Raw genomic sequence first — 57,671 nt, 5'->3', positions numbered from 1 at the left:
TCACAACCCGAGTCTCCAAGCTCGGCCCGTGGTGTAAGAACGGTCAGCCCACCCTTCTAACACCACCGTCACAGGTCTCTGTACCTGACCTCCTACGGCTCTGGCAACAATGATCACCATGCCAGAACAGTCGCCGTTCTGAAGTCACTATCGACAAATGACCTAGCACAATCAATCTGTCCGAATCTTATCCAAGAATGACCTATCCACTTTAAATTAATCTTTTACTAGTCTGCCAACCCATCCATTTGCCCGTTCAAACCATCTGCCTTACCAGATTGCTTCGCCCAATAACGGTTCACCCCTTGCCGATTCCCGGTTTATTCAACGAAAGCTCACGTTTATTCATCAACATTGCGGACTCATCCAGTTAGGTCAATGCTTAAACGGGTAGGCTTTTCAGGTCCTTTCATGAGTTTCTTGCGGAATTAATTACTTACACATAAAGCAATAAATGATATAGTAGAGGTAGAATTTAACTTGCTTCGTGAAGGGTGGCATTTGAGATGTTACAACAATACAAAAACATTCTGGTCCCCGTTGATGGTTCCAAAGCAACGCAACCAGTTCTAGAAAAAGCAATCGAAGTTGCTAAGCGCAATAAAACTCATTTGGATATTTTAAATGTACTCGAAGTTAACCAATTTAGCGACACGTATGGTGGTGCCGTTAGTGGTGACGTCATTTACAAACTTTCTCAAGATGTTCAAGACCGTTTGGATGCCTTGAAGCAACAAGCCCTGGATGCCGGTGTTCCTGATGTCAGCATTCACGTTCGGTTTGGTAACCCCAAGCCCGTCATTGCTCGGGAATTCCCAGCTGATCACGACACCGAATTAATCGTGATCGGCTCAACTGGTTTGACCGCCGTTGAACGCCTGATGATTGGCTCTGTAACCAACTACGTTAGCCGTTCCGCAATCTGCGACGTCTTAATCGTCAAGCCAACCGAAGTCAAAAAATAATGATCTTTAAAATGGCTTTCCGACTGCCTCGCAGTGGAAGGCTATTTTTTTATGAAAGGTGACGACTATGCCACAATCTTGGTCCTATACCCGGGTGCTCCCGGAGAATTTTACGCCACGTCCGCTCCGTCAACTGCTCACCGACTGGTTACTCCCCAGTCACCTGGTTCATGACCTGCGGATTAATCAACGGGTGCTGGTCAACGGCGACTATCGATCGATGAACGAACTGGTCGCCGGTGGCGATACCCTTCTTCTGACCTTTAAGCCCGAGGACTTCAAGGAACCCTTCCCCGACGTCGACCCCGACAGTGCCGCGACGGTCAGTGTGGTCTACGAGACCGCCGACCTGCTCATCGTCAATAAGACGCGTGGGAGTAAGACCCATCCCAACCAGCCCGGCGAACGCGGAACCACCTTGAATCATGTGGCGGCCTATCTCGGGCCCAACGAACCCGGGCCCTATATTCTCAGTCGGCTGGACCAGGAAACCACTGGCGCCTTGATGATGACGAAGACGCCAGCGGTGGTGCCCATCATGGTACGTAACATCGCTGAAAAACGGGTTCAACGAACTTATTTAGCCTGGGTTCACGGAAATCTTAGCGGCACGGGAACGTTCACCGGCTCCATCGGTCGGGATCTGGCCGACAAGCGCAAGCGGCAGATCGATGGCGATCACGCCCAACCGGCCGTTACCCATTACACCGCGGTTGATCATCAGCCCGGTGCCACATTGGTCCGACTCTGGCTAGAAACCGGCCGAACCCATCAGCTTCGTGTGCATCTTGCTCACAGCGGTCATTCCTTAGTCGGCGACCCCCTGTATGGCCCTGGCGATCCTTGCCAACTACGCCTGCATTGCTGGCAACTCGCCTTTCCACAGCCCTTCACTCTCGGTGATAAACGCACCACAGTCACGGCACCCATCCCCAGCGATTTTAACCATTTTCACATGGACCAAGCTTAATCGTCTGTTTTCAAACGTTCTGGACGATTGCAACCGTTAACTATTTTTTCTTGGTATACTGACCCCGATTACATGGCTTAGGGGGGATTCGATGCGGTGGCAACAGAGATGGGCGTTAATCGTTCTCGTGATCTTGTTGGGCATTCTGTTAATCTGGGGAATCATTAATTTAGGCCAATAAAAAACGAGTTGGGAGTCTTCATTCTCAGCTCGTTTTTAAATTGGCTTGGCTTTTATTGGGTAGTGGCTTGTCGGGGGGAAATGCGTTAGGGAACGGCGAACGATCATCTTTCCCAGAGGACCCGCTTAAATACCTTGTCTGGCTTAAAGACTTTTAATTATTGCGTGCCCGCGTGGGCACTGGATCTCTTTGCTAGCCCCCTGGTCATCATTGCCGAAACGTGGTCCCAAGGGCAGCCGGTTCCGCTTAACCCCACTAAGGAAATAATCCAAGCCCGGGATTTTTTCCTTAGTGACGTTAATGCTCGCCAGCTTACCGCCCTTGGGACCACTCTGATCAAAAAAAACCGCTGCTTGTCAGCACCGGCTCTTAATAGCTTCTTTGAGATTATCCAACATTATAGACTGTAATCAAGAAAACGCTGTTTACTCAAATCAACTATATTCCCAATTAGATCGGATCAGGAATGTAGAATTGTGAAAAGCCTCGGCAAAGACTTTTCGCAACGTGGACAAAACATCTATCGTCTAAATAGACATTTTTCACAAAGTCTAGAACCCGTAAAATTGCTTTAATTCTCCGGCTCCCAAGAAGGATTGATTGGTATTACAAATATTAGTATATCAGACGCCCACCGATTTGCAAGCGGTTTCAGAATCTTTCACCACCTATACTGTCAGTTTTACGTCAACAGTCTAGACAGTCGACTTTGTGAATGATCCGGCCTATCCAACACCCTTTGGGAGCGCAATCAACAATTGCCCCCAATGCAGCTTTAGCTGTAACGAGCTGGTTGCCGACTGGGGCAGGCTGGCTCGAACACTGGCAAAACTCATGACGCCGACGTCCGTCACCACCCGATGATGACCATCGATTTTGGCATCCTTGGGAACCGAGAACGTCAATTGTAGCTGAATCTGCTTAGCGGACTCGTTTAAGCTTACCGTGACCACCGCAGGATCCATCTTACTAAGCGCTGGAACCATTTCCGGCAAAACCCGGTCAACTACCTGACTAATCTGTTTCAAGGCCGCTACCGTAGCCGTGAGGGGCTCAGGCACCTGGATGAACAGCTGGACTCCCTGTTCCCGGGCCAACAGGTAATTGTGATAAAGCTGAAACTTTAACCGGGTTCCGGGAATGTTCGTCAAGTCTTCCAGCGTTAATTCCGCAGCATTACTCGTCGTCCAACCCGACCGGATGTCGATGTAGAGTTGTCGAAAACCCTCGTAGTCTTTATCCTCCAGGTACCCCCCTAGTCCCAATAGCATGTTCTGATAGTCGTGACTAAACTTTCGAATGGCCTGTACCTGACGGTCGAGTTCCTTGGTATATTGCTCCCTAAAGGCCTGTTGTTGCCCCTGTAGCTGGGCATGCTCCTGTTGTAAGTGCGTTTGCATTAGCATATATGTACTGAGCGTTAAACCAATTAATAGAATGCCCGCGATCCCCGCCAGGAAGAACAGGTACTGTTCCGAATTTGCCAGGCTCTGTAGCGAGTACTCAAACAGAATATAAACCACACCCAGGATGGACATAAAGCCTAGAAATAGGAATTCCATGGAGCTCCCCATGATATCTTGGATCAGGTTTTCCATGGGGGCTCGCGTTAGCCAAATACCCACCGCCAACAGGCTAAAGACCATCGTATCCAACGCCATTTCAATCATCGTTCCCGTGAGACTGGCCGCAAAGACTGGCCCCACCAAATGAATCATCCCCGCCAGAATCACCATATCGATGAATTCCGTCAGCAGGTAGGCCAAAATCGTCACGTCAATGAAGGACGGGATATACTGCCACCGGTGATGACCGCCCAACCATCCCAGCTCAATGCACAGCAGGACAATGATTGAGAAGGCCCCAAGGACCGCACTCTTCGTAAAGGGATTCACGACATCGATAGCGGTGAAAATTCCCGCTAGCAGGGCACAATAGAGCAAAAAATGTTTCTGCGGTCGGACCTGAGGAAACCAATAATACTGAAAATAGACCAGCCAAAAGACTAGGAAGAAGTCCGAAATATAAAAGCTGATGGGACTAACCGTAATCACGTTATCACCTGCCTGGTTTGGTTAACATCACTGTAAAGTAAAGCATCCCCCGCTTATAAACCACCTGCAGCGAGGCATTATCGGTTTGATTAATAATCTCCTGGACGGAACTCAAGCCCAGACCGTGCCCGCCGCCCTTGGTGGTATACCCCGCCTCCATGAAGTGACTCATCTTACCAGGGGTATCGGTCGACACCGGATTGGCCACCGCAAATTCAATGACACCGGGATAGTCGAGAATGGCACAATAGATTTCTGGTTGGGACTGACCCGTACAGGCCTCAATCGCATTGTCTAACAGTACCCCGACCACTCGCAACAGGTGGACACTTTCCATCGGCAACGCCGCGACCTTGTCGGGAATCTCTAGTTGAAAGGCAATCCCATGGTTCTGGGCCGCTAGCATCTTTTGGAAAAGCAGACTCTTCAGCGCCGGATCACTCAACTGGTGTAAGCCATCCACCTCAATACCGGCCCGTAGACTGGTCGCCTGCCACCGCGAATTTAACGTTTCGTAATAGGCCGCCAAGCCGTCATAGTCCTCGGCGTCCAGATAGTCACCCAGCTTCAACATCTGCTTCTGATAGGTCTGCTTAAATTCCCGAATAGCCTGAACCTGATTGGAGATTCGCCGATCGTAGCGCGTCTGTAGTAAATTTTCTTGAAACTTGGCCCGAACATGTTGCCGATCAAAGAAACTCTGGAGGAAGAAAAACAGGCTGGCACTGATCAGTAGGACCATAACTAATTCAATGCTTAGAGCAAAGGTCAGCATGGCATGGTTAATCTTTAATCGGTGAATAATCATCGACGATGCCTGCGCCAGGATCGCCAGGCTGGTTAACAGCGCCATGACGGTCCACTGTTCCTTGCGGCTAAAGGACAACCGTTCCAGATTCCCCGGTTGAACCCGCATCCCTGACACCGCCAATGAAATTAGCGAATAGATTAACAATTGGAAAATTAACCGGCCCGCAATCACCAAGGGTTGCTCACTACCTGCCACGCCAATCAGTTCAACAATCACTTGACGGACCACATCATTAACCATCACCACCACCAGGTAAATCACGATGGTCGCGTTAACGAAGATGAGCGTTAACTTCGGTCGATGCCGAATCAAATAAACCAGCGCACTAAGCGGTGGCAAGATAAGGGTCCAGGGCCGACCTAAAATAGCCGGAATCAAGCCCCACCCAATCCATTTCAAGGGCAGCTTCCAGTTTTGTGGGCGGATAACCCCCACCCACAGCGTGATAAACCACTGCATGGTGACCGCCAGAACCAAGTTTATCCAGAACCGGTAATCTAAGAAATGCACACCGATCACCTAACCCTTCAGATGCTTCTGTACCAATGTTTTGACCTCATGAAATCGTCGGGTTGCCACGTCCGTCTCATCCCCATTAGGAAAGACCAGCCGCCGGTTCACCGAATCGATGCCACTAACATTATCGAGATTAACCAGGAAGCTCTTATCCGTGCGATAGAGCTCGGGATACTGATCCGCAATATCCTTTAAAAACCCCGGGAACTCGACCAGTTGATTGGCCGCGTGAACCGTGACCTTGTGGGGAGACTCGGCCGTGGCCACAAAGTACACATCCCCCATCGGCAGACTGAACTTACGACCACCGATCGTATAACTAAAAAGATTTTCCGTATTTCCTAAGTAATTGGTATAGCGTTGATAACCATAATCCACATTTTCCCGTAGCTTCTGATCAATCTGAGCCCGACCTAGGTCTTTCACGACAAAGTCCATGGGCTCCACCTTACGCTCAAAAGTCAGTAATGCCATTTCCGAGTGGGTCGTCACGAACACAATTTCCGCAAATCCCAAGTGTTGCCGAATCTTAATCGCCGTTTCCAGTCCCGTCGTTTGTTCGCCTGGAAATTCGATATCCAGAAAAAATAGCGCGTACTCCGGCGAGGCCTTTTCCAAATCATTCAGTAGTTCCCGTGGGCTTGGTGTGGCCAACCGCACCTGCATATCGTAATCGTTAATCATGATGTACCGTTCCACCACGTCACGATAATGGGTAAGCTGTTCAACATTGTCTTCGCATAAATAAACGGCCAGCACCAACATCACACCCCTTTGGTTAATTCAGCGTCAAATCTATTCACCCACTAATGTAACCTGAATTCCTTTCGTTTGCAATAAAAAAGAGCCATCCGCAAATGGTCCTTTCTCATGTTGACTATTTAATTACTATCGCTGGCTAATTAGCACTCCCCCAAGCCCCAAACTAGTCATTATCCCTTAGGTCTTCCAACAACCATTACTTACTCTTCAGCCGATTGGCTATGAACGATTCAAGCCTAAGAAACGACGAACACTGACACACTGTCAGGCCAACTATTCATTAAAAAACGTGGGCCGCCAACCCAAGAATCATCCGATATAATGACTCATTGAGTGGCGAAATCAGTTGCCGTAAAACTGACCCCTTTCAACTGTCCTTACTTTACCATGAAATCCTCTTATCACTCGTTAAGTGGCAAAAACGTCCGTATTTGCACGTTAATGCATTAAAAAACAGCACAATTCAATTGTGCCGTAACGAATAGGTCAGATAGCCGCCGACAACCAGCGGGCCGAAAAAGACGAGACCGGCATCGATCAGCCCCAGCCAATACCATTGTAGTGGCGCCTTGGCGGCCGCCTGAATCCGCTTCGGCCGTAGCATCTGTTCATTCAGGCCACTCACGGTGGTCTTACGTCGCCGCCGAATGGTCGGTGCCTGTACCTGTCGGCCATCCACTAGAACGGCCCACTTGGCGAACGGAAACGCTAACCAACTGATGACAAAGTAACCATCCGCCATCGTGAACCCGTTCACCAGGGTCCACCGACTATAATCCAAATGGCCTAGCAGGGCCAACGCCACCACCCAGAGTAGGCCAACGCCGACCTGCCGACGCCAATAATCAAACGTCATGTGCATGGTCATCCCTCCTTGCTTTCAACTGACGACTGTGTAAAATGAAGTTAATAATCATGTGTAAATGAGGTGAAACTATGGCAGATTCACGGGACTTCAATCCCATCACCGCGGCAGGTTATCACGATTTGGAAACCAAAATTGCGGCGCTTGAGGCCGACCGACCGGAAAAAATTGCGATTCTAGCCGAGGCCAGAGCCCATGGCGACCTCTCGGAAAATGCTGAATATTCAGCGGCCAAGCGCGATCTGCGCCATCTGGAAAGCCAGCTGCGGTTCTTCAATAAACAGCTACAATACGCCAAGGTCGTGAACCCCAAGGCCGACACGACCGTCGAGCTTGGCAAATGGGTGACGGTCCGCTTTCTAGACGACGAGGACACCGCCACCTATCAACTCGTGGGGACCGCCGAGGCCGATCTAGAGGCGGGCAAGATTACCCGCGTGTCGCCACTAGGCAAGGCCCTACTGGGACATCGGCCCAAGGAGCGGGTCACGATTGCCGCGCCCAATGCCAGTTACGATGTTGAAATAGTCGCAGTCTCACTGACTGCCCCCCGCAACTAATTTCAGTATACCGAGAACCAAAATTAATAGCCCGACCAAACACTGCCGATGACAACGTTTGGTCGGGCTATTTAATTTCTATTTCGTTAAACGAAAAACCACCACTCGCCGACCCGAAGGTCAGTCAGTGGTGGTTTGTTTAATGACTAGTTTTTAAGCCAAGGTAATCCGAAGACTACTTAAGTGGCTTCCATTGCCATGCATCAACTTCTGGCAAGTCAGTCCCAACTTCGCGAATGTAGGCATTGTGCTTAGCAACCATGTCGTTCATCCGTTGAATGAAGTAGGCACCCTTAACGGCGTAGGCGTCGATGTCACTAACAGCTTCCTTAGCCAAGTCGAAGCGGTCCAATTGGTTCAAGACACGCATGTCGAATGGCGTCGTGATATCACCGTTTTCACGGTAACCATGCACGTGCAAGTTGTGGTTGTGACGGTCGAAGAAGAGATCCTTAACCAAGTCTTCAAAGCCATGGAAGGCAAAGATAACTGGCTTGTCGGTCGTGAACAGACGATCGAATTCTTCATCAGAAATCCCACGAGGGTCAATCTTAGGAGAACGTAACTTCAACAAGTCAACAACGTTGATGAAGCGGATCTTCATTTCTGGGAATTCGTCATGCAATAATGAAATTGCAGCTAATGATTCCCAAGTAGGTTCAGTACCGGCAGCAGCAAAGACGATGTCAGGTTCTTGACCTTGGTCAGTCGATGCCCAGTCGATGTAGCCCAGACCATTGTTAACCAGGTTAGTGGCTTCATCAATGGAGAACCATTGTGGACGTGGGTGCTTGGAAGTGATGATCAGGTTAATCTTCTCACGACTCCGGAAAGCAACGTCCCCAACAGCTAACAAGGTGTTGGCATCAGCAGGCAAGTATTCGCGAACGAATTCAGGCTTCTTTTCTGCCAAGTGAGTTAACATACCTGGGTCTTGGTGGGTGTAACCGTTGTGGTCTTGTTGGAATACAGTTGACGTATCAACAAAGTTCAAGGATGGGTAATCATGACGCCATTCTTGTTCAGCGGCCTTACGTAACCACTTGAAGTGTTGCGTAAGCATGGAGTCCACTACCCGACCGAATGATTCGTAGGTAGCAAAGAAACCATGACGACCAGTCAAGACGTAACCTTCTAACCAGCCTTCAGCTTGGTGTTCTGAAAGTTGTGAATCGATGACACGACCATTGGTGGACATGTCTTCGTCGTAAGGTTCGTGGATGTCTTCCATCCATTGACGCTTACCATAGTCTAACATGCTGTAAAGACGGTTAGACTTGGATTCGTCAGGACCAAAGGCACGGAAAGTTTCAGGGTTCAACTTCATCGTGTCAGCCAGGTAATCTGACCAAACAAGCATGTCTTGCGCGATGGTCTTACCATGTTCGGTGTTGTCCAAAGCGTACTTCTTGTAGTCAGGGAGCTTCAATGGTTCTGGCTTGATCCCACCGTTAGTAACAGGGTTCATAGCCATCCGTTGGTTACCCTTAGGGGCAAATTCACGGATTTCTGGCTTAACCTTGCCATCTTCAGTGAAGAGTTCTTCTGGCTTGTAAGACTTCAACCAGTCAACTAACAAGTCAACATGTTCCATGTCGTTTGCGTCTACTGGAATTGGAATTTGGTGAGCACGGAATGACCCTTCGATTGGGTTACCGTCCAAGTCGTTCTTAGGACCAGTCCAGCCCTTAGGTGAACGAACGATAATCATTGGCCATACTGGTAAGGAGTCATCGTTGTTGTCGCGGGCATTCTTTTGAATAGCCTTGATCTTTTCAACAGTTTCGTCCATAACCTTTGCCATGTTAGCGTGAGCTTCCATGTGCGTAAGGCCTTCGGTTTCAACGAAGTGAGGTTCCCAACCCATACCTTCGAAGTACTTAGTCAGTTCTTCGTCGCTCATCCGTGAAAGGATAGTAGGGTTAGAAATCTTGAACCCGTTCATGTTGATGATAGGTAATACGGCACCATCAGTGATTGGGTTGATAAACTTGTCTGAGAACCATGATGCGGCCAATGGGCCGGTTTCAGCTTCCCCATCACCGATTTCAACAGCGGCGATAACGTCTGGGTTATCTAAGATAGCACCAGTACCGTGGGAAAGACTGTAACCAAGTTCCCCACCTTCGTGGATAGAACCTGGCGTTTCAGGTGCGGCATGGGATGCAACGCCACCTGGGAAGGAGAATTGCTTGAATAAGCGCTTCATACCTTCTTCATCTTGAGAGATGTTAGGATAAATTTCACTGTAGCTACCATCAAGATATGAGTTAGAAACCATCACTTGACCACCGTGACCTGAACCTTCGATATAGAACATGTTCAAATCATACTTTAAGATGGCCCGGTTTAAATGAGCATAGATAAAGTTTTGAGAAACGATCGTTCCCCAGTGACCAATAGGCTTAACCTTAACATCGTCTGAAGTCAGGTCACGCTTTAACAGCGGGTTGTCACGCAAGTATAACTGACCTACAGACAGGTAGTTAGCGGCGCGAAAGAACTTGTCAACGCCTTCCAAGTATTCCTTGGAGTCGAAGTTTGCATTTGCTGCCATGTAATTAACACTCCTTCTTTGAAATCATAACTGCATAATCTAGTTGATAGAAAATTTGTAAAATTTATCTCGTAATGACTACCGAGTTGTTTTTTACTGTCCCTATCATAACGTGTTTTCACAAAAAGTCAACCTTTTTGAAAATTGGATCGTATCAATTTTTAAATTGAGTGACCATACGTCATCTACACCTAGCATTATGCCAAACTTAACGGACAATTGCGACTAAACAGCGTTGTTTTTCTTTAATTTTTCTTTATTCATAACAAGATAAACTAGACCAATATTTTAAATGGTCCATTAGTGACTATCGTCATTGCCATACCAATTTTAGACCAATAAAAAAGTGACTACCGCTCGGTAATCACTGCTTGTTGCCTATTCTTCATCAAGTGAGACAAAGGTGTTATAGTTCAAATATTGATAGTGGAGTCGCATGTTAGAAACCTCAAACGGCGTGCCGTCATCCAGGAAGAAGACGCCTTCCATGATGCCAACCGGTTCAACTGGCTTCAGGTCCAGGAGTTCCTGGTCTTCGGCGGTTGATGGCTGTGCTTGAATCGACATGAAGGACTTGGTGACGACCTTCCCCTGCGTTTCTAAATAATTGAAGATGGAATCGGTCACAATCTTTTGTGAGAGATTTGGGGCAATCTTAATGGGAATATACCCCGTTTCGATCATGAACGGCTTGTCGTCAATCAACCGTAATCGCTTGATCTCGTAGACGAAGTCGCCTTCGCTTAGAAAGAGATCCTGCTGGATTTCCTTACTGGCAGGAACCACATCAAACTTCAGTAACCGAATCCCAGGCGTATTGCCGGCAGACTTCATACTGTCAGTAATTCCTAAATTAGACCCCTCATATTGAAAAATTGTTTGGTTTTTCATATATAATGGGTTAATGAAGGTCCCCGATCCCCGTTTTTTAAAAATAATGCCTTGGTTAGCCAAAACATTGAGGGCGCGCTTAACGGAGCTCCGACTGACGTCGTAAGCTTCACTCAGGCTCCGCTCATCGGGGAGACGTTTATTGGGGAATTCATTCTGATGGATCCGTTGTTTTAAGTCCCGCATCACTTTTCGATAGACTAAATCTGCCATGATATCTCCTCATAACTCTTCAACTAGACTTGCACTGTGATAGAGTATAACAGGTTTTCCGAGTGGTGTCTGCTTTTCTGAACAAACAACCGTTCCATTTATTTTTTAAGACCGATCCAATTTAGCCGGCGAATCAATTACGGGCTGTTGGATCGCTGTTAATCCAATAACTTTACTTTGAAAGGTGAGTCTCATGGCAAAAAAGAAAAAGGGCAAGCGTCTCCACAAGACCCTTGTCGAACAAATTCTAGATAAGAACAAGATCGCCTACAAGCAATTCGAATTCGCCACCCATACCGAAGGCGACGTGGCTCAAATGGAGGTCGACCACGAAGCGGTCGATGAACATCACATTTACAAGACCCTGGTCCTCAGTGGTAATACCACCGGTCCCGTTGTCGGCGTATTGCCCATCGATGAGCATTTAGATGAGAAAAAACTGGCCAAGGTTTCGGGCAACAAAAAGGTTAATATGGTTCCCCTAAAGGACCTGGTCAAGACCACCGGATACGAACATGGTGCTAACACGCCCGTCGGTATTTGGGAAAAGAATCAGTTCCCGATCTATCTCGATAAAACGGCTCAAGAACAGGGCCAAATCCTGGTTTCTTCCGGTCAGATTGGCCGGTCGGTAGAGGTCGATGCCACGGACCTGGCCACGTTGGTTCACGGCACGTTTGCCGACCTGTTGGAGTAGCTGGATGAACACAGACCTCAGTCTGATTTTTAAAAACTTAGGGATCGTCGGGTTAGACTTACTGGTCATTCCCTTCGTTTTTGTGACGTTATTAACGTATTTAAACCGGGATACCAAGAAGATCCTGGCCAATGGCTTCGGGGTCAACAGTGAGTTCTACTTGGGCTTCATCGGCATCTTTTGCCATGAACTCAGCCACCTGATCACGGCGATTCTCTTCGGCCATCGCATCGACCGGATTAGCCTGCTACGCCGGCCCCATCCCGACCGAGTCGGTGCGGATGGCCAGCCCGACCTGGCCCTCGGCTACGTGAATCATACGTGGAATCAACGCAACTGGTACCAGGTCATCGGTAACCTCTTCATTGGCATCGCGCCGATATTTGGTTGTGCCCTGTTGCTGTTGGCCCTGACGGCCGGACTAATTCCGAGCCTTTTTAACGGCATGCTGACGCTCATCGCCAACCCCTTTAACCTGGACTGGAATGGCTTCTTCCGGGCGCTCGGCAACGATAATCATCCCTGGATTCGTTGGGGCATCATGCTCCTCTTATCCTTAAATATCAGTATTGGTGGCTTCGATCTCAGCACCGCCGACTTCGCCAATTCTCGGATTGGCCTGATCGGCTTCATCGTGATTAACGTGGTCATTACCGTTCTGCTGTCACTCTTCAATCTGGCCAGTGGCTTTCTGACCGTGATCACGGCCGGCATCATTCTGTTGGCCGTCATTCTCAGCTATTCGCTGCTGGTCTCGCTGGTCACCAACCTGCTGGTACGACTCGCTTTGCAGATCAAATATCACTAAAAAATGATAACCTACGGGTGCCAGGGAAACCACCTGCTGTGGGGTCGCTTCCAGCCTGAAACCCTGGCTCCCTCCGGTTACATGAGTCACTAATTTAATCATCAATTCAATCAAAATATTTATTCGAAAATAAAACCGTTTCGACTGTCTGATTTTTCAGATAATCGAAACGGTTTTTTCTATTTATCGTTTTTTTGATGCTTAAAGGCTATAAGGTAGAAGACAAAGTTCAGGGCACTGAGCACAAAGATTAACCCGAAGGCTAACTGACTTCCCACCGCGGTCTCGTGGGCATAGCTCATGCCATGAATCTTGACGGCAGACATCAAGGCGGCCAAGACGGTGGTCCCCAAGGAACCCGCAAACTGTTGACCGGTATTGTAGATGGCGTTGGCATCGGCCCGTTGGCTCAGGTCAACTTCCTTCAACCCATTAGTCAGCGTATTACTGAAGGCCATCGACCGACCGACACTGAACAGCATATAGAGAATCGCAATCACTAAGACCGTTAAGTGTTGTCCCAGTATCATGAATCCCGCGGCTGCGAGCGAGAAGAGACTACTCCCAAACAGGATGGGTAGCCGGGCCCCATGGGCGTCCAGCAAATGGCCAAACCAGGGTTGCAGAACCGCCGTAATTAGGCTTCCTGGCAGGAGCATCATGCCCCCGATCAGTGACGTTGCCCCAACGACAATCTGCGCGTAATTTGGCAACGCAAAGTTAATCCCAATATTACAGAATTGCAGGACCACGTAGGCAAAAAAGCTAAACGTGAAGACCGGGTTCTTAAAGATTTCCAGGCGAAGTAACGGCCGATCACTGCGCTTCGACACTCTGATGTACAGCCAGATCGTGAGCAAGGCCAGGATGACGCCACCAAGAAATTGCCAGCTCAGAAGGCCAGCCGTGCTAAGACTGTTAACCCCTAGTGTGAAACTAATAAAGGCTACCGCAAGCAGGCCAAACTGCAACCAGTCGAAGCGAATCTTTTGAACGGGATCGAACTGCTGAATCGTCAGGACCCCGAAGAACAGGATGATGGCCTCAACCGGTAGCGTTGACCAAAAGATCATTCGCCAGTCGGCTAACGACACCATGATGCCCCCGAAGGTTGGCCCGCTAGCCGGGGCAATCATCAGGATTAATCCCGCCATCCCCATATAAAAACCGAGCCGCGAACGCGGAACGCTCTCCATGACCACGTTGAACATCAGTGGAATGGCAAGTCCGGCACAGCCAGCCTGGATCAACCGACCGAACAAGAGAATCCAAAAGTTAGGTGCGAGCGCACAAATTAGGTCACCTAACATAAATACCAAAGCACCGGCAACGAAGAGCTGGCGATTGGTGAAGCGTTGTTTCAAAAAGGCCGAGGTAATCATCAATAGGGCCACCGTCAACAGGTACCCAGTGGTAATCCACTGCACCGTACTCAGTGAGACGTGCATCGTCTTCATGAGCGTTGGGAACGTCACGTTCATAGAAGTTTCTACCAAAATTCCCATGAAGGCCATTAAGGCAACCGCAATGATTGCCACCAGATTTTTCCCGGGCACCTTATCAGGATTTGTGTTTGCTTGACTCACATTTACATCTCACTTTCAAAAAGGTCATTACAGTCAATCATACCGGCATTGTAACCAAAATGCATCAGTCAATTATGATCGAAGCGGTTACATGGCCAAATAAAAACGCGGCGCCTAAGCGTCCGCGTTCCATTCGGCCTTATATTCGGCCAGAAAGTCTAACATGACCTGTTGCCGATGCTCGGCCAACTGCTTAGCCGCCTCGGTATTCATCAGATCCTTTAGCGTTAATAATTTTTCATAGAAATGATTAATGATGGTTTCGTTGTCCAGATTTCGGTATTCAGCATGCGTCATTTCCGTCCGGGGCTTCACGGCCGGATCGTAAATCTTTTCGCCGAAGTGGCCCCCAAAGTAAATCGCCCGTGAAATACCAATGGCACCGATAGCATCGAGGCGATCGGCGTCTTGGACAATCTGCCCTTCGAGGGGTAACGGCTTGGCCGTCCCGTCCAACGTCTTGTGGTAGGACATGTTGTCCATAATCAGGAAGACCGTGTCAATCTGGTCGGTGGTTAAACCTTGGTCCCCCAGGAACTGCCGAACCTCGTCACTGGCGGCGACCGTATCCGCCACCAATTTTTCATCGATCACATCGTGGAGGTAAGCGGCCGTGATGGTTAACACGTAGTCCGCCTCCGGATAAGACCGACTGATGTGATCGGCTAGGCCGACCACCCGTTGAATGTGATCGAATCCGTGACCGGTCTCGTCGTCCCCCATTTTAGATTGGGAAAAAGCCCGGACCTTTGCTAATACTGCTGATGCTGTCATTTGTCATCCTCCTCAGTCGATTGGTAAGGCGCGTGGGGGGCCCCAATGAACCCGTAGAAAAACAGGTGCATCAACTGGTCCACAATGGTTTGATACTCGCCGGATGGAATATTGGCAGTACTGAAGTAATCCACGTACATCGACAGGAAGTGCAAGAGCGCCTCATTCGAGATATCCGGGTTAATCATTCCGGCCGCGCGGCCCCGGGCAACGAAATCATCCCAAAAGTCACGTTTACCAGCCTCATAGGCGTCCTTGACCAGATGATTCCCGGTCTTGCCGCCCATTTCATCAATGACAAATTGATAAAAGTCCCCACTCATGTGATCACTCAGGCTGACCTTCGTCCGCATCATCAGTCGAATGAGGTCCGGAAAACTCTGTTCGGAGTCATCGACCATCCGTTGAAAGTCCCGGTAGCCATCCGCAATCATCTTGACAACCACCGCCCGGCCGAGATCCAGCTTGCTATCAAAGTATTTATATAGCGTCACCTGAGACACGTTCGCCTCGGCCGCAACCGTCGCGATATGGGTGGCCTTGAAGCCATCCCGGACAAACAAAGTCTGCGCGGCCGTCATGATGCCTAGGCGTTGACGTCGCTTCCGTTCCTGATTCGTTGCCATTCTTGCCACCACCTTTACCAGTCTTTATTTTAGCATACCGCAATCAAGCCGCGTTTTTAATTTTAGTGAACTATTTCGTAAAGAAAGTTCACTTTTTGTTGACTTTGCCGATCCCCAGGCTTACGATGATAGCGATTTTAAACTTGTGAGGAGGGGATTTTAATGACGACCAACCCTGTACTAGAAATCACTCATTTACAAAAGAAATTTGGCCATTTCCAGGCCTTGAAAGACATTACCTTTACCGTCCAGCCCGGCGAGGTCTTCGGCTTCATCGGCCCCAACGGTGCCGGTAAGTCGACCACCATTCGCGTCTTGCTAGGCCTGATTCGAGCCAGCGGCGGCCATGCCAAAATATTTGGTCAGGACGTCTGGTCCGATAGCGTCGCGATTCATCAACGGCTCGCCTACGTGCCGGGCGACGTTTATCTCTGGCCGAACCTAACCGGTGGGGAAATCATCGATCTCCTGCTCAAACTAAACGGCGCTCGCCACACAGCCAAGACCGATGACCTCATTCGACGCTTCGGCCTGGACCCGACCAAGAAGGCCCGCACCTATTCCAAGGGAAATCGGCAAAAGGTGGCCCTCATCGCCGCCTTCTCCCAAGACGCCGACTTCTATATCTTTGACGAGCCAACCTCTGGGCTCGATCCCTTGAACGAGCGTCTCTTCCAGGAGGCCGTCCTCGATCTCAAGCAACACGGCAAGGCCGTCCTCCTATCCAGCCACATTCTCTCTGAAGTTGAACGGATGTGTGACCGTATCGGCATCATCCGCGAGGGAAAAATCATCGAGACCGGTAGCCTGGCCGAGATGCGTCACCTGACCCGGACCATGGTCACGGTCACCCTCGGGGATGCCTTCGACGTTACCGAACTTGCCGGCGTTCACGGCGTCACCGCTGGTCAACACCCTAACGAGTGGCAATTTGCCGTTGAAGATAAAGAACTCAGCCAGGTCATGACGACGCTGGCCCAACACCAGGTTGAAGCCCTGCAAAGCACACCACCGACGCTGGAAGATCTCTTCATGCACTACTACACCGGAAAGGAGTGAGCGCCATGACTCGTTTTGGACGTTTAGGGCAGTTAACCCGCCTCAACCTGCGGCGGGATCGCTTCCGTATTTTGATGTGGATCATCTTATTAGCGGCGCTCATGGCCAGTGTCGCCTGGAAATTCGAAGACATCTACGGGACCCAATCCGAAATTGCGGCCATCAAGGGCACCCTCGCTAGCCCTGGGATCGTTGCCATGTTTGGCGCGTTCTCCTTCAAGGGAAAAGTGACAACCGCCGAAATCTTTGCGAATGAAATGTTACTCTTCATGGGACTGATTCAGGTCGTCATGAACCTCGCCCTTAGCGTGCACGCCACCCGCGGCGAAGAGGACTTGGGTATTACCGAACTGATTCGATCACACGCCGTAGGCACCTTGGCACCCCTGGGGGCGGCCACGCTCGAGCTGGTCATCGTGAATGGCCTGCTAGGAGTCCTGTACAGTGTAGGATTGACGGCGGCCAATATGCCTGGGGCCACCACCGAGGGCAATTGGCTCATTGGCATTGGCCTCGCAACCACCGGCCTGTTATTTGGCCTGCTGGGCCTGCTGACGGCCCAGCTCGCCGACCATTCCGCGAGTGCAACGGGTCTCGCCTACGCCCTGTTTGGCATCAGTTATCTGGCGCGGATGATCACGGACGTGCAAAACCCCAAGCTCACCTGGTGGTCACCGATGGGCTGGGTGGAGAAGCTCGCCCCCTATAACGCGGCCAACTGGACACCGATTTGGCTCAGCCTGTTAACCGGCCTAATCCTGTTGAGTCTGGCCTTTCGTCTCAACGATCGCCGGGACCTCGGTGCCGGTGCCATCACAACCCGACCCGGACGAAGAACGGCGTCCGCCTTTCTTCGTGGCCCGGTCTCTCTGCTCTGGCGCCGTGAGCGTAACGTGATCATCGCCTGGTTACTGGCAGTAATGATCTTTGGGATTGCCTATGGGACGGTCTTCAATACCATCGGGGACATTCTCAAGACCAATCCCACGATGCAACAGGTCTTTGGGTCAACCATGGTCCATGAAGCCAATCATCAGGTCTTGCTGAGCTTCACGTCACTGCTCGCCATCGTCATGGCTGCCGTGGCCACCATCCCCGGTATGCAGCTCATCTTAAAGCTACACACCGATGAAACCCGGGGTTGGTTGGAGGCGTTGTATGCCCGACCACTCAGCCGGACCACCCTGCTGTTCAGTCACCTGGGTATGGCCTACCTCACGTCCACCCTAGCCTACATTGGTGGTCTGGGCGGGATCGTGGTCATGGGTGACGCCAGCCTGACGCACGTCCAAGACGGGATTAGTGCCACGGAATTTTGGCACGGTGTTGCGGCCCAACTCCCAGAGATCTGGGTCTTCCTGGCCATCAGCACCTTACTGGTTGGTTGCTGGCCACGTTTGAAGACGCTCAGCTGGGCCTACCTGGCCTTGGGATTCATCAGTGTCTACATGGGCAGCCTTCTAAAGTTACCCGGCTGGGTAAAGCAACTCACTCCCGCCGGTTGGATGCTACGAGTTCCCTTACACGCCATGAACTGGACCACCTTTAGTTGGATGACCGGCCTGGCCATCGTGCTCATCATCAGCGGTTGGGTTGGCTATCGCCGGCGCGATTTACAAATGCGCTAATAAGCAAATAACTAACCCGGCTAGTTCCTAATGCGATTAGGCAATCGGACCGGTCGATGATTATCGGCCGAATTAGTACAGGTTAATAATTCTCGCATTCCAATCCTGGCTCAGGTATGCTAACCATGTTGGCTCCCCCAGCCTACTAACACGAACACAAAAAGCCACCCGTTATGCCGGACATGCCGGTCGAACGGGTGGCTTTTATTTGAAGCGAAGGGATGTTCCTTGGGGAAAGCTGGTGGTTAAATGACGACGTCGTAATGGTTACCGGTAATGGCCGTTCCCCGGTCATGCACGACGCCCATGCCTAATGGCGTCATGATCTTGGTGCCAAAGGGGATGCCGGCCGGAGCGGCAACGATGCGATAGCCATTGGCGTCTAACCCGCTAGCACTAATCGACGTTCCGTCGGCCGTGGTACTACCGGAGTAATAGGTCCACTTGTTACCGTTCAGGTACACGACCCCTTGCGACTCAAACTGTGCCACGCTGATGGTCGCGCTAGTCGCCTGACTACTGGTATTTGAACTAGCGGCGTTGGTCTGCTTTGTCGTGCCATAATTGGTTTGACTGTAAGTTGAAGTTTGTGGTTGATCATGAGTGATCCGTGGTGCTTGCCCGCGATAAGTGCTGGCATTAGCAGTCACGCTGGAGGCGCCGATGCCTGCAAGTAAAACGGCAGCGGTACTTAACGTGGTGATAATAATTTTCTTAATCATCAATGGTTCCTCCCTTTCGAATTGACCATAGCTTACCGCCGCAATGTCTCAATTCGATGAGGTCTGGGTTACCGCTACGTTAAACTCAAGTAAAGTTCATGACAAACTGTCACGGTCTTTACCGAATCGACACAGTGTTTCAGAAAGGCTTAAGACCATCCTTAAGTTAAGGCTAACCGGTGCGTGCTACCCTATCATTGGGCGGTTTTACGCACAAAATTAAAGAGTCTGGGGCAACATCCCAGGCTCTTTTGTTATCCCCTCATATGGTCGAAGCGTTCACCAAATAGCAGCCGGTTTCCCTTAAGACTAACCACTCTTTTTGGTGTCGCTTAAAGACAATTGATTGGGGGCCAAAGACCGACTCGCGCGAAAGATCTGGTAGGCTCGTTCCGGCGAATCAACCGGCGTCCGGGTCAGCCAGTAATTAAAGAAGTCCAGAATTCCCTGGGCCACAATCTCTTGCGCATAGGCCGCCGGAACCGCCGTCTTGGCTGGCCGACCAATGACCTGAATAATCAGAGCCTTAACCCGTGTGCCCAAGGACGAGTCGGCACTCTTTAATAAAGCGACCGCCAAGTCACGTTCCCGGTACAGGACCCGGAAGAGCTCCCAAAAGGCATTGTGATCCGGCGAGTCATCCACCGTGGGTTTAGGGTAATGTTGAAAAATTCCGGCAATCTCGGCCAACATTCCCTCTTCGTAATGGGTCAACAGGTCGAATTTATCCAAATAGTGCAGGTAGAATGTCCCCCGATTGATGCCCGCCAGATGGGTTAACTGTTGAACCGTCAGGCGTTCAAACCCCTCTTCATTGATTAACTGAATAAAGGCCCGCTGAATTTTAATCTCGGTGTTTAGACGTTTCCTATTAGCATCCATTATTTTCCCTCCCTGAACAGTTTGTTGATTTACTGGCCATTTAATAACTTTTTCTCGCCAAACACAATCAACACTTCTTCCGGGACTGTCGCTAGTTATATCAGCTGACTAAGCACCGCTAACCGTCCTCACCGCAAAATTCTCACCGTTTATGACCCACAGAATCCGCCAAGTTGTTGATTGTCCCAATCAATGTGACTCGGTATTCTGTAGACGTTCAATCAACAGGTTGTTCATTCGAAAGGTGGTTTTTAACATGCTAGCTAGCGAATGGCGGTTCCTCCGCCAACATAAAATGATCGTTGCCGTCCTACTGATGATTGCGATCATCCCAGCAATTTACTGTTATCTCTATCTCTCTTCCATGTGGAACACCTACGGCCACGTCGATAATATCCCCGTCGCCGTGGTCAATCGCGATCGACCGGTCACGACCAATGGCCACCGACTCACCCTAGGTCAAACACTCACGCACCAGTTAACTCATTCCGCTAGCCTCGACTTCAAAGCCCTTAGTGAAACAACGGCCCATCGGCGGCTAAAGCGTGGTCAACTCTACATGGTTCTGACCATCCCAAAAGACTTCTCTGAGAATGCCGCCACGCTGCTAACTCGGCGGCCCAAGACCTTGCGATTACACTATGACCTTAACTCAGGCACTAACTTCATTGTTTCAAAGATCACGACGGGTATGACCACCTCTATCACGGCCAATATCAACCGGGCCGTCACCCAAACGGATACCCAGGTTCTGCTGAACACCCTGCATAAAACGACCATCGGCATGCAAACCGCTGCCACTGGTAGTCAACAATTAGTTCAGGGCGGTGCCGCATTAACGGCTGGGACGTTAAAAATGCAACGGGCCACGTCTTCAGCCAATAATGCCGGACTTACCACGGGCCTCACAGCGATCCAAACCGGGCTAAATCGCCTGACCATCGGTGCCGAAACTTCTCAACAAGCTCTTGCCCAAGGAAGTCGTCATCTTCAAGTCATTCATACCCAATCCGCAAACGCTGTCGCGATTGCAAGGCCGGTGACTGCCGACATCCACGATATCGCCAGCGTTCCCAACAACGGCACCGGTATGGCCCCCTTTGCCATTGCGATTGGCCTATACGTCGGCGGCATCGCCCTCGGGACGATGTACGATGGCCGCCGCACTTATCGTCAACCCACATTAGCCATTACCTGGTGGGGAAGTAAGGCGGCCATCATCGGCGGTGTTGCCGTGATTCAAAGTCTTCTGCTCTACGCCACTCTCCGCCAAATGAACGGTCTCACCGTACGGTCGCAGCTTGGGCTGTTTGCCACCATCCTCATCGGTTCGCTCCTGTTCCTCTCACTCATCTTTTGCCTCCGCCTCCTGCTGGGTGGCTTTGGGACCTGGCTCATATCCATCGTGCTGGTTGCCCAACTCGCCAGCTCCGGCGGCCTCTACCCACTGCCACTCATCAGTCCCGTCGCCAAGTTTCTCAACCCTTGGTTACCCATGACTTACCTGATCCAGCTTCTTCGGTCGGCAATTTCAACGAACCTTAGCCTGCCTGGTGCCTGGATCATGACGATTGCCATGACCGTTGGTTTTAACCTTCTCATTATTCTCAAGTTCCATCTGGTCTTGAAGCGTCATCCATTAACCGATCAGACCTTGTAACCCTACCCGCCGATCAAAAAAGCACGTTAGTCCTCGTCGACTAACGTGCTTTGATCAGTTAAATTTTAAGTTAGAACCAATGGTAGCCAAGCCAGTGAACCTTCGCCTTCGTCCATGACCCATACCGGGTATGAGCGTAACGGTCGGCTGTCTTTTCTTGGTTGGCCTTGCTGTAGTCACCCTTTAACATGGAAACGGTCAGTTGGTATTTACCATAGTACCGACCATTACGGGCCCGGTAGTTACCGCCGGATTCACGTTTCGCAATCCAGGCCTTGGCCTTTTTCTCCTTGTTAGATAACGTGCAGACGTAGGTGGTCGTGGTGCTGGCCTCGGCTGTCGTGGCCGGGCCAGTGATCGCCGTGACGCTGGGCAGGGCAAGCGTTATTAAAGTGACGATCACCATGAATAATGACTTAAGCTTCAAAAGTTTCCCCTCCTAGCGAATTTGTTAAGATCAGCATAACGTTTTGAGGTTACAGCCAGATTGTCTAAATGTTACAAAGCTGTAACAGCCGACTCCAATCCCGGCAAAATGGCTGGGAACAGCCGGCGTAAATACCGCCACTAAGCCATTTTGACCACAAAAAAACGACGGTAAGTCCCGAGGACTTGACCGTCGTTTCCGCTTTAGTTACTTATTTCAATGAACTATTTCGGCTTAGTACCAGCCGTTAGCTTGCCAGAAAGACTTGGCAGCAGCCCATGAACCGTAACGAGAACTTACGTATGAGTTGGCAACCTTTTCCTGGTTAGCAGCTGAGTAGTCACCATTCAAGTATGAAGCGCTCAATTGGTACTTCCCAACGTATTGGCCGTTACGAGCAGAGTATGAGCCACCGGACTCCTTGTTGGCAATCCAAGCCTTAGCAGAAGATGAGTTAGAACTCGTCGTAGATGCTGAGCTCGTGGTCCCAGTTGATTGGGTACTGTAGTTAGCGCTCGTGTTGTTTGAGCTGTAGTTAGAAGTGGTTTGAGGTGATTGACTAGGCGTCGTGGATTGCGTTGCCGTCGTAGTCGTGCTTGCGGTCGAGCTAGCTGAGCTAGGAACGACCAAGGATTCGCCAACGTAGATTAAGTTAACGTTCTTCATGCTGTTGGCACTTTCAATAGCGGAAATGCTGGAGTTGTATTGGTTTGCGATCTTAGCAACCGTGTCTCCCGACTTAACCGATACCCGGACGTCGGCGTTTGCGGAAGTGGTGCTTGCGAATAACCCGGCACCTAACACTGCTGCGGTTCCTAATGTAGAAACTAAAACTTTTTTGATATTCATAAAAATGAATGTCCTCCTTTTGATTAGTAAAACTGTCTATCAATTACTTAACGAGACCTATCATAACCTGCGGAGGTTACACCGGGATTGTTGCCGAGTTACGCCCACATTAAGAAAAACCGGCTTAAATGACAAAGCGTAATGTGGTTAATAACCTTGCAATATTAAGCGGTTTTCTCGGCCTTACGTTGCGCTAGTGTGACGAAAACCGCGGAATACTAGCGTTTTTCTAAAGAAACTGACCGAATTTATTGGGAAAAAAGGACGATTTTTTCTGAATTTTGGTGGATATTTGGTGATTTTTCCGTAATTTACGGCAATTTCCCCTGTCCAGAGCTGCTATTTGCCAATTATTTTCTCGAAATCATCCTGTTTGTTGCCGACCCTTCTCCATGAAAACGGCGGCGCGGGGTATTGTCTCACGACTGTGGCGCGAATTTTGGCAGGCGTTATTGGTCGTTTCTACTATATTAATGGACTTATATTTTGGTAGTAGTCGACCATGTTGAGCGGCCAGTGACCTTTCTAAAAGGCCCAACCGTTTAACCACACTCTGATGGGTGGCTTTATTTCGGTTGACTTGGGGCCATATGCTTTTAGAAAAAGCGCAATCCATTTTGGATAAACGTCGTTTATCTTCAATTTAGATCTGCTGGATTTTTCCTTTCGAGTGATACTGATTTCTCCAGTTCCTGTGACTTATCATTGCTTGGCCTTGTATCTAGGCCGTCGCCGAGTTTCTATCCCAAGCATCTGCGGCCGCCGAAACGCGTTCGCCGGGGCAGCCCCCTCCGCTTAACCCCACTAAGCACCGGACCGGGTCCCCCGGTCTGGCACTTAGTGACGTTAATGCTCAGGGTCTAGGCGCCCCGGCTCTCGCTCTGATCTAAAAAAAGCCCCTCCAGACCTGCATCTGGAGGGACTACTTGATTTAAACGTGAATTGACTTTACTAAACTTGGTTTAGTTTAGTACCAGCCGTTGGCTTGCCAGAAGGCTTGTGCGGCCGTCCATGAACCGTAACGGGAGCTAACGTATGCGTTGGCAACCTTTTCTTGGTTCGCAGCTGAGTAGTCACCGTTCAAGTATGAAGAACTTAATTGGTACTTCCCAACGTATTGGCCGTTCCGGGCAGTGTAAGAACCGCCGGATTCCTTGCCAGCAATCCAAGCCTTGGCAGTGGCTTCTGAACCAGAAACGCCCGTAGAAGCAGTCGTGTTGCTGCTAGTCGTTTGCTTCGTGGTTGCTTGGCTAGTGTAAGTCTTGTGGCTAGCAATGCTAGCCGTGGTGGTCTTCGTCTTCGTGTCGTTTGGCACGTTCAACTTTTGACCAACCATGATTAAGCTACTGTTGCTTAAGCTGTTCGCCTTTTCAATAGCACTAACGGATGAATCGTACTTGTCAGCCAATGACCAAACAGAATCCCCCTGCTTGACCGTAACCTTAACGTCGGCGTTAGCCGTTTCGTTAGTAGCGAAGAGACCAGCACCGACAACGGCAACCGTCCCAAGAGTCGTAACTAAAGCTTTTTTGATATCCATAAGAAATGAATGTCCTCCTTTGTTTGCTTAACGGCTATTAGAATAACTGATGGGTGTGTCAATCAGATTGGGGTAAGGTTACGCCAGTGTTAAGAAAAATATTACTGTATGACAATCCGTAATAATCGTTACGTTCCCGTAACATAAAACGCTTTAATTAGCCCGTTTTTACCCTTTTTAGCGAAAATGGCGCTGAAATTCCGGTGATTTTTGCACCGAATATCTTGAAAAATTTCTCGTGTTTGATGAAAATTTGATGATAAATCGAAGAATTTGCGAAAATGATTGAAAACTCAAGGATTTTTGCCCCACAAGCCGAGGTGATTTTAAGAAAAATCGACTCAGCCTACGGGTTAGAACCAAAAAAACCGGCAGGAGCCTACGCTCCTGCCGTAAAAGTTTAACGTTATTCTTTGGCTTCTTTGGCTTTCATCCGCGCGTATTCCTTAGCATAGCAATCCGCACAGACGGATAGTCCAAAACTACCGTCATCAATGAATTGTTCCAGTGACGTATAGGTTTCCCCATACTTCACTTCTTTCCCGCAGCTAGCACAGTTGATAACTTCGTCCACGTTTTCTCCGTAGAAGATCACGTGCCAGTCCGGATGTAGCTTTTCAATCTCCGATTGCAGCAAGCTAATTCCTCCCTAACGACACAAGACTACCAGCCAGCAATGTAACCGCATCACCGGCCATCACAAAACCAATTTTAGCATATCTCACGGAAAAACGGGCCACTTATCCGCAAATTTAACCTGCCGGTAATCCATTCATCCCATGATGGATAACCCTCTATTAATAATATAGTAGAAACACCACAAAAAAAGTCGGTCACAACGGACCGGCTTTTCAGGCTAAACCTTATTTTTCAACGTTTTTGCCATCGTATTCATCTAACATAATTTGCTTCAATTCAGCAACCAAAGGTTCCTTAGGGTTGGCAGTCGTACATTGGTCTTGGAAGGCCAATTCGGCTAAGTCGTCAACTGTCCGGTCGAAGTGGGCCTTGTCGACACCGTTAGCCTTCAGGCTTAACGTGACGCCAACAGAATGAGCCAAGTCAATCACCTTGTGGACCAAGGCTTCCTTCAGTTCTTCCTTCGTGCTACCTTCAAGACCCAAGAAGCGGGCGATTTGAGCGTAGTCTTCGTCGGCTCTGAAGTAGTCGTACTTAGGCCACATGGACAGCTTCGTTGGTTCTTTGAAGTTGTAGCGGATAACATGTGGCAACGTGATGGCAATGGCTAAACCATGAGGTAAGCCAAACTCGCCACCCAGTTTGTGGGCAATCGAGTGGTCAACCCCTAGGAAGGCATTGGCAAAGGCCATCCCGGCTAAGGTTGAGGCGTTATGCATTTCTTCACGGGCCGTGATATCCCCATTGTATGAGGCGGTCAGGTTATCCATAACCAACTTGATGGCTTGCAGAGACCATGGACGCGTGTAATCGGACGCCATGTTGGAAACGTAGGATTCGATGGCGTGAGTTAAGACGTCTAGCCCAGAGTAAGCGACCGTCTTCTTAGGCACCGTTTCGATGAATTGTGAATCCACAATTGCAACGTCAGGCGTCAGAGCATAGTCGGCTAATGGGTACTTCACGTGAGTCTTGGAGTCCGTAATAACGGCAAACGGTGTGACTTCGGAACCAGTCCCGGAAGTCGTTGGAATAGCCACGAATTGGGCCTTGTGCGGCTTGTTAAACTTGTAGGTCCGCTTCCGAATGTCCAAGAACTTTTGCTTAGCACCGAAGAAGCTAGCATCTGGGTCTTCATAGAAGAGCCACATGTTCTTAGCGGCATCCATCGCTGAACCCCCACCTAAGGCAACGATGGTGTCGGGCTTGAACATCCGCATTTGCGTCACCCCACGGTTAACGGTGTCCGTGGTTGGATCTGGTTCAACGTCACTGAATAAGGAGTATTCGATCCCGTTTGGTTGACGCTTCAATTCATTCAAGACCGTGTCGATATAACCCAATTCAACCATGGCTGGGTCGGTCACCAAGAAGACCCGCTTAACGCCAGGCATATCGTTCAGGTAACGCACGGAAGTCTTTTCAAAGTAAACTCGAGGAAGCTTAATCCACTGCATGTTATTTCGCCGCTTTGCAATAGTTTTGATGTTCAAGAGGTCAAAGGCAGAAACGTTGTGAGACACGGAGTTCTTACCCCATGAACCAGTACCTAAGGTCAATGATGGCACCATTTCGTTGTAAAGGTTCCCAATCCCACCGATGGCGGAAGGCGTGTTAACCAAGACCCGGCTAGCCTTCATCTTAATCCCAAATTCGGTTGCCAAGTCATCGTTCATGGTGTGGATGCCGGCCGTGTGACCCAGCCCACCGAAGTGGAGCAATTCGTCACATAACTTGAAGGCATCGTCCTTGCTCTTCGCCTTGAAGACGGAAATGACTGGAGACAACTTTTCTTGTGACAACGGTGCATCTGGTCCAACACCGGAGATTTCGGCAGCCAAGACCTTGGTGTTAGCAGGAACCTTGATCCCAGCTAAATCAGCGATCTTCGTTGCGGCCATCCCAGCGATTGGGCCCTTAACGCCACCCTCTGGCCGGAACATGGCATCGGCCAAGGCCTTGTGGTCACTCTTTTTAATGAAGAAAACACCACGGTCTTGCATTTCTTGCTTAACGTCATCGTAAATGGCGGCATCGATAACGGCACTGTTTTCGGAAGCACAGACCATCCCGTTATCAAAGGTTTTGGATAAGACGATGTCGTAGACGGCGCGCTTGATGTTGGCCGACTTTTCAATGTAGGCTGGCCCGTTACCAGGACCAACCCCTAGGGCGGGCTTCCCGGTTGAGTAAGCGGCCTTGACCATGCCAGGACCACCGGTTGCCAGGACACTGGCAATCATTGGGTCATTCATCAAGGCTGTCGTGGCTTCAAGGCTAGGCTTGTCGATCCACTGGATAACCCCTTCAGGAGCACCGGCAGCAATCGCAGCATCCCGGACAACCTTAGCGGCCATGACGGAAGACTTCTGCGCCTGTGGGTGAAAGGCAAAGATGATTGGGTTCCGCGTCTTAACGGCGATCAGGGACTTGAAGAGCGTCGTTGACGTTGGGTTCGTTACTGGGGTAACCCCAGCCAAGATCCCGAGTGGTTCGGCAACGGTAATCAACTGCCGTTCGTGGTCATCCTTGATGATCCCAACGGTCTTGTTATTCTTGATTGAGTGCCAGATTTCTTCGGTCGCAAACATGTTCTTGACGGCCTTGTCTTCCATAACGCCACGGCCAGTTTCTTCAAAGGCCGCCTTGGCTAATTCCATGTGGTGGTCTAAGCCGGCGATAGCCATCTGGTGAACAATATGGTCAACTTGTTCTTGGGTAAAGTCATCCATGGCACATAAAGCATCGTGGGCCTTGCTCGTTAAACGGTTCATCATTTCCGCAACGGTTTCATCATTTTTATTATCTGTGGTAGGAGTGGTCTCTTTCACATTTTTCAACATGGTTATGCCTCCATTTATTTAAAAAATCCTTGTTAACTTCTTCACGAATATTATCATATCACAGATTTTTCATGGCGCAAGTACTTTATGTTAAAAAGATCACAAATAGTTAATTCCCGACAAAACGCCTATGCGCCGCGTTCTTTTACCAGCTTGAATGTAAGCGCATACATTAACGATAATAAATTTATCGCTTAAATTTTGTGTGAATAGTTTCACTAACAGACTAAACTGTTTTCAGCAAATCTGATCTAAGTCGCCTTCTCCCATTGAATGACGGTAACCAAACGATTTCTCCCAGCATCTGCCCATTTTTATGCTAAAGTTAGGTTAACTAGTTATATCGAAAGGAGTTGAGTCGTATGCAAGCGTGGACCTTCTGGAAAGATGCCAACCGGCACTTTTTCCAACACTGGGGTAGCTACGTCACCCTGGTCTTTCTCACCAACCTACTCATTAGTTATATCGCGGTTCCCGTTTTCACCTGGCTGGTTGCCCAACTGATGCGTTGGCAAGACATTCCCTATGTGTCCTATACCAACCTGGGATCGATGGCCATCCATCATCCCCTGGCGATTATTGGTCTCCTCCTCATCTTGTTGGCCATTATCACCCTGATCTATTGGCAATTTGCGTACCTGCTCCTAGGCGTCACCAATATCCGGCGGGGCCGGCCGCAGTCGACCCGTGGCGTCCTATACGATACCTTCCGCAGTATTGCGGGCGCCTCACCCAGCACGTTTCTCTTCTTTATTGGTTACTTCATTGTGATTATTCCTTTCGGGAGTGAACTCTTTACCACGCCACTCCTCAACAAGGCTAAGATTCCGGCCTTCATTACCAGTTACCTCATGGCCAACCCCATCTGGGCCGTCTGTCTTGGGTTGTTCTATCTTGTGGCCGCCTATGTGGGCACCCGGCTAATTGGTGTTCTGCCCCTTATGATTATTGACCACTACCACAGCCATGACGCCATTCGCATCGGCTGGCAACGGACCCGGGGCCGGTTCTGGGCCTATTTTTCTAAATTAGTCATCACCTTTATCATGGTCAGCATTGCCGTGGCCGTGATCTATGCCATCCTGTATGTTGGCCAGCTTGGCTTTGACAAGACCCCCTTTGGTCTGGCCGGGGCCACGGTCAATCTCTTCCTAATGGAGGTCATTACCGAGTTCATCATCTGTTACGCCACCATTCTGTTCATGATGGTTATTCTCAGCAGTCACTCGGCCAATCAACCAACCCCCACCATGCTCCTAAGCTTCCATGAACCCGCCCGGACCAAGTTACGGACCCGACTGCTCGTTATCACTGGGCTGGCAATCATCAGTGCCTCATTGGTTGGGTTTAACCTGATCTATCTGAACGGTCTCGCCATGTCGACCCCCCTCACCATTGCCCATCGCGGCGTGGATAACGGCAACGGCGTGCAGAATACCATCCCCGCGATGGTCAAGACCAGCAAGGAGAAGCCCGATTACGTTGAAATGGATATCCGGGAAACCAAGGACCACCAATTCGTGGTCATGCACGATGCCAATCTCAAGAATTTGGCTGGACTAAACCGGACAGTATCCAAGATGACCTTGAAACAGCTCACCAGGGTCACGCTCACGGAAAATGGCTACCAGGCAAAGATTCCTAGTTTTAATGACTACCTCAACACGGCCATTCGCCATCACCAAAAATTGCTCATCGAAATCAAGACGAGTTCGGGCGATACGAAGGACTTACCAGAACGGTTCTACCGGCAATTTGGCCAACGAATCTTGACGCATCACGAACAGATTCACACGCTGAGCTACGGGATTATGAATACCTTAAAGACCAAGTATCCCCAACTATTTGTGAGCTATATCATGCCATACAACCTAACCTTCCCTCGAACCAAGGCCAACGCCTACACCATGGAGTCGACGACTTTAAACGATAATTTCATCGACCAGGCCGGCCGTGAACACAAGCGCGTCTACGCTTGGGACATCGACGACATTACCAGCCTCGACCAAATGATGTTCATGGGGGTTAACGGCGTCATCACCAATAACCTCGGCACCATTCAACAAGAAATCAAGGACAATACGGATCATCCAAGTTACGCTAACCTACTCTTAACGTTCATGAATGACCTGTCCTTAGAAACTCAAACCCAATAAAAAAGAGCTCAGCCTAGCAAAATACTAGGTTGAGCTCTCTTTAGTTCATTTAGTTAAACGTTGAAAGTTCAAAAAACGTTATCAAGCCAAGAATAGTAAGCCGTTATAGACTGAAAATCAGTCTCACCCAGCCACCTGCGGCAGTCAGAGATTCCACCTCTGACCGCCTCCGGTTACACAGGTTCTTGAAAACTAATCTAGCTTAAATACCTGAATCACAGTACTTACGGCTTCAAGCGAGGGGCAAGACCGCCTTTTGGCTTGTCCCGTCCTTCCCGCCGCGTTCCGGTCCAAGTTTGGCGAACGGTAAGGCGGTAATTGGTAACGACTGTGTAGTCGGGAGGCCGGCAGAGACGATGTTTGCTGTGTCGATGGTGTTGACTGGCGTTTTCTGCCAGTCTACAGCGGGCGTCGTCACTGGCGGTCGGAGGACGGCCAACAATTACTTTTTGGTAACCTTCCGCAATGGCCGTTTGATCAGCCGCAGTAATTTTTCGGATTGAAGTCGAGAGACGACGGCATCGATAGCAACCTGCACCAACTTTTCATTTAGATTCTGGGCTGCCGGTTGGACGTGGTCTTCACCAAGGTGGTGAAGACGGTCTTCCAGTTGGCCAATGAAGTTATCGTAGGCTTGCTTAGGATAGTCGCCGGCCGTAATCTGGTCAATGCCAGAACGGACGGTATCGGTCTGGAACATTGGTTTCAACAGACTAATCATCAAGATATCCGTGAGCTGCATGGTCTGATACTTCTTCTTGACGGGCGCCATGATAATATTGTGTTTCACGTAATTGTTAATCATTGCCGGCGTCACGGTATCAATGCCCAGTGGCCCCAGAATATCGTTAATCAGTGCGGTGACCTGGTCCATATATAAATCAAATTTTGGAAGATCATCCCACCGGGGTAACCGTACCCCATGCATCTGGTGTTCCCACCGGGTGTATTGATTAAAGTCTGCCATGTCTATCCCTACCCTTCCGTTAGTAGACTCATTATATCATACTATCTAGTCATGATGACTAGATAAGCGAAACCAAATCATTTTTTAACTAGCGCCATCTAATCTTGCTTAAGATTCGCTTGCCCAACCCGTCCTGAACCAGCATAAACACTGGAAAGACACTGACCATGAGGGGCAGGTAGAGCAAGGCCAATCGCCAGTTAATTAGACTAACTAGCGAGAATATCGGCCCCGCGAACAGGAAAACCCCGGCGAATAGGGCCGCCATCAAGATAATTAAGGTCACCTTGAAGCGGTTCATGGGCCGTGCCACTAGAACCAGAGCATTCAGTCCCACGAGTCCTGTCATTAACACACTCAGCGTGGAGGTCGTGGCAAAGCTCAAGTGGAATTGGGTCCCGATACCTAGAATCACGAGAATGTACCCAACCACACAGACCGCGGCCGGCGCCGCAATCTCCATGACCTGTTGCATGAAGCGCCCGGCAATCCGGTCGTGGTTCGGTTGCAGCGCCAAGAAGAAAGTTGGAATCCCCACCATCAGTGAGGAAATTGGCGTGAGTTGAATCGGTTCAAATGGATAACTCCGACTCATGAAGATAAAGATCAGGGTCAACACTACCGAGTACATGGTCTTAATCAAATACAGGGAGGCCACTCGCTCGATGTTATTAATGACCCGCCGACCTTCATTTAAGACGTGGACCATTGCATCAAAGTTGGATTCAATCAGGACAAAGTCCGCCAGACTCTTAGTCGCCTCACTGCCGGAAGCCATTGCGATACTGCAGTCGGACTGGCGTAGAGCCAACAGGTCGTTGACCCCATCACCCGTCATCGCCACCGTGTGGCCGGCCGCTTGATAGGCCTTGATTAGACTCTCCTTTTGCTGTGGGGTTACCCGTCCAAAAACGTTATAGTCTTGGACTAACCGATCGTAATCCGGTTCTGTTCCCACCTGACTCATGTCAACCAACTGCTTGGCGCCGGCAATCTCTGCCCGTTCGGCGATACTAGCCACCGTCACGGGATTATCGCCTGAGATAACCTTGAGCGCCACGTCCTGTTTGGCAAAGAAACTAAACGTGGACTTGGCCCGTGGCCGTAATTCATCCGTGATCAACAGTAGCCCTAGGGCTTCGGGATTAGTTGGCCGGGGCGCCGTCATGGCGGCTACCTTGGCTAACAACAGGACCCGATAGCCCTGCTGGGCCCAGGTCTGAATCCGTTGCTGCACGTCGTCAGGCACATGGTCAAAGATAAATTCTGGTGCACCCAACACGAATGATTCCCCGGCGATGGTCGCACCACTCCATTTACGATCAGAGGAGAACGGTTGGATCTCGGTCGCAGTAACTTGTGGCGAGCCCAAGGCAGACTGCACCGCCGTCGCCGTCTCGTTGTCATCGCCCGTCGCAGCTACTAACTGGGCGAGGTCCCGTTCGAGATCCGCCACCGGTACTTCGGCCAGTGGGTCAATCCGATCAACTTTTAAATGGCCGTTGGTGATGGTCCCGGTCTTATCCAAACAAAGCACGTCGACCCGCGCCAGGGCCTCAATCGCCGGCAATTCCCGGACCAGCACCTTGCGCCGCCCCAGGTTATAGGCCCCAACCGCCAGGGCAACCGAGGTCAGTAAGACCAGGCCTTCGGGGATCATCCCCACCATGGCGGCGACGGTACCTAAAATGGCCCGGTGTTGATCCTGGCCCCGCATGAGTGAGGAAATAAAGAGGGCCGCCCCCAAAGGAACAATGGTAAACGTCAGAACCTTAATAATTCGATTAATAATCGTCAATAGTACGCTGGGCGTCCGATGTTCCTGCTTCGCCGAGTGGGCCAATTGCTTCACGTAACTGTCATCGCCCACCGTCATGGCTTGAACCACAGCCTTACCACCTAGGATAACGCTACCAGAAACCAATTCATCCCCGGTGCTTTTCACAATCGGGGTGGCCTCACCGGTAATCTGTGATTCATCAACTTCCAGGCCCGTCGTTTGCCGAATTCGGCCATCCACTGGCAACTGGTCGCCACGACCCAGCATCAGGAGATCGTCTTGAACAATCGCATCCTGATGGCGGGCAACGACCTCACCCTCTCGTAAGATCTTAATCTGACTCTCCGAGAGCAACGCCAGCTTGTCGACCTGCCGTTTAGAACGAATTTCCTGAAAAATCCCAATCCCTGTATTGATGACCACAACACCCAGGAACAACATATTTTTATAGCTACCCGTGAAGAAGACCAGGCCAGCCAGAACCAAGTTAATCAGGTTAAATAGGGTCACGATATTATCACGGAAGATTTGTTTGACGCTCCGAGTTAGTGGCGGCAACGGATCGTTCTTCTGTCCCGCCGCCTCACGCGTGGCGACCTCTGCCGCCGAGAGCCCAACTGTTAAGTCGGGCTGACTAGATTCACTTTGTGCCATTGCCCAAGCCTCCTTTACCGTCCACTTGCTTTACCTTTATTGTACTCGCTTCCCACCTGGACCCCCGTTTGATTTGTGAGAATTCCCACGGATTTAACCGAATCGTTAGCAGTTAACACTTTGACCAAACAGTGGGTATAATCGACTTAGTTGTTCAAGGGAGGAACCATTATGAATCACAAATCAACGTCAATCATTCTATTTGTTTTGTACCTCATTCTATTGGGTTGTATGTTAACCAATCATAGCATGTTAGCGATGTGGATCATGACCGGCGGGATGCTGATCGAAGCCAGCGTTAACCTGTTTGACCAGTTTCACCGGCCACAGTAAGCGTTGTCATTGCCTTCATTTTAGCTTAAGATGAATTCATGACGCAACATTAATGTGAGGAGGCCGTACGCGTATGGCATTAACAAAAATGAGTGACACCATCCCCTTGGCCGATGGCAAGACCATCCCAGTTATAGGCTTCGGGACCTATTTGATTAAGGATCAGGCCACCATGAACACCAGCATCCAGGCCGCGTGGGACGCCGGTTACCGGCTCTTCGACACCGCCATGCTCTATCGCAACGAGGATATCTTGGGACCAGCCTTTCACCAACTAGGCATTCCGCGTGAAGGCTTTACCCTAACCAGTAAGGTCGCCGAGGTTGTCCAGGGTTACGATCGGACCATGAAGGCCGTCGAGGGATCGCTGAAGCGGCTGCAAACGGACTATCTCGATCTGTTGTTAATTCACTGGCCCGTTCGTGAACACTTCTTCGAAACCTGGCGGGCCCTGGAACAACTCAAGGCCAACGGCCAAGTTAAGTCCATCGGAGTCTCTAACTACTCCGTGGCCCACCTGGAACTCCTAGCGACCCAGGCCAAGGAAATGCCGGTTGTGAATCAGGTTGAATACCACCCCTATCTCAACCAGCAAGGACTGGTAGACTATGACCAATCACAAAAAATTGTGACCGAAGCCTGGAGCCCACTGGGCCGCCGGACCGTACTCGACAATCCTATGCTGGCCAAAATTGCCAAGCACCATGCCAAATCCGTGGCCCAAATTGTCTTGCGTTGGGAATTACAACACGGCGTGGTGCCGATTCCTAAGTCGACCCATCCCGATCGAATAGCCGCCAACGCCGATGTCTTTGATTTTGAACTCGATCAGGACGAGCTGACCATGATTGACTTGCTTAATCAGAATCACCGCACGGGCAATGACCCCGAGATCGTCTACGAGTCAGGCAAACAATACTAAAAAAAGAGGCCATCAATCCGTCTGGGATTGATGGCCTCTTCTGCTTAGTTGTGGTTAATCACGAACGCGGTCGCCCTAGTCGATACTGATTTCGTGATGATCATCCGTCTTCGTTTCCTTAGGCAACGTCAACGTCAAAATACCGTCGGCGTACTTTGCCTGAACCTGCTTCACATCAATGTCGGGCAGGTAGAAGGAACGGGCAACGTCTTGACTCCGACGTTCTTGCCGTAAGATCCGGCCATCCTGGTCCTTTGATTCATCATTGACATGACTCTTACCAGAAATCCGTAGCGTGTCGTCACGGTAGTCGATATGCAGGTCATCCTTCTTGAAGCCAGGCACTTCGGCAGTCACAACGTAGTCTTGATCATGCTCGACGACATCCGTCTTCATCATGTTGTCACCATTAAACATGTCATGACCCAAGTTGCCTACTTCATTTAAGAAGTTCATTGGATCGAATAAGTCAAAGTTGCGGTTCATCATTTCATTAGCCATAATCAATAACCCCTTTCTGTCTTCCTTGTTTACATTGTCTATAATAGTCAGGATTGGTCAGCAATGCAAGCAATTAGCACTCGCGTAGATAGAGTGCTAATTGCTTCATATAAATGCCGCTATCACGGTATTTTAAAGCTTCACAGAAGTTGATCGGTCAGAAAAAAATAAAATTGTTTCGTCAAATGGTCAAACATTCTCGATGGCATTTACCCAATAAAAAAGGCCTCGACATCGCTGTCGAAGTCTTTCCAATCACCGCGACTTTAGTAGGTCGTTTGGTCAACCTCATGGTTAACAATCTTTTCACCCAATGCTTCAGCCAAGTCATCCAAGGCTTCCTCACGGGTCTTGATGATATCCATATTGAAGATAATCGAATCAATATCGCCACCATCGAAGTCAAATTGTTCGAAGTAAACGTAAGGGTCATGGTCGTCATCGTTGTTTAAGAAATGCTTTGTTACAGCATCAGATAAAGCGGTCGCCCAGGCTAAATCTGCCATCTTTGGTAAATCCTTCTTCGTCACATACCCCGGATCCAGAACCAACTTCGCTGCCTTTTCCACGTCTTCTTTTGGAATATCAACAGTTGGTGTCTCTACTTTTTCCTTTGGTGTATCTGCCATAATCAAAATCTCCTTTGATGTTACTAATTTCAGTCTAGTCCTTTTTGGTCAAAACGTTAAATATCCCATTTCGAAATTAACTTTTTCCTCGTGTTCGGTTGCTAAGCGAACGTATAAAGGGTAAAATTTGCTTCAATTCACCCCCTGTGAAAAGGCGCTGAGACGCGCTATAATAGAGGGATAGAAACTTTATGAAATGAGGAATGATGTGTGAGCGGTCAGATAGTTGTGAATCTAATTATTATTTTAATTACCTTCTTATTTGCAGCTTTCTTTGTTGCCTGCGAGTTTGCTTTAGTCCAGACGCGGCCTAGTGCCTTAGAAGAAAAAATTGCGGAACTAGACAAGCCGTCAGTGAAGCTTAATCGGGCCATGAAAATGGTTACCAATTTAAACGAATATTTATCAACGACCCAAGTGGGGGTTTCCCTCGCCGGGATCATCCTTGGGTGGATTGGGGAAACCTTCTTCGTCGACATTCTGTTAGACGGATTAGCACCTGCCCACCTCAATGGGGCCACGGCCCACACGATTAGTGTGATTGTCGGGGTACTCCTATTGACCTACCTGGAAGTGGTCTTCACCGAAATTGTTCCTAAGAACATTTCGATTGATATGCCCATGAAGGTCTTAATGTTAGTGGTAACGCCACTACATTACTGCCACGTCCTCTTCTACCCATTCGTTTGGTTACTCAACAGCAGTGCCTCTGGCGTCGTTAAGCTCATGGGCCTCAAGGTTGCAAACGAAAGTGATGAAGTCTTCTCTCAAGCTGAAATCCTAAACCTTTCACGGAGTGCCGTGGAAGGTGGGGAATTGGAAAAGAATGACCTGGTTTACATGCAACGGGCCTTCGAATTGAATGACAAGGTTGCCAAGGACATCATGATTGACCGGACGCAGCTGGAAGTCATCGATATCACCTCCACCGTCAAGGACGCGTTAAACGTCTACTTACAGGAACGGTTTAGCCGGCTCCCAGTGGTTGCCGATAACGATAAGGATAAGATTCTCGGTTACGTCTACAACTATGACTTGATTCGACAGCAACAGGTGGATTCTTCTATCCGGGTCGACAAGTTAATTCGGGATATCTCGACGACGCCGGAAACGACGCCAATTACCCAGGTCCTGTCACAGATGATTAAGAAACGGACGCCAATCGTCGTTGTTGTTGACGAGTATGGTGGGACTTCCGGGATCATTACGGATAAGGATATCTACGAAGAACTGTTTGGAACAGTTCGCGATGAAATCGACGATGCCAATGACCAGTACATCTTCAAACAGCCTAACGGCACCTACCAAGTAAATGGTAAGATGACGACTTATGACTTTGAACGGTACTTCAACACGGACATCAAGGGATTTGAATCCACCGAAACGGTGACGATGGCCGGGTTTATCATCGATAACTACCCTACCATCAAGGTCAACGACGTGATTCATCTGGAAAACTTTGATTTAAAGGTCCTCGACTATGAGAATTCCTTTATCAATTGGTTAGAGGTGACGGTCAATCCCCCACAGAAGCGGATTGAAATGACCGATCCAGAAAAGAATGATGACTAAAAAAACGGTCTGGCAAATTGCCAGACCGTTTTTTGATGCTTTAAGACCCAATAGTGGATGAAGACCATTGAGCCGCGTTGACTCATCTCGTAGAATTGTAGGATTGTTGAGTACGGCTGTCGGTCCGTTCTCTAGACTCAATTTACCATGGACCGGTGTATTCGTTGCAATTAACCCCTGAGATGGTTAGTCCAACTTACAAGTTGCCCACTTAGCAGAAAACACTAATCACAACTAACACAATCCGTGACCTTGCCGACGGTCAACGCGCTTAGCTTTGTAAGCGATCAATCTGTTCTCTTAGCTCCTGGAGTCGCTTCGTATCCAGCTTCGGCGCCATCATCAACTGATCATATTCAAATTTTAATTGTGGCAGGTCAGACGAGGGCGTCCCCACCGCCGTCCGCTCGGGATCAATCAACTGGTGGTCTTGAACCACCAACGTTCTGGTGGCCACCCGGTCCCGGAAGGCCTGGTCATGGGCCACGAACAACACCGTGCCCGGGTAGCCAATCAAGAAGTCCTCTAACGCTCGTAACGCCGGTAAGTCGAGGTAATTCGTGGGTTCATCGAGAATCAACAGATTACTGGCACTTACCAGAATCGTGATCAGCTGGAGCTTGACCTGTTCGCCTCCACTTAAGTCGCCCACCAAGCGGTCATAGAAGATGGCAGTCAGGCCAAAGGCGCCCATGATCTGCCGTGTCCGGTTGGTATCCAGGGTAGTAGCGGCCGCAATGGTCGCCCAAACCGTCTGGTCTAATGGCAATTGCGTCATGTCTTGATGGAAATAACCGATCCGCGCACTGGGAGCCAAGCGGGTGCCCGGCACCCCTGCCAGAATCTGATCAATCAAGGTGGATTTTCCACTTCCATTAGGTCCACTAATGGCGACTCGTTCCCCCGGCTTAATCCGAAAATTAACGTGATGCAACAGATCGTGATGGTCTCGCATCAAATGCAGGTCGCTCACCGTGACCAGCTGCTTACCAACTACCGGGGGCAGGTCGGTCGCCAACAGCTTCAACGCGGCCACCTCATGCGGTTTCTCCGTGGTCATCTCTCGGCTGGCACGATCCTTTAATGCCCGCGCGCCGCGTTCCATCTTCCCGGCATTGTCTTCGCGCAAGGACTTCGAATTGGCCCGTTCTTGGGCACTCATGTGCCGACTCCCTTTACGAATACGCGCAGCCTTTTCATGGCGTGCCTGAATGGCCTGTTGGACCTCCCGCTTTTCCCGTTGTTCGTGTTGGTATGCCTGCAACTGATTCTGCCGGTGTTCCGTTCGTTGCTGTTCGAAGGCGGCAAATCCGGCATTATACTGACGGAACTCGTGTTCACTTAAAGACCAGATGCCGGTCGCAACGGCATTTAGCAATTCTCGGTCATGAGAAATCACCAGTAGCAGGCCGCGATAGGCTAGCAGCTGCTGAATTAACCACCTTTGATGATCATCATCGAGGTTGGCAGATGGTTCGTCCAGGATAAGTAAGGCCGGGCGTTGAGCCAGGGCCCGACGGATTCGGTCCAACATACTCTGGCCACCCGAACGGCCGTCGGTGGGTGCTATCTGGGGAACCAGTGTCACCGACTGATCGACGTGACGTTCACCAGTAAAGTCGGCGTCCTGCCCGGCTATCAAGCGTGCCAAGGTGGTCTTACCACCCCCGTTGGCCCCAACGATGCCAATCCCGTCGCCCGTCTGAGCGGTTAAGTGTGGCGCCGTGAAGAGCTGGTTACCAGCAATAGTTTTTGTGATATTCGTTAAAGTTATTTGTGTCAAAAAATCGTCTCCCTCTTTAAAAGCCGGGATTGCTGGCAACTACCCACTACTTGATCGCACAAAAAAAGTGGTCACATTTCCCAACTGGAAATGGCGCCCACTGACTGCCTTGGCAATTCAGTCGCGCGTCCCATCAATCCCCTTTGCAGGCCCACTTCACCCCTCATAAAGGGTGAAACTGACTAACATTGGTTGATTGATTAGTTACGCATCGGCTGAATACCTCGTTCTTTCTTAAAGTAACCACAGGATAGCATATCTCCTAAAATTTGACAAGATTCCGGGGCAATTTTGTTGTTTTGGAGTCATCATCATGCCAGCAATTTTTGCCAGATCCGTGTACACTGGATAGAGCTTAACTGGCGAAGAAAATGGAGGAACCCAACATGCAACCCTTACGAATTCTATTTATTTCTATTGAAGGCAACACCCGTAATTTTGTGGCGAACCTCACCGCCTACGCCGCCAAACAACATGCGAAGGACGCGACTCAGCCAACCATTGTCTCGACGGAAATTAGTGAGGTCAGTGACTTCAATGCCGAAACAACCCCTTACTTTTGCTTCGTCCCCACCTATCTCGATGGTGGTAACGGCATCGACAACGGCGTTAAGGAACTCATGACCAACGTCTTGGGTGAATACATCGAATATGGTGATAACGCCGACCAACTCATCGGGGTTGTCGGCAGTGGCAATCGTAACTTTAATGAACAGTACTGTCTGACCGCCAAGCGTTATGCCAAAAAGTTTAACGCCCCCTTTGTGGCCAGCTACGAACTCCGCGGGGTTCCACGCGATGAATCCCGGGTATACGACGCCCTGGTCGCCCGGCAAAAGGAGGTCGCGCTTCATGACTAATCCAACCTTGGAAACGTTGATGACTCACCGCAGCGTGCGGCAGTTTACGACGACCAAGTTGACCGAAGAAGAGGTCACGACCCTGGTCAGTGCGGCCCAGCACGCCCCAACCAGTACCTTTTCGCAGCAAGCTAGCATCATTAGCGTGACCGATCCGGCAAAGCTCGCCGTCCTCGCCGAGGTCACCGGTCATCCCTGGTTACAGCGGGCCGGCCATTACTTCTTGATTGTCGCCGACCAATTCCGTAATCAGCAGTTGGCGCCAAACGATCCCACCGCAACGACTAACCTTCACAGTACCGACAAACTCCTGGCAAGCATCTTTGATGCGACTATCATGACGGAAGCCATGGTCACCGCGGGTGAGAGCCTGGGCTTAGGGAGCACCATCATGGGCAGCATTTTAAATGATGTGCCACGATTAATTGACCTGTTTGACTTGCCCCAGCTCACCTTCCCATTGCTCGGCCTAGCCATTGGCCATCCGGCCGACCAACCCGGCCAGAAGCCCCGGTTACCACAAAGCCTGATCCACTTCGAAAATACCTATCAGCGGCTCAAGCCAACCGACGACCGCCTGGTTGCTTACGACCAACTCATCACGGACTATTACCATAAACGTGAGTCGCATCAACGAGACGAAACCTTCTCCCATCACATCGCAGCGGAACTGAGTCGTGATCCTCAACAGCGGGCTGGCATCCTAGCCGGTCTGCATCAACAAGGATTTTCAACCAATTAGATCCAAAACAGGCGTAACGACAGATTGTCGCTACGCCTGTTTTTTTGGTTCATATGGCCGAAACGGTTGCCGCCAGCTTGCCTCGCGGGCTATTCCTTTAATTTCAGCAGATCGCGATGATTCCGGAACATCACGGCCGCTAGGACCAACAACATAATGACGGTCACCGACCAGAACAGGGATTGGTAACTCCCGTATTCGATCAGTAGCCCCCCATATAACGGTCCGATGGCCCGGCCAAACGAGATGGCCATGTTATAAATTCCTTGATATTTACCTTTGTCGTTATCACCCGCCAGGTTATCAATCCAGGCCGGGATCCCGGGGAATCCGGTCATCTCACCCAGTGTCAGGATAACCATGGTGAAGACAAAGGTCGCGTAGCTCTTCGCAAAGACTAACAATAAGAAGGACAGGATAAAGACGACGGTGCCCGTCCAAATCTGCGAGCTCAACTTGAAATTGGCCCCGATCCGGTTGGCCAGCGGTTGCCCAAAGACAATCAGAATCCCATTCAATGTCCAAAGCAGACTGTATCTTTCGAAGGAAATCCCCAGGTTGGTCATGTGCACGGAAATCACACTTTCCCAGAGAGAATAACTCAGGTACAGGCAGAAGACCAGCAGGCTGATTAGCCAAATGAGCTTAATCTGGACCGGTTTAACCGTCTTCTGATCATGACTGTAGGTCTTCTTCTCAATCGGTACCCGGAAGTCCAGCACGAAGATGATCAGCTGAGCTGCGTAACAGAGGCTGGCTACGGTAAAGACCAGGGTCACCCCATGGTCCATCAGATAACCCACCATCAAGGTCCCCAGGACTACCCCAAGGTTCATCCCAATATAGAGGTAATTGAAGACCCGCCGACTGTTCACGCTCTTGACGTTGGCCGCGAACGAATTCACAACCGTCATCACAATCCCATCCCCTAAACCAATGAATAGGAGCATGAAGCCAAAGACCGGCCAGCCATGAAAGAAGATCAGACCGACCATGGGAATCAGCGAGCACAGGGTTCCAATCACACCACTCTTGAAGGGCGACCAGTGGTCGAACAACCAGCCACCCAGCCAATTCCCCAGAATCATGCATAGTGACATTCCCAGCAGCGCCACCCCGGCTAACGCCAAGGTTTGGTGGAGCTGATTATGCATATAGACGGTCGTCAACGGCCACATACATGCGGCCGCAGCGTTCAAGAGTAACGTTGCGGTGACGACCCCCGCCATACTCACTTCTTTTTTCTTCTTCCACATGGTTCGTCCCTCACTTATTTTTTATTTCTGCTATATATTGTCGCATATTTACTAATATTCCGAAACTCTTACCCACGATAAACCCAATTAAACCGCCGTTTTATGAGCAATTTGCTCATTTTCCGGTAAAATATCGAAAAAGATTGGGCAACTTGATCTGAGTCAAGTTCTTTTTCAACGGTCGCCCGTATACTAACTTATGTAATCAAGACCAGCGAAACCTAAGGAGGTTTTCAATATGAGTAAAGTAACCATGAAATTAGACGATCTGACCTGCCCATCTTGCATGACCAAAATCGAAGGTGCCCTTAGCAAGAAAGATGGCGTGAAGAACGTCAAGGTACTCTTCAACGCCAGCAAGGTTAAGGCCGAATTCGACGACAGTGCTATTTCCGCCGATGACTTGGAAGCCACGGTCACCGACCTGGGCTATGCCGTTCAAAGTTCAAAAGTAAAAGCCCTCTAATCCCCTAAAATCGAAAGGAAGTTCATCCAATGACTGATACCATGACAATTGCCGACCGCTACGCTGCCGAACAGGCACAGACCGAACACGACCACCACGTTCCAACCGCCGGGGCCATGACCAACCACATCTTGGCCAACCTCCACATCTCAATTGTGAAGTTCCACCAAGTTCGCTGGTCCGTTAAGGGGCCCCTGGCCGTGAGCGTTCGGTCCCTACTGAACGACTACATCGCAACCTACCGGCGTCAATTCGACGCGTTGGGTGAACTGCTGCTGGACGAAGGCGAAATCGTTTCAACCACGACCAAGGAATTCCACGACTACAACATGTTGCAGGAGGGTGGCGACAAGAAGTACTTCGCCGCCGAAGACCAAATCGACGGCTTGGTCCACGATGCCGACACGCACAACCTCTTCATCGACCGGGCTATCAAGCTCGCCGAGAAGGAAGAACGGCCGGCCCTGGCCAGCTTCCTAACCGATCTGCGTGGTACGAATAATCATATCATCCGTGAACTTCAGGCCCTCCTAGGTAAGGATGCCCGCGACGGTCTCGATGAAGAAGACGATGATGACGATGAAGATTAACCGCAACTAAACCAAAAGGTCCCGGCAACTCTCTGTGAGGAGTTACCGGGGCCTTTTGACGTGCAATTTTAAGTTAAGCCTGAGACGATTCGTCGGCTTCTGCCTTCAGCCGCCGTTCTTCAATGATCTTCATGCAGTCATGGAACTCGTCTTCCGTGTAGTCATACTTGGCAAGTACCCAGAGCCGTAACAAGGAACCCAACGCTGGCAAAATTGAAATAATCACGAAGAGCCCCATGAGCGTGGTGCTGGATTGGGTGGTGTTGGCCTGATAGCCAACGCCAGACAGTAGCAACCCGGTTAAAGCACCGGCCGCGGCGATGGCCACCTTGCTAGCAAAGGTTTGCCCACCAAAGACAATGGCTTCACACCGCTTACCAGTCTTCACCTCACTGTATTCCACCGTTTCGGCTAACATGGCGGAAATAATTGGCCCCGTTGCCGAGTAAAGGGTTTGCGTGATCGCCAGGAAGATAAAGACCGGGACCACGTGCCGATAGCCAGTGGCAAAGAAGATCACTCGCACAATCACATCGGTAATCAGGAGCACCCGCAGGATATGGAGCTTCTTGAATCGTTTCGTCAGTAACGGAATCAGGAAGAACCCGAGGGCACTGAACGTCCCAATCAAGCCGAAGACACTCATCAGGTTGGCATTTAAGAGGTTATAGGTAAAGAAGTAGATGATGACACTGTTGACCATTTCCATGAAAATCTTGAGGAAAAATAGCAGCAGAATCCGGAGCATGTACTTGTTGGCCTTGACCGAATCCACAATATCCTTGGTGGTTAGCTTTTCGGCCTTGGGACTCACCACCCGTTCCTTGGTGAACTTATACCCGATTTCCATCAGAACAAACCCAACGACCATCAGAATCGCCACACTGATCATGTAGCTAGAGGCCGGTGAACCGTGTTGTTTGAAGTAGGTCAGCATCATTGGCAGAATCAACCCGACCATGCCGATCCCGCCGAAGACGCCTAGATTGGCCGTCGTCAACAGGTTAGTCCGTGCCTGACCGTTTTTAGAAATAACGGTCGACAATGACCAGAATGGAATGTCGGAGAAGGCATACAACGTGCCCCAGAGAATATAGGTCACGCCGGCATACATGATTTTTCCACCCATGCTGATGTCCGGACTAATGAAACAGGTCACCGTTGAGACCGCCACGAAGATGGGCGCAATCCGCATGTATTTCCTAAATTTTCCCGTGGTTGTCTTGTGTTTATCGATCCACCCCGAAACAACCGGGTCAAACACCGCATCCCACAGCCGGGCAATCATGAAGATGGCACTGGCAATCACGGACGAAATTCCCACAATATCCGTGTAGAAAATCAGGATAAAACTACCGACCACCCCGAAGCTAAAGCATTGGCCAAAGCCATAGAGGAAATACGCGGCATATTCACTAGGCGCGACCACTTGGCTTGGGTCATCGTCATTTGGTATCGTTAACTCATTTTCCTTCATCGTTTTATTCCCCCACTAATCAAAAACAAAACCTGTCTGATGTTCGGCTGTAAAGATCGCGTGAATCCGCTCCGGGTCAATCTTGTAGCGATGATCGTGATCCAGCAAGCCGTTAACCTCCTGTTCCACGTCCGAAAGCTGCGTATAACAGAAGCCCGCGCAGTTTGGAATGGCCATAACCGCCTGGGTCAAGGCCTCAATCTTGGCCACAACGGCCTCCTTTGATTGAATCCGGTCGCCATACCCCCAGGAATCGGACTGAGCATCCTCTTCATAGGCAATCCCACCGTATTCACTGAGGATAAATGGAACCGACTGTTCTTGATAGCCGTCACAGAAAGTTCGCCGGCCACTGGTTTGTGACGGGCTCCCCTGATAGGTGGTGGTCAGGTCAGGATAGCTGGCCGTCAGTCGATCAGGGTCATTATCATAATCGTGAACGGTCGCAACATCGGTCTTCACCTGTTCCCAACCGTCGTTACCAATGACCAAACGGGTTGGATCGTAGGCCTTGGTCAGGTCGACGAGTCCATCAACAAAGGCCTGTTCGGCCGGCTGATGGGCAATCTCATTGACCCCCCACGATTCATTCATCAAGACATAGGTGATCACCGCCGGATGATTGATATGCTTGGCAATGAAGGCTGGTAACTCCGCTTGAAAGTTCGTCATCATGGTGGCACTAAACTCAAAGGGACTCGGCATTTCTGCCCAGGTATATAACCCTTTAGCGTCACACAGATACAGAAGTCGATGACTGCCAATGTGCTGATGGAGTCGATGACCGTTAAAGCCCATTTCTTTAATCTTATCGATATCCGCAGCATCCCCAGTAACCGTTGAACTGAGGCCGTTATGTCGGTCGTAGCCTTGATTCAAGATTAACTTTTGGTAGACCCGCTGATCGTTAACCAAGATATCCTGGCCCCGCGTCTCGATTCCCCGCATGCCGAAATAACTGTCAATATGGTCCGTCACTTGGCCACGGTCCAGGACCTCTAACGATAGATCATAGAGATCCGGCGTCGCGGGTGTCCAATAATGTAGCCGGAAGTTAGCCTGGTTATCGCTGACATCCAGGGAGAATTTTGCTCGCCCATTCTTAGCGGAAACGGTGGCCGTTGTCACCAGCTGTCCGGCATAGCGAGCGGTGGCCCGGACCTCAACCGGTGCCGGGGTATCCAACTCAAGATCCAGATTCAGGGATGCTCGGTGAATTTCTGGCAAGGCGGTGACCCTCGTCACGTAATGCTCCCCGGTAAATTCCAGCCAAACATTCTGCCAAATGCCAATGGTCCGCGTGTACCAACAAAGGAAGTTTTGATCCTTCCAGCTTTGCTTACCCAGTGGCTGGGTCGTCCGATTATGGTCAACGACCTTCACGATTAGCTCATTGGTGGCCGCCAGCCAGTTCGTCACGTCGAGGGTAAATGGCGTATGCCCCCCGCGATGATGCCCGATATGTTGGCCGTTAAGCCAGATGTCGCATTCGTAATCGACCGCTTCAAAGTTTAAGAGGGCCCGTTGTTGGTCCCGTAAGTCGGCCGCAAATTCACGGCGATACCAGATGACCGGGTAATAGGTTGTGAGGTCCAACCCGGAAACCGGGAAGGTTGGACTGCTAGGCACCTGGATCTGCCGGTCAAATTGATCGGCCGCCGGCGGCACTATGTAATCGTTTTCATTTTCAACCAACAAACAATCCCACTGTCCGTTCAGGTCAAGCCATTCCTGACGAATCTGCTGGGGATTTGGGAATGCTAATCTATCCAACACTAATCACCTCATTAAGTCCGAGAACGTGCCACCTGCTTCGGCACCAGATAGAAGCGTACCAATTTTAGATTAGCCTGTCAAATCAACGCACCCGCTAGTCTTTCATTCGGGGCAACCATTCCACCAACGTGAATCATCCCCACCAGTCGTGATCGATGAGCATCGCCGTCACATGACCGTTTTAAAACGTTTTATCCATGAAATTAATTAAAATAATGGTCAATTTCCTGATATTTTTCATCACTTTACCCCATTAGATTGTAAGTTTAGTAAACGATTAATTCTGGTATACCAATTATTCGATTAAGCAATTTTTCGATCGCTTTTATCGTGATTCGACGACATTTTTCAAAAAAATCGACTTTTTTATCCGGACTTGATTTACATCAAGTTAATCCGATTGAATCCACGGCATAATGGAAACATCAACAAGAACAACAAATCTTGAAAAATTCGACTTCACAGAAAGGATCGTTTATTTATGGCTATTCAACGTTATATTTATGCCCACACTAATCCCATTACCTTCTGGTCAGCCGGCCTGATCATCTTCGGCTTCCTGAACACCTGGTTCACTAAAATTCCTTACGTTACCGACACGGCTTGGATTATTGCCTCAATCATTGCCGCGGCTCCCATTGTCTTACGGGCCATCAGTGCACTGAAGGCTAAGGTCTTCAGCATTGAGCTTCTGGTTGGTATCGCCGTCATCGGGGCCTTTGCCATCGGTGAATTCGAGGAATCTGCGATCGTGACCTTCCTCTTTCTCTTCGGTTCCTACCTAGAACAAAAGACACTCGCCAAGACGCGGGGCGCCATTCAATCCCTAACCGAAATGGCCCCAACGACTGCCCAACTGGTGACCGACGATGGAACAACAGAAGACGTTGACGTGGATGACCTCGAAGAAGGCAACATCGTCTTAGTCAAGGCCGGTGGCCAGGTTCCCGTCGATGGACAAGTCATCGATGGATCTGGTTATGTTAATGAAGCCTCCATTACCGGTGAATCCCGCCCCATTAACAAGGGAAACGGCGACGGCGTGTACTCCGGCGCCATGGTTGAAAGCGGCATGATTCAAGTTAAGGCCACCCAGGTCGGAGACGAAACAACTTTCTCTAAGATTATTGAATTGGTCGAAGAAGCCCAAGATACCAAGTCCCCGGCCGAAAAATTCATCGACAAATTTGCCCAATACTACACGCCAGCGGTCTTAATCATTGCCATTCTGGTCTTCGTCTTCTCACGTGACCTCAAGCTGGCCATCACGGTTCTGGTGCTTGGTTGCCCCGGCGCTCTGGTTATCGGTGCACCCGTTTCTAACGTTGCCGGAATTGGTAACGGTGCTAAGAACGGCATCCTCATCAAGGGTGGCGACGTGGTCGACAGCCTGGCCAAGGTTGACACCTTAGTCTTCGATAAGACGGGGACCCTGACGACTGGCAAAATGACCGTTGCCAGCGTTCACAGCTATACCGATGATCGGTCCCTACTCGCCGGTGTGGCCCAGGTCGAACAAACCTCCGATCACCCGTTGGCCCAAGCCATTACGGCTCATTTAATCAATCACGTTGCCGCCGATGCTAAGACCATCGCAACCGAAACGGTCAAGGGTCGTGGGATGATTGGCCAATGGCACGACCACGACCTGTTCGTTGGTAATGCCGCTTTGCTCAAGGACCACGACATCACATTATCCGCTGACCAACTCAGTGACCTCCACGACATGCAAGACAAGGGTCAATCCACAGTCTTAGTCGGTTACCAAGGGAAGTTAGCCTTTATCTTAGGCGTGGCCGACACGGTTCGCGATGAGGTTCCTGCCGCTTTGGCCGCTCTGAAACGCCAAGGCATCAAGCACCTGGTCATGTTAACCGGTGACAACCAAACCACCGCTCAAGCCGTCGCCGAATCACTGGGCATCGACGAGGTCCACGCCGACCTCTTGCCATCCGATAAGGTCACCTTCGTCAAGAAGTTCCAAGACATGGGTCATCACGTGGCCTTCGTCGGTGACGGGATTAACGATAGCCCTTCCTTGGCCACCGCTAACATCGGCATCGCCATGGGTGGTGGGACCGACGTTGCCATCGAAACGGCCGACGTCGTCCTGATGCAATCCAGCTTCACTGCCTTGAACCATGCGGTTGGCTTAGCCAAGAAGACCGCCGCCAACACGAAGGAAAACATCACGATTGCCATCCTAACCGTGGCCTTCCTGTTAATCGGCCTGGTCTACGGCTACATCTACATGGCCAGTGGGATGTTTGTCCACGAAGCTTCCATTCTAGTCGTCATCTTCAACGCGATGCGGCTCATTCGTTACCGGCCTCGGGTTGCCAAGCAATCTAACCCGGTCACTCAACAATTGGCCACTAACTAACCGGTATCATCATAGAGGGTCCTCACTAGCTTGGGTGGGGACCCTTTTGTCATAAAAAAAAGCGACATCCCCAACGAGGATGTCGCTAAATGAGTCATTATAAACGAGCTTACTTCGTGAAAGTCCACTTAGCAGCTGGGGCAACGCCGGCCTTAACGGCAACGACCTTGTTCTTGCTGTTAACGATCTTGAACTTCTTAGCAGAAGTGAAGCGTAAGTAAACGGTCTTCTTCGTCTTAGAACCCTTAGGGGTGTAAGTAATCTTCCAGAACGTTGGGGTCTTAGCACTAACACTGTACTTAGCGTAAGAAACTAAGGTCTTAACCTTCTTACCGTTCTTGTAAAGGTATTCGTTCAAACCAGTCTTTTGGCTGAAGACCCACTTTTGGGAGTACTTGTTAGCCGTGTTAGACTTCCAAGTCCCAGTAGGCGTCTTAACGGTGAAGTTAGCAGTGCTCTTCTTAGCCGTCGTCTTCTTAGTGGTGGCCTTTTTTGTTGTGGTCTTCTTGGTTGTAGTCTTCTTAGTCGTCGTTGCAGCCTTAGTAGCAGCACCTTCAACCCGGATGATCCGGTAGAAGGACGTCTTCGTCTTAGGGTTTGTTGCATAAACGTAGACGTTAGCATTCTTCTTCAACTTCTTGGATAACTTAACGGAAAACTTCCCCGTCTTCTTTGAAGCGGTACCACTAGCCAAGTTCTTCTTAGCATTCTTCGTGGCCTTAACCGTAATCTTAGAGCTCTTCGTTGCGGTCCCCGAAACCTTCGTGGTTGACGTGCGAATAGCATTAACGCTCAAACTTGGTCCCACGTGAGTTGCCGCGTGAGCAGTTGTTGCTGATGTTACAGCCGTTGCTGGTACCACTGCACCTACCGTGGCCAACGTTACCAACCCGGTCAAAGCAATCATAAACTTCTTCATTATATCCTGACCCCTTAATCGGCCGACAGTTACGTGCCGGCACTGTATTTTCTAACCGCCTCATAGTATAACAGCTTTCAACCTTAATTGAACCCGGTTTCATGCGGTTTTTAGTCTTTTTTAATAAGGCTTAAAATTAACTTAGCGTCTACTTAGTTCGGTCGTGAATTATTTGCGTAACGCACCGTCAAAGTCCGTCGCGATTGGCGTTTTCGTCCAAGTTGGTTGTTATAATTGTCCAACGCCTATCACGTGTCTTTTCCCTCGGTATTTGCTAGACTTACTTCAGATTCGTCGAATGACCAGTAACGGTGAGAAAGTCGTTTCCATACGGCTGGAGCAAAAACTATTTTGCTTTCATGAAAACCGCATTTCAATGAAAACGTTGATTTTATGCCAATGCAACCGGTTGTCCTATTTTGAAATTCTTGCTTTAAAATTGTCGCGTTTCATTTGAAAGTAGCGTATAATAAGCTTTCGAAGTGGTCTAGACAGTCGTCGACCCACACCTGTTTTCCGGCGCATCTAACCGGACAGGTTCAATCATGTTAAATAACCTAATCAAACTCACACTTAAGGAGTGACGAACTCGTGGCAACTGAACGTACCGCATTATTCATGTTCTTTGGAGGCACTGGTGACTTAGCTTACCGGAAGCTCTACCCAAGTCTGTTTAACTTATATCGCAAAGGTAACTTACGGTCTCATTTCGCCGTTATCGGGACTTCCCGGCAAACGTTGGATGACGAAAAGTTCCGTGCTGCCATCAAGAAATCCTTGGCTGACAGTGGCGAACGCGCCGACTCTAAAGAAGCCAGCGACTTCATCTCTCATTTCTACTACCAAGCACATGACGTTACGGACACGGCGCACTATTCTGTTCTAAAGGAATTGGCCGACAAGTTGGACAAGAAGTACAAGTTGCAAGGCAACCGGATCTTCTACCTGTCCATGGCCCCACAATTCTTCGGCACAATCGCCCAAGACTTACGGTCCCAAGGCTTAATGTCTGATAACAAAGATGCCTTCAACCGGTTGGTCATCGAAAAGCCTTTCGGTCGCGACTTCGACTCCGCAAAACAATTAAACGATGCCCTCAGCAAGTCCTTTGACGAAGAACAAATCTTCCGGATCGACCACTACTTGGGTAAGGAAATGATTCAGAACATCGAAGCCCTGCGTTTCGGTAATACCTTGGTTGAATCCCTTTGGAACAACCGTTACATCGATAACATCCAGGTCACCCTTTCCGAAAAGTTAGGGGTTGAAGAACGAGCTTCCTACTACGATAACAGTGGGGCTTTGCGGGACATGGTTCAAAACCACATCATGCAAATCGTTTCCCTGTTAGCCATGGAACAACCTGTTGCCTTCACGGATACCGATATTCGAGCTGAAAAGGTGAAGGCCTTACGGAGCTTACGGGTCTACAACGTTGCCGATGCCGCAACCAACTTCGTCCGGGGCCAATACGGCTCCATCAACGATCAAGCCGACTACCGTCACGAAGACAACGTTCCTCATGACTCAACCACTGAAACGTTCGTTGCCGGCAAGCTCTTGTTCGATAACTACCGTTGGTCAGGCACCCCATTCTATATCCGGACTGGGAAGATGTTAGCCGACAAGTTTACCCGCGTGGACGTCGTCTTCAAGAAGCCATTGGTTGATATCTTTGCCTTCCCACAAGCACCTAACGCCCCACTGGCAGCCAACGTCTTGACGATCTTCGTTGAGCCACACGCTGGGTTCTCCCTGCAATTAAACGCCAAGACCAACGATGCCACGTTCCAAACGGAACCCATCAAGTTGGACTACTTGGTTGACGCTGAAAAGTCTAAGGAAACGCCAGAACCTTACGAACGTCTGTTACACGACGTCATGAAGGGTGACGGGACCAACTTCTCCAGCTGGCCAGAAGTTTCCTACGCTTGGAAGTTTGTTGACCAAATTCGTCGCGTTTGGGACTTACAAGAACCACAATTCCCTAACTACACGCCACATTCAATGGGCCCTGCAGCCGCCGAGGAACTTATCCAACGCGACCATCGTCAATGGGTCTACCGTTTAAACAACTAGTCGCCCTGGCATTGGTCGACAACTAGAGAGATTAACATTGATTAGATAAAGACTAAGGCATAACTTGGTTTTTACAAATAAAGGACGCCGCAATGATTGCGGCGTCCTTTATTCGTTGACCTAGGCCTGAACTAAGGCCGGCTTAGTCATCCGAATATGGGGTGACCCATTGAAGTCAAACACCGGACCTTCGGCAACGTAGCCAAATTTTTCATAGAAATGTTGCTTATCGATCTGGGCCTCAATAAAGATGGGGCATTTGCCAAAGTGGCGAGCAATTTCGCCCTCGATTTGTTGCACCAGTTGGCGGCCCAATCCCTGGCCTCGACGTTCAGGAATCGTCAACACCCGGCCGAACGTGACGCCGCCCTCATCGGTAAAGACACGGGCATAGGCCACGAGCTCGCCGTCCTGATAGCCGAGAATATGACGAGCAATCAAGTCCGTCTCATCAATCTCCTGGTAGGGCCGATCCTGGGCAATAACAAAAGTTCGGATACGTTCATATGCAATCTTATACAAATCAAGAGTCGTCAGTTCATCGAAGGAGTTAATCCGCCAGTTAATCATAGTACCGCTTCTTCCTGTGTTATAATATTGGTAACGAGTATCTCACTTTTTAATTGCAAATGCAACTACTGGAGGAAAAATATGTCCAATTCATTTCGAAGTATTGGCCTGATCGCCCGTGCCACCGCGGTTATCGGTAATCAACGCTTTCAACCGGACCAGCTTCAACACAACCAGTTTATTTATCTCATGCGGGTCGTCGAAAATCCCGGCATTACCCAGACGGAGCTCGCTGCCCAACTCCACGTCGACCCCTCGACCTGCCTGCGAACCGTTCGCAAGCTGATCACCAGCGAGTATGTGACCCGCACCGTCGATGACCAGGACAAGAAACGCCGGCCCCTCATGGCAACCCAAAAGGGCCAGGCCATGTATCCCGCTCTCGAGCGTTATGAGCAACAGATCATTGCTGCCGGTACATCAGGCCTATCGGCCGGCGAGAAGGCCTTGCTGAGCGAATTATTGGGCAAAGTGGCCAACAATATCAAGCATGCCAAGCTTTAGGCCGATCAATTCCTCCTCGCTATCATTGTTCTAATAATTAGTGAAAACTTTCCTGATTTTTCAGTAAAAATCAGACAAAACATTTTCCTTTTAAATTGTTCAATGCTACACTAACTGTTGGACAAACCGTTCTTAATTTCAAACGTAAAGGAAGGTTACTAATGGCAGATCAAAAAGCAAATATTGGTGTTGTTGGTATGGCGGTCATGGGCAAGAACTTAGCCCTGAACATTGAAAGCCGCGGCTACACGGTTGGTATCTACAACCGTTCCGCAAGCAAGACCGAACAAGTTATGAAAGACCACAGTGAAAAGAAACTGGTCCCAAGCTACAACGTTGAGGACTTCGTGAAGTCTTTGGAAACCCCTCGGCGGATTCTCATGATGGTTAAGGCTGGTAAGCCAACCGATGCCGTTATTCATGAATTATTACCACTCTTGGACAAGGGTGACGTCCTCATCGATGGTGGGAACACGAACTTCCACGACACGATGGCTCGTAACGCCGAACTCGACAAATCTGGGATCAACTTCATTGGTATGGGTGTTTCCGGTGGTGAATTAGGTGCCTTACAAGGACCTTCACTGATGCCCGGCGGCCAAAAGGAAGCCTATGACTTAGTCGAACCAATCTTAACCAAGATTGCCGCCAAGGCGCCTCAAGATGGCAAGCCTTGTGTAACTTACATCGGCCCTAACGGTGCTGGTCATTACGTCAAGATGGTCCACAATGGGATCGAATACGGTGATGAAGAGCTGATCGATGAAAGCTACAACATCATGCGTAACGTTGCCGGTATTTCAGTCGACGAGATGGCTGACATCTTCAAAGACTGGAACAAGGGTGAATTGGACAGCTACTTAGTTGAAATCACTGCCGACATCTTGACTCGTAAGGATGACTTGGGCGACGACAAGAACTTACCAATCGTCGACGCCATCAAGGACCGTGGGAACAACAAAGGGACTGGTAAGTGGAGTTCCGAAGATGCCCTGGACGTTCAAGTTCCTCAATCAGTGATTACCGAAGCCGTTTACGCTCGTTACATCTCCATGTTGAAGGACGAACGGGTTAAGGCTTCTAAGGAATTGCCAGCTGCTGAAAAGCAAGGCAACGTTGACATCCCTGACAAGGACAAGTTCGTCGAAGAAGTTCGCCAAGCCCTCTTCTTTGGTAAGCTGATGAGCTATGCTCAAGGCTTCGAACAACTCCGGTTTGCTTCCGAAGCTAACGACTGGGACTTGAAGTTCGGTGAATTAGCACAAATCTGGCGGGGCGGCTGCATCATCCGGGCCCAATTCCTCCAAAACATCACCGAAGCCTTCAACAAGGATCCTAAGTTGTCTAACTTGCTGTTCGATAGCTACTTCAAGGATATCGCTGGCAAGTACCAACAATCCATCCGTGACGTGGTTGCCATGGCTGTTCAAGCCGGCATCCCCGTTCCTAGTTTATCCGCCGCTATCACTTACTACGATAGCTTCCGGGCTGAAGTCTTACCTGCTAACTTGTTACAAGCACAACGGGACTACTTCGGTGCTCACACGTACGAACGGAACGACCGCGATGGGAACTTCCACTACACTTGGTACGAAGAACAATAAACGAAATTTTAAATTAAAGACGCCACCATGGCGTCTTTTTGTTTGCTCATTTTTATTTTTAATAGGTCGAAATCCTTGATATAACGGTCATGCTTAGAAACTCAGCTAGGCAATTTTAGCGATATTTGGTATGGTGAAGACAGTTCTAAAGGGGGAACCATCATGAAATTCGGGGAACGTTTACAACAAACACGGCAACAAAAAAATCTAACTCAGAGTCAGGTGGCGACGTCCTTACACGTCTCACGCCAAACCATTTCCAGCTGGGAAACCGGGCATAGCTATCCCGATATCGATAGTCTCATTAAGCTCAGCGACCTGTACACCCTATCGCTAGATGTCCTATTGAAAGAAGACAACGGTATGACCGACACCTTAAGGAAACCTGAGGTTCTGCATGCCCTGCATCCAACCATCCGTAATCTAACGATCATGAATATTATTTTAATGGTTGCCCTCCTGTTTGATGACCAATTCACGTCGGCTAAGGGCCTGCTACTGCCCATTGCCCTATTAAACTTCTGGACACTCAACCAACTGAATCAATTTGCCAGCTCGCTCACCCAGGAAGATCCGGCCACCCGTTGGCCGAAGAGCCGGCTCTGGCTCTTGTTATTCGCCGTTATCAGTACCGTAGGCGTTGCAATGGCTTGGCACCTCCATCGTCCCGGACTGCTAACCGACATCCTCTACCTCGCCATCGCCTGCTGGGTGGGACTGTTATTCGGGACGATTAAATATTCTAGACGCCCAGTCAGTCAGTAACGCCCATGGGGGTGACCCCATCCTACCAAAAAAGACGATCAGAACCCCAGCGATTGTGATCGTCTTTTAGCGTCTTATTATCATTTATATGCTCGTTTAACGAATCCCTAATAAAGAGTCCTCTAGGGTTAATTGAATGGCGTGGAGCGCCTCCCATCGGTCAATTTCGACCGCTAGGCCCGCTTCCCACTCGGCCTTGTCGCGACTCTTCGCAATAAATCGTTGCCAATCCCGATCCGCGGTCAACGGATCCTTGGTCTGCCGCCATTTTGACCATTCATCTAGATGTTTCGCTAGCTCAAGGGCTGCCGGCGGGGCCAAGACAATATTCTCAGTCATCACGGTTACCTCCTTAGCAGAAGCTGTTCGGTTAATTTCATTTTACCAAAAAACTGATTAAACGAACGACCATCTAGCTTATAAAGCTTGGATGACTTCCGCTATCGAGCGATCCCCACTCAATAGGGGAATCGTCTTGTATTGCGCCCGTGGCGCATGAAGCGCCGCCACCATAAATGTGGCCACATCCGCCCGGGGAATACTGCCGACTGCCAATGGATCGCTCTTCACCCGTCCGGTTCCAGCGTGAAACGAAAGCGCTCCGGGCTGGATAATCGTGTAGATCAAATGGGTACGGTGAACCAGCCAGTCATCCGCGTAAAATTTCGCAACGTACAACGGCTTTAACGGATCGGCCCAGCGATTACGATCTTCGGCAAACAACATGCTTAACATGATGAACCGTCGCACACCGGCAATCTCCGCCGCTTGCATCGACTTAACGGCACCATCTAGGTCGACGAGTAAGGTCATGTCATCCTTGGTACGGCCGCCCGACCCGGCCACAAAAATGACGGCATCCGTGCCCAACATGCCTTTAGCCAATTGCTCTGGCTTATCCAAGAGATCCAGTCGTTCGACACTCAGCTCCTGATCCCGCCAATCCTCATCCGGTTCATCCGGACGAATCCCGGCGACAGGCTCATCCCCTGCCAACAATAATTGCTGGACCACTAAATGACCCACTTCACCATTTGCCCCAATTACGAGTACCCGCATGTTATTCCCACCAGTCCTTTTTAAAGTCGTCATGACCCAATAACACCATTTTGCCACGAAATCCATGAAAAAACAGTCACCAACGCTTTACCCACCTATAAAAAGTGCCATAATAAAGTTAGGGTACGACCAACACTCGCAACAACCCACTGATTTTATGAGGAGGTCACCAATCTTGCCAAATGCAGATGTAAAAATCACTGATTTGGATGCAGATGCTCAACAACAAGCCCTGATTGACTTTGCTAAGTTCTACATTCGTCACTTCCGGTCCAATGACCTGGAAATCTTGTCCCAATACAAAGTGGACTACGCCATGAACGATATCAACCACTATCTCTACGTCAACCACTCATTCAGTCCCGCCGAACTGGCCACTGGTGTGTTGGCATACAAACGTGAGATGTTCCTCGAAATTTTGAAGACCGTCGACCTGGCCTATAATACCGATGGTAGTCTCAAGGGCAATACTTGGAGTGCCTGGTATCACCAAGAATATGCCGCCATCGCACCAGGTATCTAAAATGAAAAGGACCGCAACCTTATCGTTGCGATCCTTTTTTTATTAGTCTAAATTTTCCCGACTAATTTGGTCCCTGGTTGCAAGGTCGCCTCACCCGGATGCCAGTTAGCCGGGCAGACACGATCACCATGTTCGGCAACGAACTGGGCCGCCGTCAGGGTTCGTAAAATCTCGCTGGCGTTACGCCCGATCCCCATGTCATTAATGGTGTACGATCGCACGGCACCGGTCGGATCCAGGATGAACACCCCCCGGTAGGCTTGCCCAGCGTCCTCATCCAGGACACCATAGTGCCGAGCGAGGTCACCGGCCGGGTCGGCGATCATTGGATAGTCAACCTGCCCCACCTCCGGGCTCTGTTCATGCCACGCCTGGTGAACAAATTCAGTATCCTCAGAGACACTATAGATTTCAGCATCTTGATCTTTAAACGCCGCATAGTGTTCCGCTAGGTCGCCCAACTCAGTCGGACAAACAAAGGAGAAGTCGGCCGGATAGAAGAATAGGACAGACCAATGCCCCTTCAGGTCGGCCGCTGTCAGCGACTGGACCTCGCCATTTTGAAAAGCATTTACTTTAAAATCGGGTAACGTTGAACCAATGTAATTCATCTTAAAATCCCCCTCATTCAGTAATCTAGAGTGTTTAAATAATTATGTGTAAATAGAAAAATAAGCAATTGAAAAGGGAAAGCCTCTCCCTTATGATAGTTAGCA

At 49.8% G+C, this 57,671-nt stretch carries 52 protein-coding genes (1 of these 52 running past the window's edge); 22 read left to right on the top strand and 30 right to left on the bottom strand.

All coding sequences use genetic code 11. The features are described 5' to 3' along the window. Window positions 1-4 carry the start of a hypothetical protein gene (locus EKM96_RS10580; protein ID WP_164511005.1) on the bottom strand. 170 nt of this gene lie to the left of the window's left edge, so only the first 4 of its 174 coding nucleotides appear in the window; the start codon lies at window positions 2-4; the stop codon falls past the left edge of the window. 502 nt (window positions 5-506) lie between these two features. Here EKM96_RS10580 and EKM96_RS08230 point away from each other — a divergent pair. Continuing rightward, window positions 507-965: a universal stress protein gene (locus EKM96_RS08230; protein WP_125642383.1), complete on the top strand. Its 459-nt coding sequence runs from the start codon at window positions 507-509 to the stop codon at window positions 963-965. Between the two features lie 67 nt (window positions 966-1,032). Next, window positions 1,033-1,935 (top strand): RluA family pseudouridine synthase, encoded by a 903-nt coding sequence (locus tag EKM96_RS08225; protein WP_125642381.1) that lies wholly within the window; start codon window positions 1,033-1,035, stop codon window positions 1,933-1,935. 906 nt (window positions 1,936-2,841) lie between these two features. On the opposite strand, the gene EKM96_RS08220 is transcribed toward EKM96_RS08225, so the two are convergent. From EKM96_RS08220 to EKM96_RS08205, 4 genes are all read right to left on the bottom strand, one after another. After that, complete coding sequence (locus EKM96_RS08220) at window positions 2,842-4,170, bottom strand: signal transduction protein (protein WP_125642378.1); 1,329 nt, start codon at window positions 4,168-4,170, stop codon at window positions 2,842-2,844. A gap of 4 nt (window positions 4,171-4,174) precedes the next feature. Beyond that, window positions 4,175-5,491 (bottom strand): GHKL domain-containing protein, encoded by a 1,317-nt coding sequence (locus EKM96_RS08215; protein WP_225417714.1) that lies wholly within the window; start codon window positions 5,489-5,491, stop codon window positions 4,175-4,177. A 9-nt stretch (window positions 5,492-5,500) separates the two neighbouring features. Beyond that, the gene (locus tag EKM96_RS08210; RefSeq protein ID WP_225417712.1) at window positions 5,501-6,262 is read right to left on the bottom strand and encodes a response regulator transcription factor; all 762 of its coding nucleotides are present in this window, start codon (window positions 6,260-6,262) and stop codon (window positions 5,501-5,503) included. Between the two features lie 460 nt (window positions 6,263-6,722). Then, window positions 6,723-7,121, bottom strand: coding sequence for a hypothetical protein (locus EKM96_RS08205; protein WP_125642372.1), 399 nt, complete (start codon window positions 7,119-7,121; stop codon window positions 6,723-6,725). A 74-nt stretch (window positions 7,122-7,195) separates the two neighbouring features. Between EKM96_RS08205 and greA the strand changes: the two genes are divergently transcribed. Continuing rightward, window positions 7,196-7,684, top strand: a complete 489-nt coding sequence (gene greA / locus EKM96_RS08200; RefSeq protein WP_125642369.1) for a transcription elongation factor GreA — start codon at window positions 7,196-7,198, stop codon at window positions 7,682-7,684. A gap of 175 nt (window positions 7,685-7,859) precedes the next feature. On the opposite strand, the gene EKM96_RS08195 is transcribed toward greA, so the two are convergent. Both EKM96_RS08195 and EKM96_RS08190 read right to left on the bottom strand, forming a co-directional pair. After that, window positions 7,860-10,241, bottom strand: a complete 2,382-nt coding sequence (locus EKM96_RS08195) for a phosphoketolase family protein (RefSeq protein ID WP_125642365.1) — start codon at window positions 10,239-10,241, stop codon at window positions 7,860-7,862. A gap of 378 nt (window positions 10,242-10,619) precedes the next feature. After that, entirely contained in the window at window positions 10,620-11,345 is a 726-nt protein-coding gene (locus EKM96_RS08190) for a GntR family transcriptional regulator (protein WP_125642362.1), read from the bottom strand. Window positions 11,346-11,538: 193 nt separating this feature from the next. Here EKM96_RS08190 and ybaK point away from each other — a divergent pair, with 193 nt between their 5' ends. Together ybaK and EKM96_RS08180 are read left to right on the top strand one after the other, a co-directional pair. Next, window positions 11,539-12,042 carry a Cys-tRNA(Pro) deacylase gene (gene ybaK, locus EKM96_RS08185; RefSeq protein WP_125642359.1) on the top strand — a complete coding sequence of 168 codons (504 nt, stop codon included), beginning with the start codon at window positions 11,539-11,541 and terminating at the stop codon, window positions 12,040-12,042. 4 nt (window positions 12,043-12,046) lie between these two features. Next, a complete protein-coding gene (locus tag EKM96_RS08180; RefSeq protein WP_125642356.1) occupies window positions 12,047-12,850 on the top strand; it encodes a hypothetical protein in 804 nt (267 codons plus the stop codon). A 179-nt stretch (window positions 12,851-13,029) separates the two neighbouring features. Here the strand turns inward: EKM96_RS08180 and EKM96_RS08175 are convergent, their stop codons facing one another. From EKM96_RS08175 to EKM96_RS08165, 3 genes are all read right to left on the bottom strand, one after another. After that, a complete protein-coding gene (locus EKM96_RS08175) occupies window positions 13,030-14,364 on the bottom strand; it encodes an MFS transporter (RefSeq protein ID WP_125642420.1) in 1,335 nt (444 codons plus the stop codon). Between the two features lie 186 nt (window positions 14,365-14,550). Beyond that, window positions 14,551-15,210 carry an HD domain-containing protein gene (locus tag EKM96_RS08170; protein ID WP_125642354.1) on the bottom strand — a complete coding sequence of 220 codons (660 nt, stop codon included), beginning with the start codon at window positions 15,208-15,210 and terminating at the stop codon, window positions 14,551-14,553. Then, window positions 15,207-15,836 carry a TetR/AcrR family transcriptional regulator gene (locus tag EKM96_RS08165; RefSeq protein WP_125642351.1) on the bottom strand — a complete coding sequence of 210 codons (630 nt, stop codon included), beginning with the start codon at window positions 15,834-15,836 and terminating at the stop codon, window positions 15,207-15,209. The genes EKM96_RS08170 and EKM96_RS08165 overlap by 4 nt, the downstream gene beginning before the upstream one ends. Before the next feature lie 162 nt (window positions 15,837-15,998). On the opposite strand from EKM96_RS08165, the gene EKM96_RS08160 reads away from it, so the two are divergent. Next, window positions 15,999-16,895 carry an ABC transporter ATP-binding protein gene (locus EKM96_RS08160; protein WP_125642348.1) on the top strand — a complete coding sequence of 299 codons (897 nt, stop codon included), beginning with the start codon at window positions 15,999-16,001 and terminating at the stop codon, window positions 16,893-16,895. A 5-nt stretch (window positions 16,896-16,900) separates the two neighbouring features. After that, on the top strand, window positions 16,901-18,523 hold the full coding sequence (locus tag EKM96_RS08155; protein ID WP_125642345.1) for an ABC transporter permease: 1,623 nt from the start codon (window positions 16,901-16,903) through the stop codon (window positions 18,521-18,523). Between the two features lie 245 nt (window positions 18,524-18,768). Here EKM96_RS08155 and EKM96_RS08150 read toward each other — a convergent pair whose 3' ends face one another. Both EKM96_RS08150 and EKM96_RS08145 read right to left on the bottom strand, forming a co-directional pair. Continuing rightward, window positions 18,769-19,245: a hypothetical protein gene (locus EKM96_RS08150; protein WP_125642342.1), complete on the bottom strand. Its 477-nt coding sequence runs from the start codon at window positions 19,243-19,245 to the stop codon at window positions 18,769-18,771. A gap of 309 nt (window positions 19,246-19,554) precedes the next feature. Next, on the bottom strand, window positions 19,555-20,127 hold the full coding sequence (locus EKM96_RS08145) for a TetR/AcrR family transcriptional regulator (protein WP_125642340.1): 573 nt from the start codon (window positions 20,125-20,127) through the stop codon (window positions 19,555-19,557). A 256-nt stretch (window positions 20,128-20,383) separates the two neighbouring features. On the opposite strand from EKM96_RS08145, the gene EKM96_RS08140 reads away from it, so the two are divergent. Next, complete coding sequence (locus tag EKM96_RS08140; RefSeq protein WP_125642337.1) at window positions 20,384-21,787, top strand: YhgE/Pip family protein; 1,404 nt, start codon at window positions 20,384-20,386, stop codon at window positions 21,785-21,787. 70 nt (window positions 21,788-21,857) lie between these two features. Here the strand turns inward: EKM96_RS08140 and EKM96_RS08135 are convergent, their stop codons facing one another. The 5 genes from EKM96_RS08135 to adhE all read right to left on the bottom strand — a co-directional run bounded on the left by EKM96_RS08135 (window position 21,858) and on the right by adhE (window position 28,085). Continuing rightward, complete coding sequence (locus tag EKM96_RS08135; protein WP_125642334.1) at window positions 21,858-22,214, bottom strand: aggregation-promoting factor C-terminal-like domain-containing protein; 357 nt, start codon at window positions 22,212-22,214, stop codon at window positions 21,858-21,860. 234 nt (window positions 22,215-22,448) lie between these two features. Beyond that, window positions 22,449-23,063, bottom strand: coding sequence for an aggregation-promoting factor (apf, locus tag EKM96_RS08130; protein ID WP_125642331.1), 615 nt, complete (start codon window positions 23,061-23,063; stop codon window positions 22,449-22,451). Between the two features lie 967 nt (window positions 23,064-24,030). Next, window positions 24,031-24,603 (bottom strand): aggregation-promoting factor, encoded by a 573-nt coding sequence (gene apf / locus EKM96_RS08125; protein WP_125642329.1) that lies wholly within the window; start codon window positions 24,601-24,603, stop codon window positions 24,031-24,033. A 406-nt stretch (window positions 24,604-25,009) separates the two neighbouring features. After that, on the bottom strand, window positions 25,010-25,240 hold the full coding sequence (locus EKM96_RS08120; protein WP_125642326.1) for a hypothetical protein: 231 nt from the start codon (window positions 25,238-25,240) through the stop codon (window positions 25,010-25,012). A 226-nt stretch (window positions 25,241-25,466) separates the two neighbouring features. Continuing rightward, window positions 25,467-28,085: a bifunctional acetaldehyde-CoA/alcohol dehydrogenase gene (adhE, locus tag EKM96_RS08115; protein WP_125642323.1), complete on the bottom strand. Its 2,619-nt coding sequence runs from the start codon at window positions 28,083-28,085 to the stop codon at window positions 25,467-25,469. A 362-nt stretch (window positions 28,086-28,447) separates the two neighbouring features. Here adhE and EKM96_RS08110 point away from each other — a divergent pair, with 362 nt between their 5' ends. Beyond that, window positions 28,448-30,241 carry a glycerophosphoryl diester phosphodiesterase membrane domain-containing protein gene (locus EKM96_RS08110; RefSeq protein ID WP_125642320.1) on the top strand — a complete coding sequence of 598 codons (1,794 nt, stop codon included), beginning with the start codon at window positions 28,448-28,450 and terminating at the stop codon, window positions 30,239-30,241. 442 nt (window positions 30,242-30,683) lie between these two features. Here EKM96_RS08110 and EKM96_RS08105 read toward each other — a convergent pair whose 3' ends face one another. After that, the gene (locus tag EKM96_RS08105; protein ID WP_061776777.1) at window positions 30,684-31,208 is read right to left on the bottom strand and encodes a DUF1836 domain-containing protein; all 525 of its coding nucleotides are present in this window, start codon (window positions 31,206-31,208) and stop codon (window positions 30,684-30,686) included. Between the two features lie 88 nt (window positions 31,209-31,296). Next, window positions 31,297-33,642, bottom strand: a complete 2,346-nt coding sequence (locus EKM96_RS08100) for a cation-translocating P-type ATPase (RefSeq protein ID WP_125642317.1) — start codon at window positions 33,640-33,642, stop codon at window positions 31,297-31,299. Window positions 33,643-33,813: 171 nt separating this feature from the next. On the opposite strand from EKM96_RS08100, the gene EKM96_RS10575 reads away from it, so the two are divergent. Next, window positions 33,814-33,975 carry a hypothetical protein gene (locus EKM96_RS10575; protein ID WP_164511004.1) on the top strand — a complete coding sequence of 54 codons (162 nt, stop codon included), beginning with the start codon at window positions 33,814-33,816 and terminating at the stop codon, window positions 33,973-33,975. 73 nt (window positions 33,976-34,048) lie between these two features. Continuing rightward, on the top strand, window positions 34,049-34,897 hold the full coding sequence (locus tag EKM96_RS08095) for an aldo/keto reductase (RefSeq protein ID WP_125642314.1): 849 nt from the start codon (window positions 34,049-34,051) through the stop codon (window positions 34,895-34,897). A gap of 75 nt (window positions 34,898-34,972) precedes the next feature. Here the strand turns inward: EKM96_RS08095 and EKM96_RS08090 are convergent, their stop codons facing one another. Further along, window positions 34,973-35,398 carry an Hsp20/alpha crystallin family protein gene (locus EKM96_RS08090; RefSeq protein WP_125642311.1) on the bottom strand — a complete coding sequence of 142 codons (426 nt, stop codon included), beginning with the start codon at window positions 35,396-35,398 and terminating at the stop codon, window positions 34,973-34,975. 266 nt (window positions 35,399-35,664) lie between these two features. Further along, window positions 35,665-36,027, bottom strand: coding sequence for a hypothetical protein (locus EKM96_RS08085; protein WP_125642308.1), 363 nt, complete (start codon window positions 36,025-36,027; stop codon window positions 35,665-35,667). Window positions 36,028-36,237: 210 nt separating this feature from the next. Here EKM96_RS08085 and EKM96_RS08080 point away from each other — a divergent pair, with 210 nt between their 5' ends. Next, complete coding sequence (locus EKM96_RS08080; RefSeq protein WP_125642305.1) at window positions 36,238-37,599, top strand: hemolysin family protein; 1,362 nt, start codon at window positions 36,238-36,240, stop codon at window positions 37,597-37,599. Window positions 37,600-37,870: 271 nt separating this feature from the next. On the opposite strand, the gene EKM96_RS08075 is transcribed toward EKM96_RS08080, so the two are convergent. Continuing rightward, window positions 37,871-39,382, bottom strand: coding sequence for an ABC-F family ATP-binding cassette domain-containing protein (locus EKM96_RS08075; RefSeq protein WP_125642302.1), 1,512 nt, complete (start codon window positions 39,380-39,382; stop codon window positions 37,871-37,873). A 386-nt stretch (window positions 39,383-39,768) separates the two neighbouring features. Here EKM96_RS08075 and nrdI point away from each other — a divergent pair, with 386 nt between their 5' ends. Together nrdI and EKM96_RS08065 are read left to right on the top strand one after the other, a co-directional pair. Beyond that, the gene (nrdI, locus tag EKM96_RS08070; RefSeq protein WP_125642300.1) at window positions 39,769-40,242 is read left to right on the top strand and encodes a class Ib ribonucleoside-diphosphate reductase assembly flavoprotein NrdI; all 474 of its coding nucleotides are present in this window, start codon (window positions 39,769-39,771) and stop codon (window positions 40,240-40,242) included. Next, entirely contained in the window at window positions 40,235-40,984 is a 750-nt protein-coding gene (locus tag EKM96_RS08065; RefSeq protein WP_125642297.1) for an NADPH-dependent oxidoreductase, read from the top strand. The genes nrdI and EKM96_RS08065 overlap by 8 nt, the downstream gene beginning before the upstream one ends. Before the next feature lie 89 nt (window positions 40,985-41,073). Here EKM96_RS08065 and EKM96_RS08060 read toward each other — a convergent pair whose 3' ends face one another. Then, window positions 41,074-42,240: an MDR family MFS transporter gene (locus EKM96_RS08060; protein ID WP_125642294.1), complete on the bottom strand. Its 1,167-nt coding sequence runs from the start codon at window positions 42,238-42,240 to the stop codon at window positions 41,074-41,076. 238 nt (window positions 42,241-42,478) lie between these two features. Here EKM96_RS08060 and EKM96_RS08055 point away from each other — a divergent pair, with 238 nt between their 5' ends. Both EKM96_RS08055 and EKM96_RS08050 read left to right on the top strand, forming a co-directional pair. Continuing rightward, window positions 42,479-42,706 carry a heavy-metal-associated domain-containing protein gene (locus tag EKM96_RS08055; RefSeq protein ID WP_061776788.1) on the top strand — a complete coding sequence of 76 codons (228 nt, stop codon included), beginning with the start codon at window positions 42,479-42,481 and terminating at the stop codon, window positions 42,704-42,706. 29 nt (window positions 42,707-42,735) lie between these two features. After that, window positions 42,736-43,296: a ferritin-like domain-containing protein gene (locus tag EKM96_RS08050; RefSeq protein ID WP_125642291.1), complete on the top strand. Its 561-nt coding sequence runs from the start codon at window positions 42,736-42,738 to the stop codon at window positions 43,294-43,296. Between the two features lie 73 nt (window positions 43,297-43,369). Here EKM96_RS08050 and EKM96_RS08045 read toward each other — a convergent pair whose 3' ends face one another. After that, on the bottom strand, window positions 43,370-44,773 hold the full coding sequence (locus EKM96_RS08045) for an MFS transporter (protein WP_125642288.1): 1,404 nt from the start codon (window positions 44,771-44,773) through the stop codon (window positions 43,370-43,372). A 15-nt stretch (window positions 44,774-44,788) separates the two neighbouring features. Continuing rightward, window positions 44,789-46,546 (bottom strand): glycoside hydrolase family 2 protein, encoded by a 1,758-nt coding sequence (locus EKM96_RS08040; RefSeq protein ID WP_125642285.1) that lies wholly within the window; start codon window positions 46,544-46,546, stop codon window positions 44,789-44,791. 484 nt (window positions 46,547-47,030) lie between these two features. On the opposite strand from EKM96_RS08040, the gene EKM96_RS08035 reads away from it, so the two are divergent. Then, window positions 47,031-48,932: a heavy metal translocating P-type ATPase gene (locus tag EKM96_RS08035; RefSeq protein ID WP_125642282.1), complete on the top strand. Its 1,902-nt coding sequence runs from the start codon at window positions 47,031-47,033 to the stop codon at window positions 48,930-48,932. A 109-nt stretch (window positions 48,933-49,041) separates the two neighbouring features. Here EKM96_RS08035 and EKM96_RS08030 read toward each other — a convergent pair whose 3' ends face one another. Further along, window positions 49,042-49,851 (bottom strand): Ig-like domain-containing protein, encoded by an 810-nt coding sequence (locus EKM96_RS08030; protein ID WP_125642279.1) that lies wholly within the window; start codon window positions 49,849-49,851, stop codon window positions 49,042-49,044. 591 nt (window positions 49,852-50,442) lie between these two features. On the opposite strand from EKM96_RS08030, the gene zwf reads away from it, so the two are divergent. Continuing rightward, entirely contained in the window at window positions 50,443-51,930 is a 1,488-nt protein-coding gene (zwf, locus tag EKM96_RS08025; protein ID WP_125642276.1) for a glucose-6-phosphate dehydrogenase, read from the top strand. A 120-nt stretch (window positions 51,931-52,050) separates the two neighbouring features. Here zwf and EKM96_RS08020 read toward each other — a convergent pair whose 3' ends face one another. After that, window positions 52,051-52,500, bottom strand: a complete 450-nt coding sequence (locus tag EKM96_RS08020; protein WP_191987353.1) for a GNAT family N-acetyltransferase — start codon at window positions 52,498-52,500, stop codon at window positions 52,051-52,053. Between the two features lie 81 nt (window positions 52,501-52,581). Between EKM96_RS08020 and EKM96_RS08015 the strand changes: the two genes are divergently transcribed. The 3 genes from EKM96_RS08015 to EKM96_RS08005 all read left to right on the top strand — a co-directional run bounded on the left by EKM96_RS08015 (window position 52,582) and on the right by EKM96_RS08005 (window position 55,373). Then, window positions 52,582-53,004 (top strand): MarR family winged helix-turn-helix transcriptional regulator, encoded by a 423-nt coding sequence (locus tag EKM96_RS08015; protein ID WP_125642273.1) that lies wholly within the window; start codon window positions 52,582-52,584, stop codon window positions 53,002-53,004. 161 nt (window positions 53,005-53,165) lie between these two features. Then, the gene (gene gndA / locus EKM96_RS08010; RefSeq protein WP_125642270.1) at window positions 53,166-54,608 is read left to right on the top strand and encodes an NADP-dependent phosphogluconate dehydrogenase; all 1,443 of its coding nucleotides are present in this window, start codon (window positions 53,166-53,168) and stop codon (window positions 54,606-54,608) included. 162 nt (window positions 54,609-54,770) lie between these two features. Next, window positions 54,771-55,373: a helix-turn-helix domain-containing protein gene (locus tag EKM96_RS08005; RefSeq protein ID WP_125642266.1), complete on the top strand. Its 603-nt coding sequence runs from the start codon at window positions 54,771-54,773 to the stop codon at window positions 55,371-55,373. Window positions 55,374-55,469: 96 nt separating this feature from the next. On the opposite strand, the gene EKM96_RS08000 is transcribed toward EKM96_RS08005, so the two are convergent. Together EKM96_RS08000 and EKM96_RS07995 are read right to left on the bottom strand one after the other, a co-directional pair. Further along, window positions 55,470-55,712, bottom strand: a complete 243-nt coding sequence (locus EKM96_RS08000) for a hypothetical protein (RefSeq protein ID WP_125642263.1) — start codon at window positions 55,710-55,712, stop codon at window positions 55,470-55,472. 78 nt (window positions 55,713-55,790) lie between these two features. Continuing rightward, window positions 55,791-56,432 carry an SDR family oxidoreductase gene (locus EKM96_RS07995; protein ID WP_125642260.1) on the bottom strand — a complete coding sequence of 214 codons (642 nt, stop codon included), beginning with the start codon at window positions 56,430-56,432 and terminating at the stop codon, window positions 55,791-55,793. Between the two features lie 175 nt (window positions 56,433-56,607). Between EKM96_RS07995 and EKM96_RS07990 the strand changes: the two genes are divergently transcribed. Beyond that, window positions 56,608-56,955 carry a hypothetical protein gene (locus EKM96_RS07990; protein WP_225417710.1) on the top strand — a complete coding sequence of 116 codons (348 nt, stop codon included), beginning with the start codon at window positions 56,608-56,610 and terminating at the stop codon, window positions 56,953-56,955. 47 nt (window positions 56,956-57,002) lie between these two features. On the opposite strand, the gene EKM96_RS07985 is transcribed toward EKM96_RS07990, so the two are convergent. Then, window positions 57,003-57,566: a redoxin domain-containing protein gene (locus EKM96_RS07985; protein ID WP_125642254.1), complete on the bottom strand. Its 564-nt coding sequence runs from the start codon at window positions 57,564-57,566 to the stop codon at window positions 57,003-57,005. Window positions 57,567-57,671 lie beyond the last annotated feature (105 nt).

This window comes from Levilactobacillus tangyuanensis (assembly GCF_003946545.1).
In the GTDB taxonomy this organism is placed as follows: domain Bacteria; phylum Bacillota; class Bacilli; order Lactobacillales; family Lactobacillaceae; genus Levilactobacillus; species Levilactobacillus tangyuanensis.
This window is presented reverse-complemented; position numbering and strand designations above follow the sequence as displayed.

Coding starts and splice junctions, on each gene's coding strand:
- EKM96_RS08150 (WP_125642342.1), bottom strand. CDS start 19,245: ATGATTAAGAAAATTATTATCACCACGTTAAGTACCGCTGCCGTTTTA.
- EKM96_RS08045 (WP_125642288.1), bottom strand. CDS start 44,773: ATGAAGGAAAATGAGTTAACGATACCAAATGACGATGACCCAAGCCAA.
- EKM96_RS08035 (WP_125642282.1), top strand. CDS start 47,031: ATGGCTATTCAACGTTATATTTATGCCCACACTAATCCCATTACCTTC.
- EKM96_RS07995 (WP_125642260.1), bottom strand. CDS start 56,432: ATGCGGGTACTCGTAATTGGGGCAAATGGTGAAGTGGGTCATTTAGTG.
- EKM96_RS08030 (WP_125642279.1), bottom strand. CDS start 49,851: ATGAAGAAGTTTATGATTGCTTTGACCGGGTTGGTAACGTTGGCCACG.
- EKM96_RS08100 (WP_125642317.1), bottom strand. CDS start 33,642: ATGGCACAAAGTGAATCTAGTCAGCCCGACTTAACAGTTGGGCTCTCG.
- EKM96_RS08160 (WP_125642348.1), top strand. CDS start 15,999: ATGACGACCAACCCTGTACTAGAAATCACTCATTTACAAAAGAAATTT.
- EKM96_RS08020 (WP_191987353.1), bottom strand. CDS start 52,500: ATGATTAACTGGCGGATTAACTCCTTCGATGAACTGACGACTCTTGAT.
- EKM96_RS08090 (WP_125642311.1), bottom strand. CDS start 35,398: ATGGCTAATGAAATGATGAACCGCAACTTTGACTTATTCGATCCAATG.
- EKM96_RS08165 (WP_125642351.1), bottom strand. CDS start 15,836: ATGGCAACGAATCAGGAACGGAAGCGACGTCAACGCCTAGGCATCATG.
- EKM96_RS08065 (WP_125642297.1), top strand. CDS start 40,235: ATGACTAATCCAACCTTGGAAACGTTGATGACTCACCGCAGCGTGCGG.
- EKM96_RS08205 (WP_125642372.1), bottom strand. CDS start 7,121: ATGCACATGACGTTTGATTATTGGCGTCGGCAGGTCGGCGTTGGCCTA.
- EKM96_RS08095 (WP_125642314.1), top strand. CDS start 34,049: ATGGCATTAACAAAAATGAGTGACACCATCCCCTTGGCCGATGGCAAG.
- nrdI (WP_125642300.1), top strand. CDS start 39,769: ATGCAACCCTTACGAATTCTATTTATTTCTATTGAAGGCAACACCCGT.
- apf (WP_125642329.1), bottom strand. CDS start 24,603: ATGGATATCAAAAAAGCTTTAGTTACGACTCTTGGGACGGTTGCCGTT.
- EKM96_RS08225 (WP_125642381.1), top strand. CDS start 1,033: ATGCCACAATCTTGGTCCTATACCCGGGTGCTCCCGGAGAATTTTACG.
- EKM96_RS08230 (WP_125642383.1), top strand. CDS start 507: ATGTTACAACAATACAAAAACATTCTGGTCCCCGTTGATGGTTCCAAA.
- EKM96_RS08180 (WP_125642356.1), top strand. CDS start 12,047: ATGAACACAGACCTCAGTCTGATTTTTAAAAACTTAGGGATCGTCGGG.
- EKM96_RS08210 (WP_225417712.1), bottom strand. CDS start 6,262: ATGTTGGTGCTGGCCGTTTATTTATGCGAAGACAATGTTGAACAGCTT.
- EKM96_RS08170 (WP_125642354.1), bottom strand. CDS start 15,210: ATGACAGCATCAGCAGTATTAGCAAAGGTCCGGGCTTTTTCCCAATCT.
- EKM96_RS08050 (WP_125642291.1), top strand. CDS start 42,736: ATGACTGATACCATGACAATTGCCGACCGCTACGCTGCCGAACAGGCA.
- EKM96_RS08190 (WP_125642362.1), bottom strand. CDS start 11,345: ATGGCAGATTTAGTCTATCGAAAAGTGATGCGGGACTTAAAACAACGG.
- EKM96_RS08140 (WP_125642337.1), top strand. CDS start 20,384: ATGCTAGCTAGCGAATGGCGGTTCCTCCGCCAACATAAAATGATCGTT.
- adhE (WP_125642323.1), bottom strand. CDS start 28,085: ATGTTGAAAAATGTGAAAGAGACCACTCCTACCACAGATAATAAAAAT.
- EKM96_RS08015 (WP_125642273.1), top strand. CDS start 52,582: ATGTCCAATTCATTTCGAAGTATTGGCCTGATCGCCCGTGCCACCGCG.
- EKM96_RS08175 (WP_125642420.1), bottom strand. CDS start 14,364: ATGGCCTTCATGGGAATTTTGGTAGAAACTTCTATGAACGTGACGTTC.
- gndA (WP_125642270.1), top strand. CDS start 53,166: ATGGCAGATCAAAAAGCAAATATTGGTGTTGTTGGTATGGCGGTCATG.
- apf (WP_125642331.1), bottom strand. CDS start 23,063: ATGAATATCAAAAAAGTTTTAGTTTCTACATTAGGAACCGCAGCAGTG.
- EKM96_RS08085 (WP_125642308.1), bottom strand. CDS start 36,027: ATGGCAGATACACCAAAGGAAAAAGTAGAGACACCAACTGTTGATATT.
- EKM96_RS08105 (WP_061776777.1), bottom strand. CDS start 31,208: ATGGCAGACTTTAATCAATACACCCGGTGGGAACACCAGATGCATGGG.
- EKM96_RS08055 (WP_061776788.1), top strand. CDS start 42,479: ATGAGTAAAGTAACCATGAAATTAGACGATCTGACCTGCCCATCTTGC.
- EKM96_RS08110 (WP_125642320.1), top strand. CDS start 28,448: ATGCAAGCGTGGACCTTCTGGAAAGATGCCAACCGGCACTTTTTCCAA.
- EKM96_RS08005 (WP_125642266.1), top strand. CDS start 54,771: ATGAAATTCGGGGAACGTTTACAACAAACACGGCAACAAAAAAATCTA.
- EKM96_RS07985 (WP_125642254.1), bottom strand. CDS start 57,566: ATGAATTACATTGGTTCAACGTTACCCGATTTTAAAGTAAATGCTTTT.
- ybaK (WP_125642359.1), top strand. CDS start 11,539: ATGGCAAAAAAGAAAAAGGGCAAGCGTCTCCACAAGACCCTTGTCGAA.
- EKM96_RS08060 (WP_125642294.1), bottom strand. CDS start 42,240: ATGTGGAAGAAGAAAAAAGAAGTGAGTATGGCGGGGGTCGTCACCGCA.
- greA (WP_125642369.1), top strand. CDS start 7,196: ATGGCAGATTCACGGGACTTCAATCCCATCACCGCGGCAGGTTATCAC.
- EKM96_RS10575 (WP_164511004.1), top strand. CDS start 33,814: ATGAATCACAAATCAACGTCAATCATTCTATTTGTTTTGTACCTCATT.
- EKM96_RS08155 (WP_125642345.1), top strand. CDS start 16,901: ATGACTCGTTTTGGACGTTTAGGGCAGTTAACCCGCCTCAACCTGCGG.
- EKM96_RS08145 (WP_125642340.1), bottom strand. CDS start 20,127: ATGGATGCTAATAGGAAACGTCTAAACACCGAGATTAAAATTCAGCGG.
- EKM96_RS08195 (WP_125642365.1), bottom strand. CDS start 10,241: ATGGCAGCAAATGCAAACTTCGACTCCAAGGAATACTTGGAAGGCGTT.
- EKM96_RS08000 (WP_125642263.1), bottom strand. CDS start 55,712: ATGACTGAGAATATTGTCTTGGCCCCGCCGGCAGCCCTTGAGCTAGCG.